General features: G+C 73.6%; 46 protein-coding genes. 23 read left to right on the top strand and 23 right to left on the bottom strand.

All coding sequences use genetic code 11. From position 1 onward, the window contains the following. The first annotated feature begins 292 nt into the window (after nucleotides 1–292). The gene (locus ABD254_RS19690) at nucleotides 293–1714 is read left to right on the top strand and encodes an FAD-binding oxidoreductase (RefSeq protein ID WP_344250509.1); all 1422 of its coding nucleotides are present in this window, start codon (nucleotides 293–295) and stop codon (nucleotides 1712–1714) included. Nucleotides 1715–1824: 110 nt separating this feature from the next. Here ABD254_RS19690 and ABD254_RS19685 read toward each other — a convergent pair whose 3' ends face one another. From ABD254_RS19685 to ABD254_RS19675, 3 genes are all read right to left on the bottom strand, one after another. Beyond that, nucleotides 1825–3423: an RNA polymerase sigma factor gene (locus ABD254_RS19685; protein WP_425553876.1), complete on the bottom strand. Its 1599-nt coding sequence runs from the start codon at nucleotides 3421–3423 to the stop codon at nucleotides 1825–1827. 307 nt (nucleotides 3424–3730) lie between these two features. Next, nucleotides 3731–4090 (bottom strand): universal stress protein, encoded by a 360-nt coding sequence (locus tag ABD254_RS19680; protein ID WP_344250506.1) that lies wholly within the window; start codon nucleotides 4088–4090, stop codon nucleotides 3731–3733. 9 nt (nucleotides 4091–4099) lie between these two features. Further along, nucleotides 4100–5554 (bottom strand): DUF4192 family protein, encoded by a 1455-nt coding sequence (locus ABD254_RS19675; RefSeq protein ID WP_344250505.1) that lies wholly within the window; start codon nucleotides 5552–5554, stop codon nucleotides 4100–4102. A 242-nt stretch (nucleotides 5555–5796) separates the two neighbouring features. Between ABD254_RS19675 and ABD254_RS19670 the strand changes: the two genes are divergently transcribed. Further along, complete coding sequence (locus ABD254_RS19670; protein ID WP_344250504.1) at nucleotides 5797–6363, top strand: hypothetical protein; 567 nt, start codon at nucleotides 5797–5799, stop codon at nucleotides 6361–6363. A gap of 24 nt (nucleotides 6364–6387) precedes the next feature. Continuing rightward, nucleotides 6388–7494: a polyprenyl synthetase family protein gene (locus ABD254_RS19665; RefSeq protein ID WP_344250503.1), complete on the top strand. Its 1107-nt coding sequence runs from the start codon at nucleotides 6388–6390 to the stop codon at nucleotides 7492–7494. A gap of 31 nt (nucleotides 7495–7525) precedes the next feature. Here the strand turns inward: ABD254_RS19665 and ABD254_RS19660 are convergent, their stop codons facing one another. Continuing rightward, nucleotides 7526–7939 (bottom strand): Rv2175c family DNA-binding protein, encoded by a 414-nt coding sequence (locus ABD254_RS19660; RefSeq protein WP_344250502.1) that lies wholly within the window; start codon nucleotides 7937–7939, stop codon nucleotides 7526–7528. Nucleotides 7940–7988: 49 nt separating this feature from the next. On the opposite strand from ABD254_RS19660, the gene pknB reads away from it, so the two are divergent. Continuing rightward, nucleotides 7989–10025: a Stk1 family PASTA domain-containing Ser/Thr kinase gene (gene pknB / locus ABD254_RS19655; RefSeq protein ID WP_344250501.1), complete on the top strand. Its 2037-nt coding sequence runs from the start codon at nucleotides 7989–7991 to the stop codon at nucleotides 10023–10025. On the opposite strand, the gene ABD254_RS19650 is transcribed toward pknB, so the two are convergent. Continuing rightward, entirely contained in the window at nucleotides 10006–11376 is a 1371-nt protein-coding gene (locus ABD254_RS19650) for a class II 3-deoxy-7-phosphoheptulonate synthase (RefSeq protein ID WP_344250500.1), read from the bottom strand. The two genes, pknB and ABD254_RS19650, sit on opposite strands and share 20 nt — an antisense overlap. Before the next feature lie 86 nt (nucleotides 11377–11462). Further along, complete coding sequence (locus tag ABD254_RS19645; protein ID WP_344250499.1) at nucleotides 11463–12689, bottom strand: pyrophosphate--fructose-6-phosphate 1-phosphotransferase; 1227 nt, start codon at nucleotides 12687–12689, stop codon at nucleotides 11463–11465. Between the two features lie 167 nt (nucleotides 12690–12856). Here ABD254_RS19645 and ABD254_RS19640 point away from each other — a divergent pair, with 167 nt between their 5' ends. Next, the gene (locus ABD254_RS19640) at nucleotides 12857–13414 is read left to right on the top strand and encodes a GNAT family N-acetyltransferase (protein WP_344250497.1); all 558 of its coding nucleotides are present in this window, start codon (nucleotides 12857–12859) and stop codon (nucleotides 13412–13414) included. Between the two features lie 26 nt (nucleotides 13415–13440). Here ABD254_RS19640 and ABD254_RS19635 read toward each other — a convergent pair whose 3' ends face one another. Then, nucleotides 13441–14166, bottom strand: a complete 726-nt coding sequence (locus ABD254_RS19635; RefSeq protein WP_344250496.1) for a lysophospholipid acyltransferase family protein — start codon at nucleotides 14164–14166, stop codon at nucleotides 13441–13443. A gap of 114 nt (nucleotides 14167–14280) precedes the next feature. On the opposite strand from ABD254_RS19635, the gene ABD254_RS19630 reads away from it, so the two are divergent. Further along, the gene (locus ABD254_RS19630) at nucleotides 14281–14823 is read left to right on the top strand and encodes a hypothetical protein (RefSeq protein WP_344250495.1); all 543 of its coding nucleotides are present in this window, start codon (nucleotides 14281–14283) and stop codon (nucleotides 14821–14823) included. A gap of 52 nt (nucleotides 14824–14875) precedes the next feature. On the opposite strand, the gene ABD254_RS19625 is transcribed toward ABD254_RS19630, so the two are convergent. Next, nucleotides 14876–15823 carry an ROK family glucokinase gene (locus tag ABD254_RS19625; protein WP_344250494.1) on the bottom strand — a complete coding sequence of 316 codons (948 nt, stop codon included), beginning with the start codon at nucleotides 15821–15823 and terminating at the stop codon, nucleotides 14876–14878. Between the two features lie 199 nt (nucleotides 15824–16022). On the opposite strand from ABD254_RS19625, the gene ABD254_RS19620 reads away from it, so the two are divergent. From ABD254_RS19620 to ABD254_RS19610, 3 genes are all read left to right on the top strand, one after another. After that, entirely contained in the window at nucleotides 16023–17834 is a 1812-nt protein-coding gene (locus ABD254_RS19620) for an AMP-dependent synthetase/ligase (protein ID WP_344250492.1), read from the top strand. A 102-nt stretch (nucleotides 17835–17936) separates the two neighbouring features. Continuing rightward, on the top strand, nucleotides 17937–19724 hold the full coding sequence (locus ABD254_RS19615) for a DEDD exonuclease domain-containing protein (protein WP_344250491.1): 1788 nt from the start codon (nucleotides 17937–17939) through the stop codon (nucleotides 19722–19724). Next, a complete protein-coding gene (locus ABD254_RS19610; protein WP_344250490.1) occupies nucleotides 19718–19999 on the top strand; it encodes an Lrp/AsnC family transcriptional regulator in 282 nt (93 codons plus the stop codon). The genes ABD254_RS19615 and ABD254_RS19610 overlap by 7 nt, the downstream gene beginning before the upstream one ends. A gap of 202 nt (nucleotides 20000–20201) precedes the next feature. On the opposite strand, the gene trpD is transcribed toward ABD254_RS19610, so the two are convergent. After that, nucleotides 20202–21269, bottom strand: a complete 1068-nt coding sequence (trpD, locus tag ABD254_RS19605) for an anthranilate phosphoribosyltransferase (protein ID WP_425553884.1) — start codon at nucleotides 21267–21269, stop codon at nucleotides 20202–20204. Nucleotides 21270–21324: 55 nt separating this feature from the next. After that, on the bottom strand, nucleotides 21325–21735 hold the full coding sequence (locus ABD254_RS19600; RefSeq protein ID WP_344250488.1) for a PleD family two-component system response regulator: 411 nt from the start codon (nucleotides 21733–21735) through the stop codon (nucleotides 21325–21327). A gap of 293 nt (nucleotides 21736–22028) precedes the next feature. Here ABD254_RS19600 and ctaE point away from each other — a divergent pair, with 293 nt between their 5' ends. The 5 genes from ctaE to ABD254_RS19575 all read left to right on the top strand — a co-directional run bounded on the left by ctaE (nucleotide 22029) and on the right by ABD254_RS19575 (nucleotide 27069). Next, nucleotides 22029–22682, top strand: coding sequence for an aa3-type cytochrome oxidase subunit III (gene ctaE, locus ABD254_RS19595; protein WP_344250487.1), 654 nt, complete (start codon nucleotides 22029–22031; stop codon nucleotides 22680–22682). Between the two features lie 67 nt (nucleotides 22683–22749). Beyond that, the gene (gene qcrC / locus ABD254_RS19590) at nucleotides 22750–23529 is read left to right on the top strand and encodes a cytochrome bc1 complex diheme cytochrome c subunit (protein WP_344250486.1); all 780 of its coding nucleotides are present in this window, start codon (nucleotides 22750–22752) and stop codon (nucleotides 23527–23529) included. Next, a complete protein-coding gene (qcrA, locus tag ABD254_RS19585; protein ID WP_344250485.1) occupies nucleotides 23526–24575 on the top strand; it encodes a cytochrome bc1 complex Rieske iron-sulfur subunit in 1050 nt (349 codons plus the stop codon). The genes qcrC and qcrA overlap by 4 nt, the downstream gene beginning before the upstream one ends. Next, a complete protein-coding gene (gene qcrB / locus ABD254_RS19580; protein ID WP_344250484.1) occupies nucleotides 24572–26272 on the top strand; it encodes a cytochrome bc1 complex cytochrome b subunit in 1701 nt (566 codons plus the stop codon). Before qcrA ends, qcrB begins: the two co-directional genes overlap by 4 nt. Before the next feature lie 170 nt (nucleotides 26273–26442). Then, nucleotides 26443–27069 carry a superoxide dismutase gene (locus tag ABD254_RS19575; RefSeq protein ID WP_344250483.1) on the top strand — a complete coding sequence of 209 codons (627 nt, stop codon included), beginning with the start codon at nucleotides 26443–26445 and terminating at the stop codon, nucleotides 27067–27069. Nucleotides 27070–27222: 153 nt separating this feature from the next. Here the strand turns inward: ABD254_RS19575 and ABD254_RS19570 are convergent, their stop codons facing one another. The 4 genes from ABD254_RS19570 to ctaC form a co-directional block, all read right to left on the bottom strand. Next, nucleotides 27223–28050 carry an SCO4651 family lipoprotein gene (locus tag ABD254_RS19570; protein WP_344250482.1) on the bottom strand — a complete coding sequence of 276 codons (828 nt, stop codon included), beginning with the start codon at nucleotides 28048–28050 and terminating at the stop codon, nucleotides 27223–27225. Nucleotides 28051–28256: 206 nt separating this feature from the next. Continuing rightward, the gene (locus ABD254_RS19565) at nucleotides 28257–28658 is read right to left on the bottom strand and encodes a cytochrome c oxidase subunit 4 (RefSeq protein ID WP_344250481.1); all 402 of its coding nucleotides are present in this window, start codon (nucleotides 28656–28658) and stop codon (nucleotides 28257–28259) included. Next, nucleotides 28655–30496 (bottom strand): aa3-type cytochrome oxidase subunit I, encoded by a 1842-nt coding sequence (ctaD, locus tag ABD254_RS19560; RefSeq protein WP_344250480.1) that lies wholly within the window; start codon nucleotides 30494–30496, stop codon nucleotides 28655–28657. The genes ABD254_RS19565 and ctaD overlap by 4 nt, the downstream gene beginning before the upstream one ends. Further along, a complete protein-coding gene (gene ctaC, locus ABD254_RS19555; protein ID WP_344250479.1) occupies nucleotides 30496–31416 on the bottom strand; it encodes an aa3-type cytochrome oxidase subunit II in 921 nt (306 codons plus the stop codon). Before ctaC ends, ctaD begins: the two co-directional genes overlap by 1 nt. A gap of 416 nt (nucleotides 31417–31832) precedes the next feature. On the opposite strand from ctaC, the gene ABD254_RS19550 reads away from it, so the two are divergent. Beyond that, entirely contained in the window at nucleotides 31833–33041 is a 1209-nt protein-coding gene (locus ABD254_RS19550) for a cysteine desulfurase family protein (RefSeq protein ID WP_344250478.1), read from the top strand. After that, the gene (locus ABD254_RS19545) at nucleotides 33038–33322 is read left to right on the top strand and encodes a sulfurtransferase TusA family protein (protein ID WP_344250477.1); all 285 of its coding nucleotides are present in this window, start codon (nucleotides 33038–33040) and stop codon (nucleotides 33320–33322) included. The genes ABD254_RS19550 and ABD254_RS19545 overlap by 4 nt, the downstream gene beginning before the upstream one ends. 62 nt (nucleotides 33323–33384) lie before the next feature. Here ABD254_RS19545 and ABD254_RS19540 read toward each other — a convergent pair whose 3' ends face one another. Together ABD254_RS19540 and ABD254_RS19535 are read right to left on the bottom strand one after the other, a co-directional pair. Continuing rightward, nucleotides 33385–33735: a HesB/IscA family protein gene (locus tag ABD254_RS19540; RefSeq protein WP_344250476.1), complete on the bottom strand. Its 351-nt coding sequence runs from the start codon at nucleotides 33733–33735 to the stop codon at nucleotides 33385–33387. A gap of 116 nt (nucleotides 33736–33851) precedes the next feature. After that, the gene (locus ABD254_RS19535) at nucleotides 33852–34415 is read right to left on the bottom strand and encodes a glycerate kinase (RefSeq protein ID WP_344250475.1); all 564 of its coding nucleotides are present in this window, start codon (nucleotides 34413–34415) and stop codon (nucleotides 33852–33854) included. Between the two features lie 83 nt (nucleotides 34416–34498). Between ABD254_RS19535 and nadA the strand changes: the two genes are divergently transcribed. The 3 genes from nadA to ABD254_RS19520 all read left to right on the top strand — a co-directional run bounded on the left by nadA (nucleotide 34499) and on the right by ABD254_RS19520 (nucleotide 36977). After that, complete coding sequence (gene nadA / locus ABD254_RS19530; protein WP_425553874.1) at nucleotides 34499–35734, top strand: quinolinate synthase NadA; 1236 nt, start codon at nucleotides 34499–34501, stop codon at nucleotides 35732–35734. Nucleotides 35735–35777: 43 nt separating this feature from the next. After that, nucleotides 35778–36377, top strand: coding sequence for a DJ-1/PfpI family protein (locus ABD254_RS19525; RefSeq protein WP_344250473.1), 600 nt, complete (start codon nucleotides 35778–35780; stop codon nucleotides 36375–36377). A gap of 63 nt (nucleotides 36378–36440) precedes the next feature. Further along, nucleotides 36441–36977, top strand: a complete 537-nt coding sequence (locus tag ABD254_RS19520; protein ID WP_344250629.1) for an acyl-CoA thioesterase — start codon at nucleotides 36441–36443, stop codon at nucleotides 36975–36977. An 81-nt stretch (nucleotides 36978–37058) separates the two neighbouring features. On the opposite strand, the gene ABD254_RS19515 is transcribed toward ABD254_RS19520, so the two are convergent. Both ABD254_RS19515 and ABD254_RS19510 read right to left on the bottom strand, forming a co-directional pair. Beyond that, nucleotides 37059–37862: a VOC family protein gene (locus ABD254_RS19515; protein ID WP_344250471.1), complete on the bottom strand. Its 804-nt coding sequence runs from the start codon at nucleotides 37860–37862 to the stop codon at nucleotides 37059–37061. Next, complete coding sequence (locus tag ABD254_RS19510) at nucleotides 37859–39283, bottom strand: dipeptidase (protein WP_425553873.1); 1425 nt, start codon at nucleotides 39281–39283, stop codon at nucleotides 37859–37861. The genes ABD254_RS19515 and ABD254_RS19510 overlap by 4 nt, the downstream gene beginning before the upstream one ends. 106 nt (nucleotides 39284–39389) lie before the next feature. On the opposite strand from ABD254_RS19510, the gene ABD254_RS19505 reads away from it, so the two are divergent. Next, a complete protein-coding gene (locus ABD254_RS19505; protein WP_344250470.1) occupies nucleotides 39390–40004 on the top strand; it encodes a DUF3043 domain-containing protein in 615 nt (204 codons plus the stop codon). A gap of 59 nt (nucleotides 40005–40063) precedes the next feature. Further along, nucleotides 40064–41077, top strand: a complete 1014-nt coding sequence (locus ABD254_RS19500) for an aldo/keto reductase family protein (protein ID WP_344250469.1) — start codon at nucleotides 40064–40066, stop codon at nucleotides 41075–41077. Nucleotides 41078–41315: 238 nt separating this feature from the next. Here ABD254_RS19500 and yczE read toward each other — a convergent pair whose 3' ends face one another. Then, nucleotides 41316–42257: a membrane protein YczE gene (yczE, locus tag ABD254_RS19495; RefSeq protein WP_344250468.1), complete on the bottom strand. Its 942-nt coding sequence runs from the start codon at nucleotides 42255–42257 to the stop codon at nucleotides 41316–41318. Between the two features lie 61 nt (nucleotides 42258–42318). Here yczE and yczR point away from each other — a divergent pair, with 61 nt between their 5' ends. After that, entirely contained in the window at nucleotides 42319–43863 is a 1545-nt protein-coding gene (gene yczR / locus ABD254_RS19490; protein WP_344250467.1) for a MocR-like transcription factor YczR, read from the top strand. 87 nt (nucleotides 43864–43950) lie between these two features. On the opposite strand, the gene ABD254_RS19485 is transcribed toward yczR, so the two are convergent. The 4 genes from ABD254_RS19485 to ABD254_RS19470 are packed head-to-tail and all read right to left on the bottom strand — an operon-like array spanning nucleotide 43951 to nucleotide 46131. Next, complete coding sequence (locus tag ABD254_RS19485; RefSeq protein WP_344250466.1) at nucleotides 43951–44160, bottom strand: hypothetical protein; 210 nt, start codon at nucleotides 44158–44160, stop codon at nucleotides 43951–43953. Further along, a complete protein-coding gene (locus ABD254_RS19480) occupies nucleotides 44157–45272 on the bottom strand; it encodes a quinone-dependent dihydroorotate dehydrogenase (protein ID WP_344250465.1) in 1116 nt (371 codons plus the stop codon). The genes ABD254_RS19485 and ABD254_RS19480 overlap by 4 nt, the downstream gene beginning before the upstream one ends. Next, nucleotides 45272–45772 carry a hypothetical protein gene (locus tag ABD254_RS19475; protein WP_344250464.1) on the bottom strand — a complete coding sequence of 167 codons (501 nt, stop codon included), beginning with the start codon at nucleotides 45770–45772 and terminating at the stop codon, nucleotides 45272–45274. The genes ABD254_RS19480 and ABD254_RS19475 overlap by 1 nt, the downstream gene beginning before the upstream one ends. After that, complete coding sequence (locus tag ABD254_RS19470; RefSeq protein WP_344250463.1) at nucleotides 45769–46131, bottom strand: hypothetical protein; 363 nt, start codon at nucleotides 46129–46131, stop codon at nucleotides 45769–45771. Before ABD254_RS19470 ends, ABD254_RS19475 begins: the two co-directional genes overlap by 4 nt. 62 nt (nucleotides 46132–46193) lie before the next feature. On the opposite strand from ABD254_RS19470, the gene ABD254_RS19465 reads away from it, so the two are divergent. Then, nucleotides 46194–47696 (top strand): leucyl aminopeptidase, encoded by a 1503-nt coding sequence (locus tag ABD254_RS19465; RefSeq protein WP_344250462.1) that lies wholly within the window; start codon nucleotides 46194–46196, stop codon nucleotides 47694–47696. Nucleotides 47697–47726: the final 30 nt, after the last annotated feature.

Genomic DNA, 47726 nt, shown 5'->3' with positions numbered 1-47726 from the left:
TGACCGCGGCCGCCACGCGGCGTCTGCGGGATGCCGGCGGCGCCTGGGCGGGACGAGAACTCGTGCGGGGATGGCGTGATCTCGAGCGGTACGACAACGCTGTCACCTCTCCTCGGTCCACTTCGTCGTGACGTCACCACCGCACCGGGTCCGGCCGCGACCCGCAACTCGAACGGTTGCCCGCGCGGACGAGCACGGGGATTCACCCGGCGCAACCGGGCGCACGGCTGTCACGATGCCCGCCGGCCGCGACTCCCTCTTCCTCGGTACACCGACACACAGGGAGAACACGATGCCCAGTACCATCCCCTCGACCACAGACCGCACGCGGGCCCACGGCCTGCGCCAGGCCCTCGCCCCGACGCTCGACGGCGTCGCGCATCTTCCCGGCGAGCCGCCGTACGACGACGCGCTCGCGGGCTTCAACCTCGCGCTCGCCCACCGGCCGGCCCTCGTCGTGCTCGCGGCGTCGCCCTCCGACGTCGTCGCCACGGTCCGCGCCGCCGCGGACCAGGGGTTCGGCGTCGGAGTCCGCTCGACCGGACACAGCGCGGCGCCCACGGGGCCGGGCGACGTCCTGCTCGACGTGTCCGCCCTCGACCGCCTCGAGATCGACCCCGCGGAGCGCACGGCCACCGTCGGACCCGGCGTGACCTGGCACGCGGTGCTCACGGCCGGTGAGCCGCACGGGCTCGGCGGACTGTGCGGGTCCTCGCCCCTCGTCGGGGTGGTCGGTTACACGCTCGGCGGGGGCCTCGGCCCGCTGGCACGCACGTTCGGCTTCGCCGCCGACCACGTCCGCGCGTTCGACGTGGTCACGCCCGCCGGCGAGCTCGTCACCGCCTCCCCGACTCAGCACGAGGAGCTGTTCTGGGCACTGCGGGGCGGGGGCGGGGCGTTCGGCGTCGTGGTGGCGATGACCTTCGACCTGCTCCCGCTGCGGACCGTGCGCGCGGGGACGCTGTGGTTCGACGTCGACGACGCGCCCGCCGTGCTGCACCGGTGGCGGTCCCTCACTCCGGGCCTTCCCGAGTCGGTCTCGACCTCGGTCGCCCGGCTCAACCTGCCTCCCCTGCCGGACGTGCCGGAGCCGCTGCGCGGCCGGGCCGTGCTCGTCGTCCGGTACGTGCGGCACGGTGACCTCGCCGAGCCCGACCCGCTGGTCGACGAGCTCCGGCGGTCGGCCGCACCCCTGCTCGACACGGTCGGTGACCTGCCCTACGCGCGGATCGGCGAGGTCCACGCCGATCCGGACGAACCGATGCCTTTCGTGGACCGGGGCGGGCTGCTCCGCACGCTGACCGAGGACGCGGTCGACGCGTTCCTCGGCGCCGTGCCGCCGGACTCCCCCGTGCTGGCCGCCGAGATCCGGCTCCTGGGCGGCGCCGTGGCCCGGCCGGCCGCCGTCCCGAACGCGGTCGCCGGGCGGGACGCCGGGTTCACGTTGTTCCTGGGGGCGCTCGGCGCCCCGTTCGGCCCGCCGGACGTCGCCGACGAGCTCCAGCGGGTGTGCGACGCGATGGTGCCGTGGAGCACCGGCGGTTCGCTGGTCAACTTCGCTGGCCCGCGCGACGCCGTCTCCGCGGCCCTCGTGCGCACGGCGTTCGGTCCGACGTACGACCGTCTGGTGGCGCTGCGGCAGCGGCTCGACCCGCGCGGTGTGCTCGCACCCTCCGCCCGGTGGTCCGTCGCCCTCGACGCCTCAGGCGCCTGACGCGCCGGGCGGAGGCACCACGCCTGCGACATCCCCGTACGCGCGAGAGCCCGGCACCAGTGTTCCGGTGCCGGGCTCTCGCGTGTCCGAACGGGTCGGATCAGGTCGTCTCAGTCCAGGTAGTCGCGCAGCACCTGCGAGCGTGACGGGTGCCGCAGCTTCGACATCGTCTTGGACTCGATCTGGCGGATCCGCTCGCGCGTCACGCCGTAGACCTTGCCGATCTCGTCAAGCGTCTTGGGCTGCCCGTCCTGCAGGCCGAACCGCATCGAGACCACGCCGGCCTCGCGCTCGGAGAGCGTGTCGAGCACCTGGTGCAGCTGCTCCTGCAGCAGCGTGAACGACACGGCGTCGGCCGGGACGACGGCCTCGGAGTCCTCGATGAGGTCGCCGAACTCGCTGTCGCCGTCCTCGCCGAGGGGCGTGTGCAGCGAGATGGGCTCGCGGCCGTACTTCTGGACCTCGACCACCTTCTCGGGGGTCATGTCCAGCTCCTTGGCGAGCTCCTCCGGCGTGGGCTCGCGGCCCAGGTCCTGGAGCATCTGCCGCTGCACACGGGCGAGCTTGTTGATGACCTCGACCATGTGCACCGGGATGCGGATGGTGCGGGCCTGGTCGGCCATCGCGCGAGTGATCGCCTGCCGGATCCACCAGGTGGCGTAGGTCGAGAACTTGTAGCCCTTGGTGTAGTCGAACTTCTCGACCGCGCGGATCAGGCCGAGGTTGCCCTCCTGGATCAGGTCCAGGAAGAGCATGCCGCGACCCGTGTACCGCTTGGCGAGCGAGACCACGAGGCGCAGGTTCGCCTCGAGCAGGTGGTTCTTGGCGCGCTTGCCGTCGTGCGCGATCCACCGCAGGTCGCGGTACATCCGCCGCTCGTCGGCGTTGGCCTTGGTCTTGTCCCAGTCGGCGTAGTCCTTGGACAGCCGCTCCTCGGCGAACAGGCCGGCCTCGATCCGCTTGGCGAGCTCGACCTCCTGCTCCGCGTTGAGGAGCGCGACCTTGCCGATCTGCTTGAGGTAGTCCTTGACCGGGTCGGCCGTGGCGCCCGCGGTGACGACCTGCTGCGCGGGCTGGTCCTCGTCGTCGGTGTCCGAGACGACGAAGCCGGACGCCTCGTCCTCGGGCTTGCCGTCCTTGCCGCCGGCCTTCGTGGCGCCCTTCGAGCCGGCACCGGTGGCGGTGGCCTCGTCGGCGTCAGCCTGCTCGTCGTCGGGGGCGACGTCGTCCGCGTCGTCGGGCTCGACGTCGCCGGACTTGGCGGACCGGCCCGCCGACTTGCCGGACTTGACCGTCGACCGGGTGGAGCGCGTCGCCGCGGCGCCCGGCTTGCGCGCCGTCTTCTTCGCCCCGGGCTCGTCACCCTCGGCGTCGTCCGGCGAGGAGGCAGGTGCCGTCGTCGAGGACGTCACCGGGGACGCCTTCGCGGACCGGGACGTCGGGGCCTTCGCGCGGGTGGTCGTGGCCCGGCCCGCGGCAGCGGCAGCGACCTTGGTGGCCGCGGGCACGCCGATCTCCACGCCTGCGGTGGCGAGCGCCCGGAGCACCGCCTTCAGGCGCTTCGGGTCGCCCACCGACGCCTCCTCGCACGCGGCGCGGAAGCTCTCGGCGTCGACACGACCGGCGGCGGTACCTCGAGCGAGCAGGCCCTGCAGGGCAGGGTGCTCGAACTCGCGGGGAAGTGCAGGGTTCTGCGCAGTGGACGCCACAAACCGACCTTTCGGCATTCGAGGGTACGGTGCTCCGCCGTCAGTGCCTGGGACTCGGAGGGTCGAGGCTCGAGCGGACATCGATATTGTACCGGCGACACCCGCGACAGCACGGCATCGCGAGCCCCTGTGCCCGCCCGTTCACCCTGTGTCGCTCAGTCGTCGGTGCTTTTCCAACGCGCGGGACGGGACGAAGATTCCCGGCACGGCGCGGGAATCCTCCGTGCCGACGCTCCCGTCCGCCGCCGACGCCCGTGGTCACGAGCGTCACACCACGCACGCCGGCTCGCTCGGTCATGTCACGCGGTCACGGCTTGACGGCCAGCACCGGGCACGGCGCCTCGAGCAGGATCCGCTGAGCCCCCGAACCGAGGATGAGCTTGCCCACCGGGCTGCGTCGTCGCAGCCCGATGACGATCAGCTCGGCGTGGGACTCGATCGCCGTACGCACCAGGTCGTCGGCGAGGTCGCCGGTGCCCTCGACCACCGTGGACTCGACCCCCGCGTCCCGCAGCCGCGCCTCGACCGACTCCAGCGCCTCGCGGTCCTCCTCGGGACGGGTGACGACGACGGCGATCGCGGTGGCGCGCTCGCGCGCCTCGGTCACCGCTGCCGTAAGCGCTGCCTGGCCCTCGGCCGTGCTCAGGAGTCCGACGACGATCGACATGAGGGCACGCTACCCGACCGACGGGTCCGCCGCGTCGAGGCCGCGACCGCCTCCGTCCGCACCCCGGGCGACCTCCCGGGTGCGCACCCACCCGGGCGGGACCGCCGCCGACAGCACGCCGCCGAAGAGCGCGGCCAACCGGTAGGCCGGGTCGACCGCTCTCGCCGCCGCGAGCCTGTGTGCGGCGAGGCCGCCGTCCCCCTGCCACCAGGCGAGCAGGCCCAGCAGCGTCAGCGGCGCGGCGTGCCACCGCCGTGGGACGTGCGCGACGACCTGCTCGAGCACCACGCGGGCGGCGGCCACCGCGCCGGGGTCGGGCCGCACCGCGACGCGCGGGTCGACGATCCGGGCGATCGCCCGGGCCGTAGCCGCCTCCACGTCGAACGCCTCGTCGCCCGGCCCCGCGTCGCCCGGCCCCGCATCGCCCGGCCCCGCATCGCCTGGCGTACGGGCGTGCGCCTCGCCCGGCAGGTCCGCGGCACCGCGGGCCGTGCGTCGCGCGACCTCGTCCGCGCCGGGGATCGTGGACAGCAGGACCGCGTCGCGGACGGGCACCTCCGCGAGCGCCACGGCGAGTCGCCCCAGGCGTGCGGGCGGGAGGTCCGTGCCGCCCGGTGGCGCGGTCCGCAGCTCGCGGGCGGCGTGCCGCACCAGGTCGCACCACAGGTCGTACCCCGACGAGGCGCGTCGCGCCGCGTCGGTCCTCGTCGAGCTCGGCATCGAGCTCGGCGTCCGGGCGGGCATCGGGGACGGCGACGACGGAGGCGAGCCCGCGGCGCCGCTCGACCGGCCGCCGAGGGCGCCGGCTGCGGCGTCGACCGCGGCGCGCGCACGATCGGCGCGGGCCGCGGCCCGCGCGGCCCTGGACCGCCGCGCCTCGGACGCCGGCACGATGCGGTAGGCCTCCTCGGCGGACGGTGCGACCGCACGGCCGGCCAGCACCAGTGCCGCGTTGACCGCCCGGTGCTCCAGCTCGGCCAACGGCCGTCCCCGCGGCGGGCAGCACGACGGGTCGGAGCAGTCGATGCCGCGGTAGCCCTCGGGGGTCACGATCCACGGCTCGACGTCGCCGGCGAGCTCGAGCGCGGCGAGAGCCGGATCGACGGTGCGGCGGATCCTGCGGGGGTCGCGGGCGGTGTGCACGACGGCGACGATCTCGGTCGTGCCGACGCGGCGGGCGGCCGCGACGAGCCGGTCCACCGCGCGCTCCCGCCCGGCCGGTGGTTCGACGACCTCGCGCGCGAGGTCGTCCAGCCCGACGCGTGCGACGAGACCGAGCACCGACTCGTCGGTGACGCAGACGACCACGAGGCTCTCGTGTGGCCGGTACCCGAGCAGGTGCGGTACCGCCGCCACGAGGTCGCGGGCCGAGCGGACGCGCACCGCGGGGAGGTCCGCGGAGCCCCCGGCGGGCTCGGGGGGCTGAGGAGGGACGGCGTACGAGGTCAGGACTGTCGGTGGCATGCGCCGATCCCAGCGCGTCCCGACGTCGTCGACGCGGCCCCGCCGGGAGCTTGTGGAGGCGCTCACCCTGGGGACAGCGTCACGCGCCCCGGAACTCGCCATGACCGCCCGGGCGGTGCCTGCCGCCGTCGCCTGCCGCTACGGTGGGCGCCGTGTTCTCGCCGACCGACCGCCCGCTCCCCCGCGGCCGACGCGCCGTTCCGCGACGTCCTGCCCGCACGGCCCCCGCCACCCTCCGTGGGGTGGCGGTCACGACGGCGGTCGTGGCGCTCCTCGCCGCCGGCTGCCAGCCGGGCGCGGACGCCGAGGACGCCCCGCCCACCGGCGGCAGCAACGTGTCGGCGACGGGAACCGCCGGCTCCGGTCGTGGCGTGCGGGGCGAACCCGCGGACGAGCCGACGGGCGGTGCCTCCGACACCCCTGACGCGCCGGCGGCGCTGCCCACCTTCGACCCCGCGACGACCGTCGGCGGCTACGCGCCGGACTTCCCCCGCGACCTGCTCGGCGCCCCCGAGGACGCCACGGTGCTCGCCAGCTCGGTCACGCCCGGCGACGGCCGGCTCACCGACGTGACGCTCAACCTCGCCACCGGGCGCAGCGCGCAGGAGTCGATCGACCAGCTCGCGGAGCGACTCCTCGACGCCGGCTTCGAGGAGTCGCAGGCCGCGACCTTCTCCGGCCTGACCGCGCAGACCGCGTTCACGCGCACGAAGGGGCGCAAGAAGCCCGTCCTGGAGACCGTGCTCCTCGGCGTCCTCGACGAGGGAGACCGGCGCCTGGTCACGGTGAGCGGCTCGCTGCTGATCTGAGCGGGCGCGGCATAGGCTGTCGCCATGCCCACCGCCACCGCCCTCGTCGACCTCGAGAACCTTCGTCACGACGTGGACACGGCGCTCGAACGGCACCTGGAGACCCTGGCCGCGGAGGTCGGCGCGGTGGGCGCCGACGCGGCCGCGCTCACCGCCCAGGTGGGTGCGCTGCTGCAGGGAGGCAAGCGTCTCCGCGCCGCGTTCTGCTACTGGTCCTACCGCGCCCACGGCGGAGCCGGCGAGGGGTCCGGCCACGACGCCGCGGTGCGAGCCGGCGCCGCCCTCGAGCTGTTCCAGGCCGCCGCCCTCCTGCACGACGACGTCATGGACGCCTCGGACACGCGGCGCGGGCGCCCGACGGCGCACCGGGTCTTCGAGCATCGGCACGCGGACGCCGGATGGTCGGGCGACCCCGCCCGGTTCGGCACGGCGGCGGCGATCCTCCTCGGCGACCTGTGCCTCGTGGCGTGCCAGCGCGAGATGGCGTCGGCGGTCCGGGACCTGCCCGCCGCGCGCGCCGCCGCCGCGCGCGAGCTCTTCGACGCCATGCAGACCGAGGTCGTCGTCGGGCAGTACCTCGACGTGCTCGTCCAGGCCGAGCCGTGGGGGCTCGACCCGGCGTCCGACGAGCGGCGGGCGCGCACCGTGATCCGCGCCAAGTCGGCGCGCTACTCGGTGGAGCGGCCCCTGGCGCTCGGCGCGCTGCTGGCCGGCGCCACGCCCGCCGCCGTCGCGGCGGTGTCGGCCGCGGGCCTGCCGCTCGGCGAGGCGTTCCAGCTGCGCGACGACGAGCTCGGCGTGTTCGGCGACCCGGAGGTCACAGGCAAGCCCGCCGGCGACGACCTGCGCGAGGGCAAGCGGACGGTCCTCGTCGCCCGCACGATGTCCGGAGCCACGCCCGACGGCCGGGACCTCCTCGCCCGGAGCCTGGGCGACCCCGGACTGGACGCGATCGACGTCGCGCGGCTGCGCGACGTCATCACCTCGAGCGGGGCGCTCGCCGCAGTCGAGGACCTCATCGCCGAGCTCACCGGCAGCGCGCTGGACGCCCTCGACGCGGCCGACCTGGACGACGAACCCCGGCGGGTGCTCGTCGACCTGGCGCACGCGGCCGTGCAGCGGGCGGCCTGACCGTCCGCTCCCCCGGGAGGGGGGCGGGCCGTCAGCCGACCGTCTGCGCCACCCGGCGCACCTCGTGCTTGCGCCCGGCGCGCAGCGCCTCGATCGGGGTGGTGCCGATCGACGGCTCCGGCTCGAACAGCCAGCGCAGGATCTCGACGTCGGGCAGGCCCGCGTCGGAAAGGACCAGCACGGTGCCGCGCAGCGCCGCCAGCACCTGGGTGCCGTCCTCGTCCGTCGTCACGAGGAACGCCGCCGGGACCTGGAACGTCTTGCGCTCCCCGCGCTTCACCCCGACGAGCTCCCGCTCCGCCACCAGGCGCCGGACCTTGCCGACGTCGGTGCCGAGCTCCTCGGCGACGTCGGGCAGGGTCAGCCATGCCTCGACGAGGGAGTCGAGCGGGGCAGGCCCGTCGTGGTCGGTCGGGCGGGCCGGGGCGGGGGACGCGTCACTCACCGGGCCAGCCTACGGCCCCGTACGGCGGCCCGCGCCTACACTCGGTCGCGTGGCCATCACGACGACCGATCCTCTCCTCGGCCGCCTGGTCGACGGGCGGTACGAGATCGTCTCGCGCCTCGCGCGCGGCGGCATGGCCACCGTGTACCTCGCCACGGACCGCCGCCTCGACCGTGACGTCGCGATCAAGGTAATGCACCCGCACCTCGCCGACGGGGTCGACGGCGCCGCTTTCGTCTCCCGCTTCCGCCGCGAGGCGCGGGCCGCGGCCCGCCTGACCCACCCCGGCGTCGTCGCCGTCTACGACCAGGGGCTCGACGGCGAGACCAGCTACCTCGTCATGGAGTACGTGCCGGGCACGAACCTGCGGCGGGAGCTGCACACCGAGGGCACGCTCACGGTACGGCGCACGCTCGACGTCCTCGCCCAGGTCCTCGCCGCCCTCGCGGCGGCGCACCGCAAGCAGCTCGTGCACCGCGACATCAAGCCGGAGAACGTGCTCGTCGCGGCCGACCCCGACGCGCCCCAGGACGCCGACGACGCGGACGGGGACGACCGCTCGCCCGTCCGCGACCGGGTGAAGGTCGCGGACTTCGGTCTGGCGCGCGCCGTCACGGAGGTCACGTCGACGGCCACGGGCACCATCCTCGGCACGGTCGCCTACCTCGCGCCCGAGGTCGTGACGAGCGGCGCGTGCGACGCCCGGACGGACGTGTACGCCGTGGGCGTGCTCGCCTACGAGATGCTCACCGGCGTCCTCCCCTACGCCGGCGAGCCACCGCTCCAGGTGGCGTTCCACCACGTCCACGAGGACTTCCCCACCCCGTCCGAGCGCGTGCCGTGGCTGCCCGACGACGTCGACCGGCTGGTCGCGTCGTGCACGGCACGCAACCCTGGGGCGCGGCCCGCCGACGCCGCGGCGGTGCTCGAGGCGGTCGAGCGGCTGCGGTCCACCCTCGCCGACGACGTCCTCGACCTCCGCGCCGACCCGCCCGCCCGGCCTGCGGACGCCCGGACCGTCCCGGCCGACGACGAGGCTCCGGGCACCTCTGCGGCGGGCGACGAGGGGACCGACGCCGTCGACGAGATCCCGGCCGGCTTCTTCCAGGAGGTCTCGGCGCCGGACCGCGCCACCGACCGCCTCGTCGAGCAGCCCACGGAGGCCTGGGACGCCGCCGACGGCCCGCCGCGCCGGCGAGGCCGCGTCGTCGCGTGGACGCTGGTGCCGCTCCTGCTGCTGGGCGGCGGCGGCGTCGGCACCTGGTGGTGGTTCGCCGACGGGCCCGGCGCGTGGACCACGGTGCCGGCCGACGTCGCGGGCCTCCCCGCGGACGACGCACAGGAGACGCTGGAGGCGGCCGGCCTGGGGACCACCAGCAGCCGCGCCTTCGACGACGAGGTGCCCGCGGGCGAGGTCGTCACGACCCAGCCCGCGCCGGGCGAGCCCGTGCGCACGGACGGCACCGTCGAGATCGTCGTCTCGCGGGGCGTCCAGATGCTCGCGGTCCCGCGGGAGCTGGTCGGTGCCGACCACGGCAAGGCCATGGCGGCGCTCGAGTCGGCCGGCTTCGACCTCTCCCCCGCGGCACGGGTGCACGACGACGAGGCCGCGGAGGGCACCGTCCTCGGGGTCTCGGTCCCGGAGGGCTCCCGGCAGCGGCACGACCTGCTGGTACGCCTCACCGTGTCCGACGGCCCCGCGCCGGTCCAGGTGCCCCAGGAGGTCGGCAAGGAGAAGGACGAGGCCCTGGCCGACCTCGAGGGGCTCGGCCTCCGGGTCGAGCTCGCCGAGCCCGAGTACTCCGAGGAGGTTCCCGACGGGCACGTCATGGCGCAGTCGCCCGAGCACGGGAGCACCGCCCACCGCACCGACACGGTGACGGTGACCCTCTCGCTGGGCCCGCCGCTGGTCGACGTGCCCGACGTCGTCGGGATGCGCAGCGACCAGGCACGCAAGGCCCTGGAGAAGGCGGGGTTCCAGGTTGACGAGAACGCCTACCTCGGGGGGCTGCTGGACACGGTCCGGTTCCAGGACACCACAGGCGAGGCGCCGAAGGGCAGCACGGTCACGCTGACCGTGTGGTGAGCATCTCCGCGACGCGGAACGCCATCTCCAGCGACTGCTGGTGGTTCAGGCGCGGGTCGACGAGCGTCTCGTAGCGCAGCGCGAGCCCGTCGTCGGAGATCTCCTCGCTGCCGCCGAGCACCTCGGTGACGTCGTCGCCGGTGAGCTCCATGTGCAGCCCGCCCGGGACCGTGCCGAGCCCGCGGTGCACCTCGAAGAAGCCGGTGACCTCGTCGAGGACGTCGGTGAAGCGCCGGGTCTTGTAGCCGCTCGCGGACGTGATCGTGTTGCCGTGCATGGGGTCGGTGACCCAGGTGACGGCGACCCCGGCCGCCGTCACCTGCTCCACCACCGTGGGCAGCACGTCGCGGACCCTGCCCGCCCCCATCCGGGTGACGAAGGTCAGACGCCCCGGCGTGTTGTCGGGGTTGAGCCGCTCGGCGAGCGCGATCGCGTCCGCGGGGGTCGTGGTGGGCCCGAGCTTGACGCCCACGGGGTTCGAGACGCGGGAGAGGAACTCGACGTGCGCGCCGTCGAGCTGCCGGGTGCGCTCCCCGATCCACAGGAAGTGCGCCGACGTGTCGTAGGCGCGGCCCGTCCCCGGGTCCACCCGTGTCAGCGCCCGCTCGTAGTCGAGGATGAGAGCCTCGTGGCTGAGATAGAACTCCACCGTGCGCAGCGCGTCGAAGTCGGCGCCGCACGCCTCCATGAACCGGATGGCCCGGTCGATCTCGGTGGCGGTGCGCTCGTAGCGCGCGTATGCGGGGTTGCGCATGAAGCCGCGGTTCCACTCGTGCACCTGGCGCAGGTCGGCGTAACCGCCGCTGGTGAACGCCCGCACCACGTTCGCCGTCGCGGCGGAGATCCGGTACGCCTGCTCGAGCCGGCGCGGGTCGGGAGTGCGGTCGGCGGGCGTGAAGTCGTGCCCGTTGACCATGTCCCCGCGGTACGCCGGGAGCGTCACAGCGTCGCGCGTCTCCGTGTCCGACGAGCGCGGCTTGGCGTACTGGCCGGCCAGCCGGCCCATCTTCACCACCGGGGTGCTGGCCCCGTGCGTGAGGATCACGGCCATCTGCAGGATGGTGCGCACCTTGTTGCGGATGCGCGTCGCGCTCGCGTCGGCGAACGTCTCGGCGCAGTCCCCGCCCTGCAGCAGGAACGCCTCGCCGCGACCGGCTGCGGCAAGGCGCGCGGTGAGCCGCTCCGACTCCGCCGGCACCACCAGGGGCGCGGCGACACCCAGCCGCCCCGCCACGGCGGCGAGCGCCCCCGCGTCGGGCCACGTGGGCTGCTGCCGTGCCTCGAGGAACCGGAAGCGGTCGAGCCCCTCGGGATCGCTCCCCGGCGGGACGGTGTCGACGGCGGTCGTCATGCGAGTCTGCGCTCCTGCACGGTGCGGGGTCGGTACTGCCTCGGACGGACCGGGCCGGCGCCGCGCGGGCGCCGGCCCGTGCCGGGTCAGTGGGCGGCGGCCTTCGCCGGCACCAGCGGCTGGCCGATGCCCTCGAGGATCTCGCCGAACCACGGCTGCGCGACGTCGAACGCCTTGCCGCCGGCGATGCGCGGGAACGCGATCGCCTTGAGGCGGTCGCCGTCCTCCTCGTCGTGGCCGATGACGCCGGGCTCCCCGCGCAGCGCGCACTCGACGGCCAGGTCGGTCATCGACTTGATGAGGCGCAGGTCCTCGGCGTTGGCGGCCGCGGCGCGCGAGTAGTACCCGGACTTCTGCACCATGACCTTCTCGGCGCCCAGCTTCTCGGCGAACTGCTTGGCGAACCACTGACCGGGGTTGATGGTGTCCAGCTTGACGTGGCCGAACGGGTCGCGCGGGACCTCCTCGCCGGCGGCCTCGAGCTGCTGGACGATCTCGTTCATGCCCGCGCCCTCGGACAGGAAGATGTTGACGTTCCCGATCTCGTCCATGACGGCCTTGAGGCGGTCGGCCTCGGCGTCGATGTCGATCTCCAGCTCCGGGAGGAACACCGCGTGCACGTCCCAGCGCTCGCGCGTCAGGCCGAGGGCCGGCGCCCACTCCTGCGCGTCGAGCCACGTGCGGTACTCCTTGGCCGTGGCCGCCGTGAGCCAGCCGCAGTGCCGCCCCATGACCTCGTGCACGATGAGCATGCGCGGGCCGGAGCGGTGCTCGCCGATCACGTTGGCGGCGAAGCCCGCGGCCTCCTCGGCCGCGGTCCAGGCACCCAGCGACTGGCGGATCGGCACCACGTCGTTGTCGATCGTCTTGGGCAGGCCCACGACGGTGAGCTCGTAGCCGTTCTCGTGCAGGTAGGCCGCGAGGTCCGCCGCGGTGGTGTTCGTGTCGTCGCCGCCGATGGTGTGCAGCACGTCCACGCCGTCGGCCTTGAGCCGCTCGGCCGCGACCTCGAGCGGGTTCTGCCCCTCCTCGACGAGACCGCGCTTGACGCAGTCGGCGGCGTTGGTGAGCTTGACGCGCGAGTTGCCGATGGGCGAGCCGCCGAAGCGGTGCAGGATGCCTGCCTGCTTGCGACCCTCGTCGTCGATCACGATCTTCGTGCCGGTGAGCAGGCCGTGGTAGCCGTACTGGTAGGCGATGATCTCGATCGTGGGGTCGAGCTCCGTGTACCGCTCGATGAGGCCGCCGACGGCGGAGGACAGGCAGGGCGCGAAGCCGCCGGCGGTCAGGAGAGCCACGCGACGAACCGACATGACAGGGGTACCTCTCGGTGGGGGACGGAAGCTCTCCCATCCTAGGAGCACCGCCCGCACCGAGGCCCCGCCCGTCCGCCGGGCGAGCGCGCCACGTGCCCCACGGCCCGGCCGTGCGATGATGTTCCCGAGCCTCCCCGCCTTCCGGCGCCGGGAGGCTCTTGCGTATGACGACACCGTCGGCGCCGACGAGCGCCCTCCCCGACCTGCCCCGTCCCCGCGTCCGCCGCGCCACCCCGGCCGACCGCGACGTCCTCGAGCGGCTGTGGCTGCTCTTCCGCCACGACCTGTCCGAGGTCACGGGCGAGCTGCCCCGCGCCGACGGCCGCTTCCGCGACGAGCGCCTGCGCGCGGCGCTCGACGACCTCGGCCGCGACGACGCCGACGGGCCGGGCTGGCGGGCGCACCTCGCGTCCTTCGACGACCGGCCGGTGGCGTTCGCGCTGGTCCGGAGCCTGGACGCGCCGGTGCGGGTGCTGTCGGCGTTCTTCGTGGCGCGGGCCGCCCGCCGGCAGGGCGTCGGGCGAGATGTCGCCGCCGCGGTGCTGCGGGACGTGCCCGGGCCCTGGGAGGTGGCGTTCCAGCACGCGAACGCGGGCGCGGCCGCGTTCTGGCCGCGCGTCGCGACCGACGTCGCGGGCGACGACTGGTCGCTCGAGCACCGGGCCGTGCCCGGTCGCCCCGACCTGCCGGCGGACGCGTGGCTCCGGCTCACGGTCGCCTGAGGCCGACGCCGGGGCCCGCGACCGGGTCAGGGACCGGTGGCCGGCTCCCCGGGCGGTGTGGGGTGCTGCGCCGCGGTCGCGAGGCGCGCCTTCATCGTCGCGGCGTAGACGTCCACGTACTCCTGCTCGGACAGACGCAGGATCGCGTACATGATCTCGTCGGTGACGGAGCGCAGCACGAAGCGGTCGTTCTCCATCCCGCGGTAGCGGCTGAAGTCGAGCGGCTCGCCGATGACGATGCCGATCGGCATCGGCTTGGGGAGAGCCCGGCCGAGCGGCTGCGCGACGTCGGTGCCCACCATGGCCACCGGGATCACCGGGGCGCCGGACTCGAGAGCGAGTCGGGCGACCCCGGTCTTGCCCCGGTAGAGGCGGCCGTCCGGGCTGCGCGTGCCCTCCGGGTAGATGCCGAAGAGGTCGCCCTCGTCGAGCACCCGCAGGCCCGTGCGCAGCGCTGCCTCGCTCGCCTTGCCGCCCGACCGGTCGACGGGGATGGTGCCCACACCGCGCATGAACCCGGCGACGACGCGGCCACGGACCCCGCCGCCGGTGAAATAGTCCGACTTGCCGAGGAACTGGACCTGTCGCTCGAGCACGAGGGGGAGCACGAACGAGTCGATGACGGCGAGATGGTTGCTCGCGAGGATGGCCGGCCCGGACGTCGGCACGTTCTCCACTCCCCTGGTCCAGGGGCGGAAGGCGAGCCGGAGCCAGGGCCCGACCAGCACGTTCTTCATCATCCAGTAGAACAACGGTCCTCCTCGCCCTGTGCCCCGCGGTCACCTCTGCCGCCCACCGGCGTCGCACGCCGGCGGGGTCCACCCCTGCCTTCCGCAAGGCGTCGCCCACGACAATAGAGTGAACCCATGGCCGCACCGAACCCGGACGCCGAGCCGGACACGCCCGACGAGCTCCCCGACGCCGCCGTGGAGGCGCGCTGGGCCGACATCGTCGCGCAGCTCGGCGCGCTGGACCGCCCGGACGCGCCGGCCGGGGCCGCGCCGTCGGGCACGGCACCGAGCCGCGGCGACGACGACGGCGCAGCCGCCGAAGCCCCCGCACCGGCCGCCGACCCCGCACCGCTCTCCCGGGCGGCCGGGCCCCGGGACTGGCCCCTCACGCCCGAGGTCGAGGCGCTCGAGGACGCCGAGTCACACTTCACCCCGCCGGAGCCGGACCCGGTCCTGTCGCGCGACCCGTTGCTGACCATGGCGTGGGCCGCGGTCGCGGGCGTCCCGATCCTCACGGTCGTGCTCGTCGTCGTGCGCGCGCTGCTGCCCTCGCTCCACCTGCCCGGCTGGCTGGGCCCCGCGGGCGGCGTCCTCTTCCTCGCCGCGGTCGCGGTGCTGCTGTGGCGGATGCCGCACCGCCGCGACCCGGAGGACGACGACACCGGCGCGGTCGTCTGACCGGCCGTCGTCCGACCGGGCCGGCGGCCGACCGGGCGGCGGACGCGCGCGATCAGCGCCGTGCGAGGTCCGCCGCGCCGATGATGCCCGCCTCGTTGCCGTGCTGGGCGACCTCGATCTGCGCGACCGGACGGTGCCCGAGCGCGGAGAGCTGCGCCTCGTAGGCCTTGCGCACCGGCGACAGCAGCAGGTCGCCCGCCGCCCCGACGCCACCGCCGATGACGATCAGCTCGGGGTCGAGCAGGGCCGCGACGGACGCCGACCCCTCGCCGATCCACCGGCCGAGCGTCGCGAGGAGCTCGACCGCGAGCTCGTCACCCTCCTGCGCGGCGCGGGTCACGTGCGGGCCGGAGATGTCCGCGGCGTCACCGCCGGCGAGCTCGAGCAGGCGCCCGGCCCGGTCCGGCTGCGCGACGGACGCCTGGCGCGCGTCGCGCACCAGCGCCGTGCCGGACGCGTACTGCTCCCAGCAGCCCTCGTGCCCGCAGCCGCAGTAGTGCCCGCCCGGGACGACCCGCATGTGGCCCACCTCGGCCGCGACGCCCCACTTGCCGCGCACCAGCTCGCGGTCGACGACGACGGCGCCGCCGAGACCCGTGCCGACCGTGAGCATGAGCATGTCCGTCGCCTCGCGGGCGGCACCGAAGCGGAACTCCGCCCAGCCCGCGGCGTTGGCGTCGTTCTCCACCACCACGGGGACGTCGAGGTCGTCGATCAGGTTCTCGATGCGCTCCGCCAGCGGGTACTCGCGCCACGCGATGTTCGGGGCGAACAGCACGGAGCGCCGGTCGGGGCTGACGAAGCCGGCGGCGGCGAGCCCGATCGCGCCGACCTCGTGCTCCTTCGCCAGCTCGGTGCAGGCGTCGGCGATGGCGCGGTCGATGTCGGCGACGTCGTCGGCGACCGTCTCGCGACGCACCTTGGCGAGGATCGTGCCCGCCTCGTCCACCACGCCGACGGCGATCTTGGTGCCGCCGATGTCGACTCCGATGGCGTGCATGCGTAGACCTCGCGATTTCGTTCGTCGGGACCGTCGCGGCGGCGCGACGGGAGAAGACGCGCCGGGCGCGCAGGGTCCAGACTAGCGATGTGCCGGACCCGGTAGCGAGGTCGTCCGGTTCTTGTGACCCGGGTCTCGGAGCACCCCCTGAGACCCGGTATCGTGACCGCCACGGACGAGCCCTGCCACTGGAGTCAGCATGGACGAGATCACCCTCCCGCAGGCAGTCGAGCTGCCTGCCACCTCGAACCTCAACGACCTGCTCGCGACGCGGGTCGCCAAGGATCCCGCCGCGCCCCTCGCGGAACGCCCCGCCGGCGACGGCTGGGAGACCGTCTCGGGAGCGCAGTTCGACGCGCAGGTCGTGGCCGTGGCCAAGGGGCTCGTCGCGCACGGGGTCCAGCCGGGCGAGCCGGTCGGCATCATGGCTCACACGCGGTACGAGTGGACGCTGCTCGACTTCGCGGCCTGGGCGGCAGGGGCGGTGCCCACCCCCATCTACGAGACCTCCTCGGCGGAACAGGTCGAGTGGATCCTCACCGACTCGGGCATCACGCTGCTGGTGGTCGAGAACGCCGAGCTCGCCGCGACCGTCGGCGAGGTCGCCGCGAACGCGCCCGCGCTGCGTGAGGTGCTGACGATCGACGACGGCGCGATCGCGGACCTCACCGCCGCCGGAGCCGACGTGCCGGACGAGGAGATCGCCCGGCGCCGCGCGATCGCGAACCTCGAGGACGTCGCGACCATCATCTACACCTCCGGGACGACGGGCCGCCCCAAGGGCGCCGAGATCACGCACGGCAACCTCAGCCTGCTCGCGGTCAACGCCGTGGCCGCCGTGCCCGAGGTCTTCAAGGACGGCGGGCGCACCCTGCTGTTCCTGCCCCTGGCGCACGTCTTCGCGCGGTACGTCGAGATCCTGGCCGTCGCCAGCGGGACGGTGCTGGGCCACTGGGCGAACCTCAAGACCGTGACCGAGGGGCTCGGCACGTTCCGGCCCACGTACATCCTCGCGGTGCCGCGGGTGTTCGAGAAGGTCTACAACTCGGCGGAGCAGAAGGCCGCGGCCGGCGGCAAGCTCAAGATCTTCCACTGGGCGTCGGCGACGGCGATCGCGTACTCCCGCGCCCTCGACGACCCGAAGGGCCCGTCGGCGTGGCTGCGGCTGCAGCACAAGCTCGCCGACGCCCTCGTGTACGGCAAGCTGCGCGCGGTGCTCGGCGGGCAGGCGCGATACGCCGTCTCAGGCGGCGGCCCGCTCGGCGAGCGGCTCGGGCACTTCTACCGTGGCCTCGGGCTGTCGGTTCTCGAGGGCTACGGGCTCACCGAGACCACGGCACCGACCAGCGTGAACCGGCCCAGCGCGACCAAGATCGGCTCGGTCGGCCCGCAGCTCCCCGGCTGCGGCGTCAAGATCGCCCCCGACGGGGAGATCCTGCTGCGCGGCATCCAGGTCTTCCGCGGCTACCACGGCAACCCCGAGGCGACGGCGGAGGCCTTCGACCAGGGCTGGTTCCGCACCGGTGACCTCGGCGCCCTCGACGAGGACGGCTTCCTCACCATCACGGGGCGCAAGAAGGAGATCATCGTGACCGCCGGGGGCAAGAACGTCGCCCCGGCCCTCCTCGAGGACCGCATCCGGGCGCACGCGCTCGTCAGCCAGTGCGTCGTCGTCGGGGACAACCGCCCCTTCATCGGTGCGCTCGTCACGCTCGACGCCGAGGGCCTGCCCGGCTGGCTCAAGATGCACGACAAGCCCGCGATGACGCCCGAGCAGGCCTCGACCGACCCCGACGTGCTCGCCGCGATCGACGCCGCCGTCACGCGGGCGAACCAGGCCGTGTCGAAGGCGGAGTCGATCCGCAAGTTCGCGGTGCTGCCCGGCGACCTCACGGTCGAGAACGGCTACCTGACGCCGAAGCAGAGCGTGCGACGCCACGTCTTCGTCAAGGATTTCGCGGCCGAGATCGACGACCTGTACGTCGACACCCGGCAGACGTCGGCGGGCTGACCCGCCGCCAGAGGGCGCCGTTCGAGCCCGTCGAGACCCGGTCTCGGCGGGCTCGACCCGTCTTCGCGGGCCATGTCGGTGGCCCCGGCTACCGTCCCGGGCATGCCGAGCGACACCGCCGTCCAACCGTCCTTCGAGGAGCTCGGCACCCCGCTCCGCGACGTCACGTTCGTCGTCGTGGACCTGGAGACGACCGGCGGTCGCGTCGCCGACAGCTGGATCACGGAGATCGGCGCCGTCAAGGTGCGCGGCGGCGAGGTGCTCGGCGAGCTGCAGTCGCTGGTCAACCCCGGCCGGCCCGTCCCGGCGTTCGTCGCCCGGCTCACCGGCATCACCACCGCGATGGTCGCCACCGCTCCCCCGCTCGAGCTGGTGCTGCCGAGCTTCCTCGAGTTCGCCCGGGACGCCGTGCTGGTCGCGCACAACGCCCCGTTCGACGTCGGCTTCCTGCGGGACGCGTGCGAGCGCCTCGGCTACGACTGGCCCGGGTACCGCGTGGTGGACACGGTGCCGCTCGCCCGCCGGGTCGTGACGCGCGACGAAGCCCCGAACCACAAGCTGTCCACGCTCGCGGCGCTGTTCCGCGCCCGCGTCACGCCCGAGCACCGCGCGCTCGCCGACGCCCGGGCCACGGTGGACGTGCTGCACGCCCTGCTCGAGCGGCTCGCGCCGCTCGGCGTGACGCACCTCGAGGACCTCGCCACGGCCGCAGACCCCGTGCCGGCCGACGTGCGCCGCAAACGCACCCTGGCCGACGGCCTCCCGGAGGCGCCCGGCGTGTACCTGTTCCGGGGCCCGGGGGACGAGGTGCTGTACGTCGGCACCTCGACGAACATCCGCAGGAGGGTACGTTCCTACTTCACCGCCTCCGAGAAGCGCGCGCGCATCACGGAGATGCTCCGCATCGCGCACGCCGTCACGCCCGTCGTCTGCGCCACAGCGCTCGAGGCGCAGGTCCGCGAGCTGAGGCTCATCACCGAGCACGCGCCCCGGTACAACCGGCGCTCCAAGCACCCCGAGCGGGCCACCTGGGTCCGGCTGACCGACGAGCCGTACCCGCGGCTGTCGGTCGTGCGCGACGTCCGGCACGGGGCCGAGCACATCGGCCCGTTCACCTCGCGACGGACCGCCCTGGCCGCAGTCGAGGCCCTGCACGACGCGTTCGCCCTCAGGCAGTGCACCGCGCGCCTCGCCCGCGTCTCCAAGGTGGCGGGCAGCCCCTGCGCCCTGGCGGGAATGGGGCGTTGCTCGGCCCCCTGCACGGTCACGGCCGCGCCCGACGAGGCGTACGACGACGTCGCCCGTGCGGCACGCGTCGCGCTGACCGGCGACCCCCGGCGGGTCGTGGAGCCGCTGGCCGCCCGGGTCGGCCTGCTCGCGTCCCAGGAGCGGTTCGAGGAGGCAGGCCGCGTGACCGAGCGGCTGCGCGCGTTCCTCCGCGCCGCGGCCCGCGCGCAGCGGCTCCAGCCGGTCTCCCGGTGCGCGGAGCTGGTGGCCGCGCGGCCGACGGGAGCGGGCGGGTGGGAGCTCGTCGTGGTCAAGCACGGGCGCCTCGCGGGCACCGCCGTGACGGGTCCGCACGAGGACCCGCTCCCGGTGGTGGACGCCCTGCGCGCCACGGCCGAGGCCGTCGCCCCGCCCGTCGCGCCTGCCCCGGCCTGCCACCCTGAGGAGGCCGACCTCGTGCTGGACTGGCTGGAGCAGCCGGGGGTGCGCCTCGTCCACGTGAGCGACCCCTGGTCCTGGCCGGTGCGGTCCGCCGCCGCCCACGTCGACCTCGCCCGCGTCCGGGCCGAGGTCGGCGCCGAACCCAGCGGCCAACCCGGCGACGGCGCCGGCGGGGAAGGCGGCCAGGTCGGCCGCCACGCCGATACGATGGCCGCATGCTGACCGCGATCGTGCTCATCGACACCGAGGCCGACCAGATCCCGGAGGTCGCCACCCAGGTCACCGACCTCAAGGGCGTCAGCGAGGTCTACTCCGTCACCGGCAAGGCCGACCTTGTCGCCATGGTCCGCGTCCGCGAGCACGAGGAGCTGGCCGACGTCATCGCCGACGGCATCAGCAAGGTGCCCGGCGTCGTGCGCACGGAGACGCTCATCGCGTTCCGCACGTACTCGCACGTGGACCTCGAGCAGGCCTTCGCCCTCGGCCTCGACGACTGAGGCGGCGGAAACGCAGGCTCAGGCGCAACCAGCACCGCCTGAGGAGGTGCAGCGCAGGGTGGGGGCCGAGGAACGAGGCACTCGCCCGTAGCGGAACCGCAGGCTCAGGCGTCCAACGGCACGCTGAGGCGGTGGACGCGACCCGGCGGTCGAGCCTGACGAGACCCCGGTTCCGACAGGATCGGCCCGCGGCCGGAGCCCGTCAGGCCTGGGTCGCCGCCACCCAGCGCTCGAGGACCTGCGCCGCGGCACCCTCGTCGACGCTGCGGGCAGCGCGTTCCAGCCCGGCCGCCAGCCGTTCGACGAGCGTCCCCGCCCCGGTCCCGGGCAGGCTGCCGTCAGCGACCAGGGCCGCGGCGGCGTTGAGCAGCACGGTCTCGCGCACCGCCCCCCGCTCGCTGCCGTCGAGCACCCGGCGGGCCACGCCGGCGTTGTGGGCGGCGTCGGCCCCGCGCAGGTCGGTGATCTCGATGCGCCGCAGGCCGAGCTCGGCCGCCGCGTCGAGCCGCTGCTCGCGCACGGCACCGTCGCGCACCTCCCAGACGGTGGCTCCGCCGGTCGCGGCGAGCTCGTCCAGGCCGTCGTCGCCACGGAACACCAGCGCCCTGGTGCCGCGCGACGCGAAGACGCCGGCCATGAGAGGGGCCATCCGCGCGTCGGCGCAGCCCACGGCCGTCGCGCGCGGCTGCGCGGGGTTGGTCAGCGGCCCGAGGAAGTTGAAGGCGGTCGCGACGCCGAGGTCGCGGCGCGCGACCGCCGCGTGCCGCATGGAGGGGTGGAAGAGGCCCGCGAAGCAGAACGTGATGCCCGCATCCTGCGCGAGCGCGGCGACCTTCGCGGGCGGCTGGTCCAGCCGGACGCCGAGCGCCTCGAGCACGTCGGCGGACCCGGAGGACGACGACGCGGCGCGGTTGCCGTGCTTGACGACCCGCACCCCGGTGCCGGCGATCACCACGGCGGCCATCGTCGACACGTTCACGGTGTGGTGGCGGTCTCCGCCCGTGCCGACGATGTCGACGGCCGGGCCGGGCACCTCGATGCGCGTCGCGTGGGCGAGCATCGCGTCCGCCAGGCCGGTCAGCTCCGCGGCCGTCTCCCCCTTGGCGCGCAGACCTACCAGGAAGCCCGCCAGCCGGGTGGGCGGGACGTCCCCGGACATGACCTGGTCCATCGCCCACGCGGTCTCCCGGGCCGTGAGGTCGCGGCCTGCGACCAGCTCGGTGAGGATGCCGGGCCAGGTGAGGTCGTCCGGTTCGGTCGTGGCCACGATGGTCCCTTCGGTTCGGGTGCCCGCTCGCGGCCGGGGCGACGTGCCCCGCGACGCGTCAGGCGGCGGCGGTCAGGAAGCCGGCCAGGGTGCGCTGCAGCTCGATGGCGTCGAGCGGCCGCGGCACCACGGCGTCGGCGAGCGACCACGATGCTAGCCATCCGTCGTCGGGCCTGCCGGTGAGGACCACGACGGGCGGGCAGCGGTACACCTCGTTCTTCAGCTGCCGGCACAGCCCCATGCCCCCGGCCTTGTCGGCCTCGCCGTCGAGGACGAGGAGGTCCCACCGCCCGCGTTCGGCGTGCGCGACGACGGCGGCCGGCGTCGCCACCTCGGTCCACGCGATCTCCGGCGCGTGCGCGCGCAGCCGCGGGCCCACCGCGAGCCGCACCTGTTCGCGCACTGTGCGGTCGTCGCTGTAGAGCAGGATGCGGGGACCGCTCCTCGGGTCCGTCGGCTGGTGGGTCATCGGGACTTCCCTTCGCAGATGAGCACGGCATCGGGCGCTGCGGCCGGCACCGGGCGGGTCCGGGACGGGCGGCGCTGCGCCGCCCGCGTCGCACCCCTCGCACCGCCGGTGTTTGCTGGCATCGTGGCACAACCGTGTCACCTCGGTCAGCCGCCCAACGTGGTGTTTTCCTGGCATTGTCCGAACAAGCGTCAGATCGTGCGGGCCGAGTGGCGAGATCTCGCAGATTCTGTGGACCCGATCTCCACGAAGCACCCCTTCGGGTGGCTCGAACCGGGCGTATGTCGGCCATAATGGCTGACGTGTCGACCGCAACGGCTGCAGCCCCCCATGCCCACCAGCACGTGAGCGTCAACCGTCCGAACCCCGTGTCGGTCGGGACGATCGTCTGGCTCGCCAGCGAGCTGATGTTCTTCGCGGGCCTCTTCGCGATGTACTTCACCGTGCGCTCGGTGATGCCCGAGGCGGAGTGGGCCGCGCAGGCGGACAAGCTCAACATCACGTTCTCGACCATCAACACCACGGTGCTGGTGCTGTCGTCGGTGACCTGCCAGATGGGCGTCTGGGCCGCCGAGCGGTTCCAGCCGGTGCGCACGGGCTCGATCCTGGCGGTGAACCGCTGGGGCATGAACGAGTGGATGACGCTCACCTACCTCATGGGCGCGTTCTTCATCGGCGGTCAGATCTTCGAGTACACGGAGCTCGTGCACGAGGGCCTGACCATCTCGTCCAGCGCGTACGGCTCGGTCTTCTACCTGACCACCGGCTTCCACGGCCTCCACGTGATCGGCGGCCTCATCGCCTTCCTGTTCCTGCTCGGCCGCTCGTTCGCCGCGCGCAGGTTCGGCCACCACGAGGCGACCACGGCCATCGTCACGTCCTACTACTGGCACTTCGTCGACGTGGTGTGGATCGCGCTGTTCATGGTCATCTACGTCCTCAAGTGATTCCGGCCGGCGTCGACGCCGGCCCACCCCCAGCCCTGAACCCCATCTGCGAGACGAGGATCATTTCGTGAAGGCACTCGCCGCCCGCAGGCACCACCGGTTCGCCCCGGTCGTGCTGCTGCTGCTGGCGCTGCTGGTCACCGGCGGTGTCTACGCCGCCCTGGCACCTAGCCCGGCCCAGGCAGACACCGCCAGCACCGCGGACATCGAGACCGGGAAGAAGCTCTTCCAGGCCAACTGCGCCACGTGCCACGGCCCCAACGCGGAGGGCACCACGCAGGCGCCGTCGCTCGTGGGCGTGGGCGCTGCGGCGGTCGACTTCCAGGTCTCCACCGGCCGGATGCCCATGCAGATGAACGGCCCGCAGGCCGAGGCCAAGCCCCCGCAGATGGACGAGGAGCAGACGGCGGCACTCGCGGCGTACGTCGCCTCGCTCGGCGCCGGTCCCGCGATCCCGACCGACGAGCAGATCGACGGCAGCCAGGGTGACGCTGCGAACGGCATGGCGCTGTTCCGCACCAACTGCGCGATGTGCCACAACGCCGTCGGCGCCGGTGGCGCCCTGTCCGAGGGCAAGTTCGCCCCGTCGCTCTTCGAGACGTCGGAGCGCAACATCTACCAGGCGATGCTCACCGGCCCGCAGTCGATGCCGGTGTTCAACGACGCCAACATCACCCCTGACGAGAAGCGCGACATCATCGCGTTCCTCGACGAGCAGCGCGAGGGCTCCGCCGGCGGCCTGGCCCTCGGGTCGCTCGGCCCGGTCTCCGAAGGCCTGTGGGCCTGGATCGTGGGCCTGGGTCTGATCATCGGTGCCGCAGTGTGGATCGGAGCAAAGTCCTCGTGAGCGAGAACCAGAACCCCCAGCCCTCGGGCGACGTCACGCCCCACGGCGGCGACGGGACGCTGGCCCAGGTCGACCGGTTCGACGACCCCGGGGTGCCCGAGCACAAGCACCGCCTGGCGGACACCGACCCGAAGGCGGCCAAGCGCAACGAGCGCCTGATCGCGCTGATCTTCGTCATCTCCTGCATCGGGACCATCGGCTCGCTGGTCGCCTACTTCGCAGTGCGGCCCGACGGCACCACCGCCGGGGTCCGCACCTCGACCATGCTGCTGGGCGTGGCCATGGCCGTGTCCCTGCTCGGGATCGGCATCGCCGCCGTGCACTGGGCCAAGACCCTGATGTCCAGCAAGGAGTACACCGAGGAGCGGCACTCGAGCAGCAGCTCGGACGAGGTGCGCTCGGCCGTCGCGACCCAGTTCCAGGACGGGTACAAGGACTCGGGCCTCGCCCGGCGCCCGGTGCTCCTCGGGTCGGTGGGCCTCGCGCTCGCCCTGTTCCCGCTCTCGATCGCGGTGCCGCTCGTCTCGAGCGTCGGCGGCGACTGGAACGTCGGCAAGTTCCGCCACACGATCTGGAAGAAGGGCGTCCGTCTCGCCTACGACCCGTCGGGTCGCCTCATCAAGGCGTCCGACCTCACCGTGGGATCCGTCGCGCACGTCATCCCCGACGTGTCGGAGGAGGAGCGCGAGTCGCACGAGTGGATCACCGAGAAGGCCAAGGCCGTCGTGCTGCTGGTCCGCCTCGACCCGCGCGACCTCAAGCGTGACCACCGCGAGGGCGCCTCGTACGACGGCATCGTCGCCTACTCCAAGATCTGCACCCACGTCGGCTGCCCGGTCGCCCTGTACGAGCAGCAGACGCACCACCTGCTGTGCCCCTGCCACCAGTCGACGTTCGACATCGCGGACGGCTCGAAGGTGGTCTTCGGCCCGGCCAAGCGCCCGCTGCCTCAGCTGCCGATCACGGTGGACGACGAGGGTTACCTCGTGGCGGAGGACGACTTCAACGAGCCTGTCGGCCCGAGCTACTGGGAGCGCCTGAAGTGAGTACCACGACCCCCTCCTCCGTGGCGGAACCGACCACCCCGGTCGGCAAGGCCGCCGACTACCTCGACCAGCGGACCAAGCTCGGCGTCCTCACCAAGCAGCTCGTCCGCAAGGTCTTCCCGGACCACTGGTCCTTCATGCTCGGCGAGATCGCGCTCTTCTCCTTCGTGGTGCTGATCCTGTCCGGCTTCTTCCTGACCATGTTCTTCGACCCGTCGATGGCGCTGGTCCACCACCACGGACCGCCGGCCACCATGGACGGGCAGCTCATGTCCACGGCCTTCTCGTCCACGCTCAACATGTCGTTCGAGGTGCGCGGCGGCCTGCTCATGCGGCAGATCCACCACTGGTCGGCGCTCATCTTCCTCGCCGGCATCGTGGTCCACATGATGCGCGTGTTCTTCACCGGCGCGTTCCGCAAGCCGCGCGAGCTGAACTGGCTCGTCGGCGTGACGATGATGATCCTCGGCCTGCTGGCCGGGTTCACCGGCTACTCGCTGCCCGACGACGTGCTCTCCGGCAACGGCCTGCGCATCACCGACGGCGTCATCAAGTCGATCCCGATCATCGGTTCGTACCTGTCGTACTTCGTCTTCGGCGGCGAGTTCCCGGGCGAGCACATCATCCCGCGCCTGTTCACGCTGCACATCCTGGTCGTCCCCGCACTCCTGCTGGCGCTGGTCGGCGTGCACCTGTTCCTCATGGTGCTCAACAAGCACACCCAGTACCCGGGCGGCGGGCGCACCCACCAGAACGTCGTCGGCTCCCCCGCGGTGCCCGCGTTCGCCACGAAGATGGGCGGCAACTTCTTCATCATCTTCGGCGTGCTCGCCCTCATGGGCGGCACGATGGCGATCAACAACGTCTGGAACTACGGTCCCTACGACCCGTCCCCGGTGTCCGCGGGAGCCCAGCCGGACTGGTACATGCTGTTCCTCGAGGGATCGCTCCGTCTCATGCCGGGGCAGACGGAGATCGTCACGTGGGGCGACTTCACGTTGTCGCTCAACATCCTGATCCCTGCCGTGGTCATCCCGGGCCTGCTGTTCACGTTCCTGTTCGTCTATCCCTTCGTCGAGGCGAAGGTGACGGGCGACCACCGTGAGCACCACGTCCTCGACCGTCCGCGCAACGTGCCCACCCGGACCGGCCTGGGCGTCGCGTTCCTCACGGCGTTCATCATCCTGGCGCTCGCCGGGTCGAACGACCTCATCGCGACGCACTTCAGCCTCTCGATCAACACGATCACCTGGGTCTTCCGCGTCCTGTTCTTCGTCGGCCCGGTCTTCGCCTTCTGGGTGACCAAGCGGATCTGCCTGGGGCTGCAGCGCAAGGACCGCGAGCTGGTCCTGCACGGGCACGAGACGGGCCGCATCGTCCGGTTCGCCAACGGCGAGTACATCGAGGTGCACCGTCCCCTCGACGAGCAGGAGCGCTGGCTGCGCGTGAACTACGAGCCCGGCCGGCCGCTCGAGATCGAGCCCGCCACCGACGCGCGTGGCGTGCGCCGGCCCGGGTACACGATGGACAAGCGCTGGCAGAAGCTGTCGCGGTTCTTCTTCGAGGACCGGGTGGAGCCGGTCACGCCGGCCGAGCTGGCCGCCGCGCACTCGCACGGCGAGCACGACGAGCTCGAGGCCGCCCACACCGCCCCCGAGCTGGTCTCGGGGTCTGGAAACGTCGAGCGGGAGCACTGAGTCTCCTGCAGGCTGGAACGGTGACCCGCGCACCCCGATCCCACTCACGTGGGCGTGGCGCGCGGGTCACCGTCGTCTCCGGCCGGTGAGCAGGACCGGTCCCAAGGCTCGACGACGACCCTGCCGCGTGCCGGCCACGGCCCGCGGCCTGATCCTGGAGGTAACTCAGCATGGCTGTCTACACGCTCCCTGACCTGCCCTACGACTACTCCGCGCTCGAGCCGCACATCAGCGGCAAGATCATGCAGCTGCACCACGACAAGCACCACGCGACCTACGTCGCCGGCGCGAACACCGCGCTGGACAAGCTGGCGGAGGCACGGGAGTCAGGCGACCTCGCCGCGGTCAACCTGCACGAGAAGAACCTCGCGTTCAACCTCGGTGGCCACACCAACCACACGGTGTTCTGGCACAACCTGTCGCCCGAGGGCGGCGGCGAGCCCGAGGGCGAGCTTGCCGAGGCGATCAAGGACCAGTTCGGCTCCTTCGCGGCCTTCCAGGCGCACTTCACGGCGACGGCGACGGGCATTCAGGGCTCGGGCTGGGCCGTGCTCGGCTGGGACGCGATCGGGGGCCGCCTCGCGATCTTCCAGCTGTTCGACCAGCAGGCCAACGTCCCGGTGGGCATCACGCCGCTGCTCATGCTCGACATGTGGGAGCACGCGTTCTACCTCGACTACCTCAACGTCAAGGCGGACTACGTCAAGGCGTTCTGGAACATCGCGAACTGGCAGGACGTGGCCGCCCGCCTCGACCGGGCCCGCACCCAGACGGCGGGCCTCATCGTCCCCGCCTGAGCCGCCTGCTCGGCGCCTCCGGTCGTCGCCACGGCGACGGCACCGGGCGCCGCGTGGCACCAAATCATCGAAGGGCCCTGCACGCAGCGTGCAGGGCCCTTCGGGTCTCTCGATCCACCGGGCGTCGCCCCTCGGGACGACGGCGTCCTGGCGTCAGCCGGCCGGAGCGAACTCCGAGTACGGCACGGTGTTCTTCTTCGCGGGCACCTTGACCTCGACGGGCTCGCCCCAGTTGCTGAACGCCATGTCCATGGTGAGCTCCTGGCCCGCCATGTCCATGACGACGTCGGCCTCCAGCGGCAGGCCGTCGGGGCCGACCTTGTAGGTCATCGTCATCTCCCCCACCTGGCCCGCCGTGGACTCGTCGAGGCCCGCAGCGCCCTCGACCTTGGTGGGATCCACGACCATCGTGTACACGTCAGCCTCGACGCCGTCGATGTCCTCGGTCCCGACGTGCTCGAACGAGGTCACCGCGTCAGCCATGGCCTCCGCCTGTGCGCCGGCGTCCATGGACGTCATGGAGTCGAGGGTGCCCGCCATGTTCGGGTCGTCTGCCAGCTCCTCGAACGTGGCCGTGAGGAACTTGCCCTCGGTCAGGCTGCCCATGCCGATGTACATGGTGCCGTCGACCAGCCGCAGGTCCATGTCCATGCCCATGGCGCTGGTCGTCATCTGCATCTCCATGTCCTCGGGCGCGGCGGACTCGCCCATGGCGAAGTCGCCCGACGTGGCCGTCCCCGTCATCCCGGTGGACTCGGCGAGCTCCCCGCCGTAGGTCATCTCGAAATGGGCTGACGTGGCCTCGGCCTGGGCCTCCTGCATCTGCCCCGCCAGCTCGGTGAGGCTCGCGGGCCGGACGACGGCCGCCTCCTCGGCGGCGCCCGAGGGCGCGTCGGGCTTCTCGCCTCCCGCGCAGGCGCTCAGGCTGCCGGCGACCGCCACAGCGGCGAGCATGACCGTGGACTTCTTCGTGACGCGCACGCGTACTCCTCGTCGATCGTCGTGGGACCACCATCTCACCACGGGCCGGCGGCGTACCGGAACGCCCCGGCGCCCCAGGCACGCACTCGTGACCACGTCGTGACGTCCGAGCCCTGGCTGACGGGCCAGGCCCCGTGGGCGCGCGGGAGCGACCGAGCCCCCGCTCTCGGCAGAGAGCGGGGGCTCGAGGGACGAACGTGGTGCCGTCAGTGGGCGTGCTGGCCCCGGCTGAACTCGAAGACCCAGCCGACGAGGCCGATGACGCCGAGCACGAAGCCGACGTACAGCACCCACCAGCCCACCGCCAGCCCCAGGAAGGCGATCGCGGCGGCCGAGGCGATCGCGAGCGGCCACCAGCTCCACGGCGCGTACACGCCCTGGTCGCCGGCGCCCTGCTCGATCTCGCCGTCCTCGTCGTCCTCCGGCCGGGGGTCGATACGACGCGCGGTCAGGGCCAGGTAGGCGCCGACCATGGCCATCAGCGCGCCCACGAGCGGGATCCCGAGGTAACCCACCGGCTCCTCGAAGTCGGTGAACAGCCCGTACAGGACGCCGACGACGACGAAGAACGGCGCGAGGAACAGGAACAGCTTGATCTCGATCTTCACTTGCGGTTCTCCTCCTCGTCCGGGCGCTGGTCGTCGATCACGGTCGTGCTCGAGCTCGACTGCCCGGACTCCCGGAGCTCGCTGTCCCGACGTTCCTGCACCAGCTCGCGCTGCCCGTGACGGTCGCCGTCACCGTAGACGTGGTCGAGCGGGGTCTGGCGCACGTGCGCCTGCTCCATCGCCGCGACCTCGGGGTGGTGCAGGTCGAACGCCGGGGACTCGGAGCGGATGCGCGGCAGCGAGGTGAAGTTGTGCCGCGGCGGCGGGCAGGAGGTGGCCCACTCGAGGGAGCGGCCGTAGCCCCACGGGTCGTCCACGGTGACCTTCGGCGCGTTGCGCCAGGTCGTGTACACGTTCCAGAGGAACGGCAGCGTCGACGCGGCCAGGATGAAGGCGCCGATCGTGGACACCTGGTTCTCCCAGGTGAAGCCCTCCTCCGGCATGTAGTCCGCGTACCGGCGGGGCATGCCCTCGACGCCCAGCCAGTGCTGGATGAGGAAGGTCATGTGGAACCCGATGAACAGCAGCCAGAAGTGGATCTTGCCCAGGCGCTCGTCGAGCATGCGCCCCGTGAACTTGGGCCACCAGAAGTAGAAGCCGGCGAACATCGCGAACACCACGGTGCCGAAGACGACGTAGTGGAAGTGGGCCACCACGAAGTACGAGTCGGACAGGTGGAAGTCGAGCGCCGGGCTGGACAGGATGATGCCCGTCAGACCACCGAAGAGGAACGTGACGAGGAAGCCGATCGACCACAGCATCGGCGTCTCGAACGTGAGCTTGCCGCGCCACATCGTGCCGATCCAGTTGAAGAACTTCACACCGGTCGGGATGGCGATGAGCATCGTCATGAAGGCGAAGAACGGCAGGAGCACGGCACCGGTCACGTACATGTGGTGCGCCCACACGGTGACGGACAGCGCGGCGATCGCGATCGTCGCGTAGATCAGCGTCTTGTAGCCGAAGATCGGCTTGCGGCTGAAGACCGGGAAGATCTCCGACACGATGCCGAAGAACGGCAGCGCGATGATGTACACCTCGGGGTGGCCGAAGAACCAGAACAGGTGCTGCCACAGGACGGCGCCGCCGTTGTCCGGGTTGAAGACCTGCGCGCCGAGCCGTCGGTCGGCGCCGAGAGCGAAGAGCGCCGAGGCCAGCGGCGGGAACGCCATCAGCACGAGGAGGCTCGTGACGAGCGTGTTCCAGGTGAAGATCGGCATCCGGAACATCGTCATGCCCGGGGCGCGCATCGTGATGATCGTGGTGATGAAGTTGACCGCACCGAGGATGGTGCCGAACCCGGCCAGGGCGAGGCCGAACACCCAGAGGTCTCCCCCGAGCCCTGGACTGAATGTCGTGTTGGACAACGGCGCGTAGGCGAACCAGCCGAACGACGCAGCGCCCTGCGGGGTGAAGAAGCCGGCGGCGGCGATGAGGCCGCCGAACAGGAACAGCCAGTACGCGAACATGTTCAGTCGAGGGAACGCGACGTCCGGCGCGCCGATCTGCAGCGGCATGATGACGTTCGCGAAGCCCGCGAACAGCGGTGTCGCGAACAGCAGCAGCATGATCGTGCCGTGCATCGTGAAGAGCTGGTTGTACTGCTCCTTGCTCTGCACCACCTGGATGCCGGGCATGAAGAGCTCGGCCCGGATGAGCAGGGCGAGGATGCCGCCCACGGCGAACCAGATGAACGACGTGATGAGGTACAGGTACCCGATCGTCTTGTGATCGGTGGAGGTGATCCACTTGATCACGGTGCGGCCGAGCGTCTGACGCTTCGGGGCGAGGCCTGGAATGACCTCGACGCCGTGCGTGGTGTCGGTGATGGCGGCCATCAGCCTGCGGCCTCCTCGGTGGGCTCGGTCTCACCCGACGACGGGTGCTGCTGGCGGTTGAGGTCGAGGCCGAGCTCGCCGGTCTGACCCGCGTCACGCAGGTCGTCCATGTGGGCGTCGTACTCGGCCCGGTCGACGACCTTGACGTTGAAGAGCATGCCGGAGTGGAACTCACCGCAGAGCTCGGCGCACTTACCGGCGTAGGTGCCCTCTCGGGTCGGCGTGACCTGGAAGGTGTTGGTGCGGCCCGGGATCATGTCCTGCTTGTAGAGGAACGCCGGGATCCAGAAGGAGTGGATGACGTCGCGCGAGTCGAGCGTGAACTCGACGGTCTCGTCGACGGGCAGGTAGAGCGTCGGCAGCTCCTGCGAGGTGCCGGGCGTGGAGTCCAGCTCGTCCTCGGCGGTCTGGCCGCCGACGTCGAGCAGGTGCTGCCCGGTGTCATAGACGCCGTCGGTCGTGTAGTTGAAGTCCCAGCTCCACTGCTTGCCGATGACCTGGATGCTGACGTCCGGCTCTTCGCTCGTGTCCTGCACCGCGCTCATGTCCCGGTCCGTGTAGAAGAACAGGACGAGGATCATGATCGTCGGCACGGCCGTGTACATGATCTCGAGCGGCATGTGGTACCGGGTCTGCACCGGCAGCTGGTGGTCGTCGCGGCGCTTGCGGTAGGCGGCGACGCACCAGAGCATCAGGCCCCACGTGATCACACCGACGACGAGCGCCGCGATCCAGGAGCCGACCCAGAGGTTGGTCAGACGCTCGGTCTGGTTGGTCACCTCCCCGTCGCTGTAGCCGGGCAGGTATCCGCGCTTGACGGAGTCGCTGGCACAGCCGGAGGCCAACACCGCGACGGCGCCGGCGATGGCCGTCGCGCGCAGGATGACCCGCCGGGTGCGGGTGGGGCTCTTCGAGTGCAAGGGAGGCCTTTCACGTCACGTCCTGAACCCGAACGCCACGGACCACCTGGTCACCGGGCACGCGGACAGGACCTTCGTCCTCGATGGGAAGCAGCCTAGCGCGCCGAGCGCCGCTTCGACGCCGCAAAGCCCCCGTCCGGACGTGACGATTTCCGCACGCGACGTCCACATCCGCCTCGTTGCGTACACACGCGATGGCGGTGTCAGATCGTTGCCCCGGCGTGTCAGATCGTCCGGTTCGCGCACCCAGGGGCACCGGGCGGTCGCGACGCGGGGCCGAGGGCGCCGAAACCGTCCCGGCGCCCGGAACTCCGCACCCCACCCGGCACTGGTGGCACGATCGTGGCGGACGGCGGTGACCGCCGACCTCGCTCCGGGGCGCCCCGGCGACCCTCCCGACCCTTCGAAGGCCCCGTGTGACGCACACCACCGACTCCCCCACCGCCTCCGGACCTGCCGGCCCTGCGCCGGACCACACCGCATCGCCGCGGCGCGCGTTCCTCGACAGCGGCGGGCGGGCGCCGTGGCACCCGCTCGCCCGCCAGGCCTTCCTCCAGGCGGTCGACGACGGCTGGGCCGACCCGCGCCGGCTGCACACCGAGGGACGCCGGGCCGCCCGCCTGCTCGACGGCGCGCGCGAGGCGGTGGCGGCCGCGCTCGGCGCCCGGACCGAGGAGGTGCGGTTCACCGCCAGCCACACCACCGCGCTGCACGCCGCCGTGCTCGGCGCCACGGCGGCGCGCCGGCGGGTGGGCGGCGACGTCGTGGTCGGCGCCGTGGAGCGGGCGGCCGTCCTGCACGCGGCGTCGGACGCGGCCGCGCTGCACTCCGGCACGCGGCGGGTCGTGCCGGTGGACCGGTCCGGGCGGGTCGACGTCGAGGCGTTCGCCCGCGCCGTCGCCCAGCCGGGGGTCGCGCTCGCCGCGCTCCAGCACGCCAACGGGGAGGTGGGCACGCGCCAGCCCGTCACCGCGGCCCACGAGGCGGCGCGCGCGGCGGGCGTGCCGCTGCTCGTCGACGCGGGCGCCGGGATCGGGCACGACGCGGTCCCGGACGCGTGGGACCTGCTGGCCGCCGACCCCGCCGACTGGGGCGCACCCGCCGGCGTCGGCGTGCTGGCCGCCCGCCAGCGGGTCCGCCTCACGGCTCCGTGGCCGGAGGACGCCGACCCGTGGGCCCCGGGGGGCGTCAGCGTGCCCGCCGCGTTCGCGGCGGCGGTCGCGCTGCAGGCGGTCGCCGCGGACCGGGCCGAGCAGGACGCCCGGAGAAGGGCCCTCGTGGACCGGGTGCGGCACACGGTGTCGCAGATCCCGGACGTCGAGGTCGTGGGCGACCCCGACGACCGCCTCCCGCACGTCGCGACGTTCTCGTTCCTCTACGTGGACGGCGAGGCGCTCGTGACCGAGCTCGACCGCGCCGGCGTCGCGGTGGGCTCCGGTTCCGCGTGCACCGCGGCCACGCTCGAGCCGTCGCACGTGCTCGCCGCGATGGGGGTGCTCACCCACGGCAACGTGCGGATCGCGCTCGACCGCTCGACCACCGGGGACGACGTCGACCTGCTCCTCGCGGTGCTCCCGGGAGCGGTGGCGCGCGTGCGCGAGCTGCTCGGGGTGGACGGGCTGTGACCGAAGGAATCCCGGGAGGAGCGGAGGTCGTCGTCGACGCGCGCGGCCTGCGCTGCCCGCTGCCGGTGATCCGGCTCGCCGCCCGCGCTCGGGACCTCCCGCCGGGCGCGCTCCTCTCCGTGCTGACGTCCGACCCCGCGGCTCGGCACGACGTGCCGGCGTGGGCCCGGATGCGCGGCCATGCCGTCGTGGGCGAGGAGCCGGTGGGCGAGGAGCAGCAGGACGAGGACGCCGACGTGCCGTGCTGGCGGCTCACGGTCCGCCTCGGACCCGCGTCGTAGCACCGGCCGGGCATGACGACGGCCCGGCCGCCGAGAGGCGACCGGGCCGTGCGTCGGGCGGATCAGGCGAACGAGCCGCCGCAGGCGCAGGAGCTGCCCGCGTTCGGGTTGTCGATCGTGAAGCCCTGCTTCTCGATGGTGTCGGCGAAGTCGATCTTCGCGCCCTCGAGGTACGGCACGCTCATGCGGTCCACGACGACCTCGACGCCGTCGAAGTCACGCAGCGCGTCGCCGTCGAGCAGCCGCTCGTCGAAGTACAGCTGGTAGATCAGGCCGGAACAGCCACCCGGCTGCACGGCGACGCGCAGACGAAGGTCGTCGCGCCCCTCCTGCTCCAGGAGGCTGCGGACCTTGGTCGCGGCGAAATCGGTCATGTCCACGCCGTGGGTGGCGATCTCGGTGGTGTCGGTCATGCTTCCTCCAACAAGCGGGGCAGGTCGGGCTGTTCCCGATCCTACGCGCGAATCCTCCGGGCGCGATGACGCGGCTCACATCACGTCCCGCGTGGCGCGACGTCGCGGCTCCGGCCTCAGGCCCAGCCCGGTGCCCACGTCCGGGCGACCCGCGCCACCGCCTCCTCGCCGACCACCTCGTGGACCCCGCTGAGGCCCGCCCCGGACCACTCCCGGCGGGAGACCTCGCAGCGCCCGGCGAGCAGCACGACCGGCACCGCGTGCGGCGCCGCGGCCTCTGCGGCGGCCGCGACCGGGCCGCCGTGCAGCGTCTCGCCGTCGAGCACCGGGACGTGCACGACGACGAGGTCGGCCTCGGCGACCCGCTCGCGCAGCAGCGCGGTCGCGGCCGGGACGCGCTCGGAGACGTTCGCCAGCCCGAGCGACGTGACCGGGACGAAGACGCCGACGGGCACGGTGCCGCCGTCCGGCCGGTGCGACGGACCGGGGGCCGCGGCCGGCAGCACCAGCGGCTCCACCGTGCACCGGGGAGCCGCCCCGCGCCACGCCGCGGCGAGCGCCGCTGCCCGCGCCGCGCCGCCCCGGCCGGCACCCACGTCGTCGGCACCGGCGTCGTCCGCGCCGCCGGCCCCGTCCCTCGGTGTGACGGCGTCGGCCTCGACGCACAGCAGCACGTGCATGCGGCGATCGTGGCACACCCGGCGCGCCGGGCGGGCGTCCGGCCGTCGTCCCCGCGGCCACGTGCGCCCGGCACTGTGGAAACATGTGGCGGGTGAGCACGCTGCTGAACGAACCGACGGGCACCACCGGTACGCAGACCGGCTTCGTCGAGCCCGCACCCTCCGCGCTCCTGCTGCTCGGGCAGGGCCGCGACCTGGCCTCCGAGCGCGGGGTGGAGTGCACCGGCGCCCTGCCGGCGCCGTCCGACCCGGACCTCGTGGAACGGGCGCGCGCCGCGCGCGCCGCCCTGGGCGACCGGGCGTTCGTGCTCGGCCACCACTACCAGCGCGACGAGGTCATCGACTTCGCCGACGTCACCGGCGACTCCTTCAAGCTCGCGCGCGAGGCTGCGGCCCGGCCCGAGGCGGAGTTCGTGATCTTCTGCGGCGTGCACTTCATGGCCGAGAGCGCGGACATCCTCACCTCGGACGCCCAGCAGGTCGTGCTCCCCGACCTCGCCGCCGGGTGTTCGATGGCGGACATGGCCGAGATCGGCCAGGTCGAGGAGGCCTGGGCGGTGCTGCAGGACGCCGGGATCGCCGACGAGGTCGTCCCCGTGACGTACATGAACTCCTCCGCCGCGATCAAGGCGTTCACCGGCCGCCACGGCGGCACCGTGTGCACCTCCTCCAACGCGCAGGTCGCGCTCCGCTGGGCCTTCGACCGGGTGGGCGGTGTCGACGGCAACGGCAAGGTGCTGTTCATGCCGGACCAGCACCTGGGCCGCAACACCGCCGTCCGGCAGCTCGGCATGAGCCTGGACGACTGCGTGGTGTTCGACCCGCGCAAGCCGATGGGCGGGCTCACCACCCAGCAGCTGCGCGACGCCCGGATGATCCTGTGGCGCGGCCACTGCTCCGTGCACGGGCGGTTCTCCGAGCGCAACGTCGCCGACGTCCGCGCCGCGGTGCCAGGCGTCACGGTGATGGTGCACCCGGAGTGCAAGAACGAGGTGGTGTCCGCGGCCGACCTCGTCGGGTCGACCGAGTTCATCATCAAGGCGCTGGACGCCGCGGAGCCGGGCAGCTCGTGGGCGATCGGCACGGAGCTCAACCTGGTGCGCCGCCTGGCCAAGGCGCACCCGGACAAGCAGGTGCACTACCTCGACTCGACGGTGTGCTTCTGCTCCACGATGAACCGGATCGACCTGCCGCACCTCGTGTGGGCGATGGAGTCGCTGGTCGCCGGGCGCGTCGTCAACCGCATCGTCGTCGACGCCGACGACGCGCACTGGGCGCGCGTGGCGCTCGACCAGATGCTCGCGCTCCCGGGGATCTGACCCCGGCGGGGCGCCCGGCGCGGCCGGGCAGGAAGGCACCACGATGAGCACGGACGGCGGTCTGCACGTCGGCATCCTCGTCTTCGACGACGCGGAGGAGCTCGACGTCGTCGGGCCGTTCGAGGTCCTCGCCGCCTGGGAGCAGCATTCCGCGATCAAGCCGCACGTGAGCACGTTCTCCCGCGACGGCGACGGCGTACGGCTGGCCAAGGGCATGCGGCTCGTGCCGTCCCGGTCGGCCGACGACGTCGGGCCGCTGCACGTGCTGGTCTACCCGGGCGGCTGGGGCACGCGTGCGATGCTCGCCGACCGGACGCACCTGGAATGGCTGCGGCTCGTGCGCGCGCAGACGCCGATCCTCGCCAGCGTGTGCACCGGCGCGCTGGTGCTCGCCGCGGCCGGGCTGCTCTCGGGCCGTCCGGCGACGACGCACCGCGACCACTACGACGACCTGGCGGCGCTCGACCCGAGCGTCGTCGTGGACACCGAGGCCCGGTTCGTGGACGACGGCGACGTCGTGACCGCGGCCGGCGTCTCGGCCGGCATCGACATGGCGCTGCACCTCGTGGCCCGGCTCGAGTCCGTCGACGTCGCCCGCGCCGTGCGGCGGGCGATCCAGTACGACCCCGCTCCCCCGGTCTGACGCGGTCCGCCGTCCGTTACCTGATACTCGCGGTCGGAGACATATCCTGCTCGCGTGACTCGAATGATCCAGCTCACGTGGGCGTCCCTGAGGCCGCGCAAGCCGGTCCCCGGCCGGGGCTTGCTGGACCCGTCCGTGACGCGGCTGCGCGTGCACCCGGGCGACCTCGACCTCTACCTGCACGTGAACAACGGCGCGTACCTGCAGATGATGGACGTGGCGCGGTCCAACTACATCGCCGACATCGACGGCTTCCGCAAGATCGGAGACCGCAAGTGGTACCCGGTCGTCGCCGCGTCGACCATGACCTACAAGCGCTCGCTCCAGCTGTGGGACCGGGTCGAGATCACCACCCGCGTGCTCGGCTGGGACGAGCGCGTCGTGTACATCGAGCAGGTGTTCACGTGCGGGGGTCGGGTCGCCGCGAAGGGGTACGTGGCCGGCCGCTTCCTCGGCCCGGGCGGCCTGCGCGTCCCCGCGCCCGACGTCGTCGCGCTCATGGGCCCGGACGCCCCCGCCACCAGCCCGGAGCTGCCCGACGACGTCGCCGCCTGGGCGCGGGCGCTCGACGTCGCGCACCGCGACGCCAGCCCGGCCTGACCCCGCAGCGCTCGGACTCGGACCCGCCTGGAACTCGACACCGGGTTCCAGCCGGCTCGTCCCCACGTGCTCGGGCTCGGCTCAGGTGTCGCGCAGGGTGGCCCGCGCCTCGGTGAGCGCCGCCTCGACCGCGTCGCGCTCGTCGGCGCGCGTCGTAGTGCCCGCGAGCTCCTCGAGCTCCGCGCACGCCGCGTCGGCGGCCGCGCGGTCGCCGTCGCGCACGCACAGCTCGACGAGGTACGCGAGCGCCGGGGCCAGCTCGACCGAGGGCGGCACCGTCGCACCGGCGCGCGCCCGGCGCACGGCGCCGGACAGGAGCTTGCGCGCCTGCGGCACGTCGCCCTTGGAGTCGGCGACCACGACGGCGTTCTCGGTGGCCCGAGCCAGCGGGCCGCCGCCGCCCGACTCCCACGTCATGGTCCCGCCCTCGCCCACGGTGAACTGCGTGGCGTCGTCGGGCGCGCGGGAGACGCGCACCCAGTTGCCCGCCGGGTCGACCACGCTGAAGCCGCTGAGCCCCGCGTTGTTGGCGCGCTTGCGCGGGCGCGTCACCCGCGGGGCACCCGACACCGGCAGGCGGCCGTGCAGGGCGCGCAGGCCCGCGGCGAACGCGTCGTAGACCGGCTCCGTGTCCGGCACGACGAGCACGCACGTGGAGTGGCTCGCGTCCGGGTCCCAGTCCGGCATCCCGTAGTACTGCAGCGCGATCCCGCCTCGGGCGAGCGCGACGACCGGATAAGGCCGGAGCTGGCGGTAGGTGAGCTCCAGGCCGAGCGCCGTCCAGAAGGTGGCCATCTCGTCGACGTCGCCGCACGGCAGCAGCGCGATCATCCGGGTCCGCGCGGCCGCTTCCTCGAACGCGGCCGTCGTGGGCCCGCCGGTCACGCCGGGGCCCCGGTCAGCCCGGCCACCTGGCGCAGCAGCAGCGCCTCGGCGAGCACGACCTTGCGGAGCTCGCCCAGGTGCACCGACTCGTTGGCACCGTGCGCGCGCGAGTCCGGGTCCTCGACGCCAGTGACGAGGATCGCGGCGGCGGGGAACTGCTCGAGTAGGTCGGCGATGAACGGGATGGATCCCCCGACGCCGATGTCCACCGGGTCGGTGCCCCACGCGGCGGCGAACGCGGCACGGGCGGCCCGCATCGCCGGGGAGTCTTCCGCGGCGTGGAACGCCTTGCCCTGCTCCCCCGGCCGCCAGGTCACGCGCGCGCCGAACGGGGCGTGCGCCTCCAGGTGGGCGCGCAGCGCGTCCTCGGCCGCCTGCGGGTCCTGACCGGGCGGGATGCGCAGCGAAAGCTTCGCCGCCGCCCGCGGCGCGATGGTGTTGGAGGCGTGGGCCACGCTGGTGGCGTCGATGCCGATGACGGACAGGGCCGGCTTGGTCCACAGCCGGCCGGCGATGCTGCCGGTGCCCGCGAGGGCGACGCCGTCGAGCACGGACGCGTCGGCGCGGAACGCGGCCTCGTCGTAGTCGACCTCGGGCTCCGGCGCGACGACGAGGCCCGCGACGGCGACCTCGCCCGCGTCGTCGTGCAGGGTGGCGACCAGCCGGGCGAGCAGCGTGTTGGCGTCGAGCACCGGGCCGCCGAACATGCCCGAGTGCACGGCGTGGCCGAGCACCTCGACCTCGATGACGCCGTCGACCAGACCGCGCAGCGACGTGGTGAGGGCAGGCACGCCCACCTTCCAGTTGGTGGAGTCCGCGACGACGATGACGTCGGCGGCCAGCAGGTCGCGGTGCTCGGTCAGGAACCGGTGGAAGCTCGGCGACCCGGACTCCTCCTCGCCCTCGACGAAGACGGTCACCCCGACCGCGAGCTCCCCGCCGAGCGCGGACAGGGCTCGCAGCGCGCCGACGTGCGCCATCACGCCAGCCTTGTCGTCGGCCGCGCCGCGGCCGAACAGCCGCTCCCCGACCTGCACCGGCTCGAACGGGTCGGTGTCCCACGTGGCGGCGTCGCCCGGCGGCTGCACGTCGTGGTGCGCGTACAGCAGCACCGTCGGCGCGCCCTCGGGCGCCGGGCGGCGGGCGACGACGGCAGGGGCGCCCGGCGCGCCGTCCGGTCGGGCGGAGCGCAGGATGTGGACATCGGGCAGCCCGACGCCGCGCAGCAGGGCCGCGACGGCCTCGGCGCTCGCCGCGACGTGCGCCTGGTCGAAGGCGGCCGCGGAGACGCTCGGGATCCGCACCAGCGCCTCGAGGTCGGTCTGCAGGGCGGGGAAGAGTGCGTCGACGTGCGCGCGCAGGGCCCGGACCTGGTCCGGGTCGCTCGCCGCACCGGCGGCAGGGGTCGTCGTGTCAGTCACGGGCCCACGCTACCCGCGCATCCCGCGCCGTCCGGCCCGGACGCGCCCCGTCTGCCGGCGGTGAACCGTGACCCCGACCGGCGCCGGGCTCGACTACCCTGGGGGCGTGTTCTCCCGCAACAAGTCAGGCGCGCCGTCGTCCACCCCCGAGACCCCCGACCCGGTCGACGCCGCGGCCGAGATCGAGCAGGCCGGCGCCCCGGCAGGCAAGGGCCGGCCCACGCCCAAGCGCAACGTCGCGCAGGCCGCCAACAAGCGCCCGCTCGTGCCGAACGACCGCAAGGCCGCCACGAAGGCCGCGCGCGAGAAGGCCCGCGAGCAGCGCAACCTCGAGTACAAGGCGATGCAGACCGGCGACGAGCGCCACCTGCCGCCGCGCGACAAGGGCCCGCTCAAGCGGTACGTGCGCGACTACGTCGACGCGCGCTGGAACCTGGGCGAGTTCTTCCTGCCCGTCGCGTTCGGCTTCATCGTGCTCAACCTGGTCTTCATGCAGAACGTGACCATGGCGAGCCTCGTCCTCGTGCTGCTGTACGCGGTCGTGCTGCTGACGATCGCCGACGCGTTCCTGCTGTGGCGCGGGCTGAAGAAGCGCCTGCTCGCCAAGTTCGGCGACGTGCCCAAGGGCACGATGATGTACGCCGTGATGCGCGCCTTCCAGATCCGCCGCTCGCGCCTGCCCAAGCCGCAGTCCAAGAAGCACGGCGTCTGGCCGGAGTGACCGTCCGTCCCTGAACCGTCCGTGCCGGACCGTCCGCGTCCGGCCGTAGGGTGACCGACATGGTCAACTACCGGTACCTCGGCAACAGCGGTCTGAAGATCTCCGAGATCACTTACGGCAACTGGCTCACCCACGGCTCCCAGGTGGAGAACGACGTCGCGACGCAATGCGTGCGCGCCGCGCTCGACGCCGGCATCACGACGTTCGACACCGCCGACGTCTACGCGAACACCAAGGCCGAGCAGGTGCTCGGCAACGCCCTCGCGGGCGAGCGGCGCGAGTCGCTCGAGATCTTCACCAAGGTGTACTGGCCCACCGGCCCCGGCGGCCCCAACGACACCGGCCTGTCGCGCAAGCACATCATGGAGTCGATCGACGGCTCGCTGAAGCGCCTGGGCACCGACTACGTCGACCTCTACCAGGCGCACCGGTACGACACCGAGACGCCGCTCGTCGAGACGATGCAGGCGTTCGCCGACGTCGTCCGGCAGGGCAAGGCGCTGTACATCGGTGTCTCCGAGTGGACGGCGGACCAGATCCGCGCCGGCGCCGCGCTCGCGAAGGAGCTCGGCTTCCAGCTCATCTCCTCCCAGCCGCAGTACTCGATGCTGTGGCGGGTCATCGAGGACGAGGTCGTGCCCGCCTCGAAGGAGGCCGGTCTCTCGCAGATCGTCTGGTCGCCGATGGCGCAGGGCGTCCTGTCCGGCAAGTACGTGCCCGGGCAGCCGCTGCCCGCCGGCTCGCGCGCCACGGACGACAAGGGCGGGGCGAAGATGATCTCGCGCTTCATGAACGACGACGTGCTCGCCCGGGTGCAGGGCCTGCGGCCCGTGGCCGACGAGCTCGGCCTGTCGATGGCGCAGCTCGCCGTCGCCTGGGTGCTGCAGAACGACAACGTCGCCGCCGCGCTCGTCGGCGCCTCCCGGCCCGAGCAGGTGGCGGAGAACGTCAAGGCCTCCGGCGTGACCATCCCCGCCGAGCTCATGGCGCGCATCGACGACGTGCTGGGCGACGTCGTCGAGCGCGACCCGGGCCTCACCGCGAAGAACGCCCCGCAGGCCCGCGTGGCCTGACCCCCGTGCCGACGTAGCGCCCGGTGACGGTTCCGCGCAGGGAATCATCACCGGGCGCTACGTCGGCAGGCGCGGCGCCGCCTGCGCGTCGCTCGCGGCGCGCCGGGCCGCCGGGCCGTCTACCGGACCCTCGGATGCGACGGTCCGCGACCTTCTGCCGCAAGCTGATGCCCGGCCCCGTGAAGCCCGCAGCCAGCCCTGTGATGGCCGAGCGTCGACGCCGCACCCGCCCGCGCGGTCAGCGACCGTGCTCGCTGCGGATCACGTCGAGGGCGCGGGAGATCTGGCGAGCCCGGCGCGTCGTTGCGTCGCCGGGCCCCTCGGCGGGCTCGTCGCCGGCCGCGCGCGCCGTCCGCGAGGGTCCGGCGGCCGTGAGGCCCGCGGGGACCAGCCAGCGCCACCGGGCGGCCGCCTGGACCACAGGGCCGACGCCGAACGCGTAGGCGATCGTCGCCCAGCCGAACGTGCCGCCAAGCAGCACGCCGACCACCACGACCGTCACCTCGATGCCCGTCTTGACCAGCCTGACCGACCAGCCGGTGCGCGTCACGAGACCCGTCATGAGGCCGTCACGCGGGCCGGGGCCGAGCCGGACACCGATATAGGCGGCGGTGGCCACGCCGTTCAGCACGATGCCGCCGGCGGCGAGGCCGACACGCGCCGCCGTGCCGGGGTCGGGGACGAGCCAGCCGACGGCGGCCAGGGACGGCCCGATCGCCACCGAGATGACGACGACGTTCGCCACCGTCCCGATGCCGGGCCGCTGCCGCAGCGGCACCCAGGCGAGCAGCACGAGCACCGACGTGAGCGCGACGACGGCGCCGAACCCGAGGCCGGTCGACCGCACCACGCCCTGGTGGAGCACGTCCCACGGCGTGCCGCCCAGCCCGGCGTGCAGGAGCATCGCCATCGACCATGTGTAGGCACCCAGCCCGAGGACCAGCTGCGCGCCGCGCCGCGTCGGCGCCATCGTCACGCTCGACAAGCTCGTCGCGCTCGTCGCACTGGTCGGGCTGGTCGCACCGGTCGGGCTGGTCGCACTGGTCTGGCTGGTCGCGCTCGTCGCGCTCGTCGGGCTCGTCGGGCTCGTCGCACCGGCCTGGCTGGTCGCGCTGGTCGCGCTCGTCGGGCTCGTCGCACCGGTCGGCACGGTCGGGCGATCCACGGTGGTACGGCTCATGCCTCCACCCTGGCTGCCGAATGGCCTTGTGATCCATAGCCAATGGGGGGACAGTGGCACCGTGACCGTCACCTCCCTGCAGCACGCGAGCACCGTCCGCCCGGACCCGAGGTCCGCGACCCGCCCCACGGCGGCGCCCCGCGCCGTGCGCCAGGTCTCCCCCGCCGCGGTCGCCCGGCTGCTGGGCGGTTGGCGCGCGGGCGGCCCCGCCTACGTCGCGCTCGCCGACGCGCTGCGCGCCGCCGTCCTCGCGGGGACGCTCGCGCCCCTCACCCGGCTGCCGAGCGAGCGCGAGCTCGCCGCGGCCCTGGGCGTCTCGCGGACCACGACCTCGGGCGCGTACTCCCGCCTGCGCGACCTCGGGTTCCTCACCAGCCGGGTCGGGTCCGGCACCGTGACGACGCTGCCCCGCCGCGCCGCCGCCGGCCTGGACGGCGCCCCGCTGCGCGCGGGCGACGCCCCCGCGGCCGACCCGCGGGCGCGGCGCCCCGACGGGCGCGGCGCCAGGCGGCCGGGCATGCCGGACGCGCCGGGCGGAGCGGCGATCGACCTCGCCCAGGCGACGCCGTCGGCCACCCCCGCCCTGCACGACGCGTACGCCCGTGCGCTGGAGGACCTGCCCGGCTACCTCGGCACGGGCGGCTACGCGCACTTCGGCATCACGCCGCTCCGGGAGGCGATCGCCGCCCGGTACACGGCCCGTGGCGTGCCCACGACGGCGGACCAGATCCTCGTGACGACAGGCGCCCAGCAGGCGATCGCGCTGCTCGCCCAGACGTTCGTCGGTCCCCGGGAGACCGCCGTGGTCGAGTCGCCCACGTACTACCACGCGCTCGAGCCCCTCCGACACGCAGGCGGTCGCGTGGTCGGCGTGCCCGTGGGAGACGTCGAGACGCTCGCCACGGCAGTTCGACGCACCCGCCCCCGGCTCGTGTACCTCGTCCCGGACTTCCACAACCCCACCGGCGCCACCCTGTCCGCCGAGGCACGCGCGGCCGCACGCGACGTCGCCGACCGGTACGGCGTGCCGGTGGTCGGCGACGAGACCCTCACCGACCTCGCGCTGGACCCGGGGGCCGAGGTGCCGGAGCCGTTCGCCGGGGACGGCGCGTCGCCGCACGTCGTCACGATCGGGTCGGCGTCCAAGTCGTTCTGGGGCGGGGTGCGCGTCGGCTGGGTGCGGGCCGACGCGCAGGTCGTGCGGCGGCTGGCCCGGGTACGCCAGTCCGCCGACATCGCGACCCCCGTGCTCGAGCAGCTCGCCGTGGTCGAGCTGCTCGCCCGGCGCGAGGAGATCCTGCCGGAGCGGCTCGACGGGCTCCGGGCGCGGCGCGACCTCCTCGTCGACCTGGTCCGCGAGGCGGTCCCCGACTGGCGGGTGCCGGTGCCGGCGGGCGGGCTGTGTCTGTGGGTCGACCTCGGGCGGCCCACGGCCCAGGGGCTCGCGGCGGCGGCGGTGGCGCACGGCCTCCTGGTCACGCCGGGCCCGGTGTTCACCCCCGACGGCTCCGCCCGCGACCGGGTGCGCCTCACGTTCACGCGCGAGCCCGAGCAGCTGCGGGACGCCGCGGACCGGCTCGCCCGCGCCTGGGCTCAGGTCACGTGACCCGAGCCCGCCTCGGCCGAGATCACGAGAGGCGCGGAGGGACGCCCGGGCGCGTCCACCGGCCGCTCTCCGCCGTCCGGGCGCCGCTCAGGGCGTGCGCAGCTCGACGCCCGGCGTCGCCTGGGCGCCGTCGTGCAGCAGCCGGGCGACCGTCGCGCCGGCGGCCGCGAGCTCGCGCCAGTGCTCGCCGAGCCACTGCTCGGCGTCGTACTGGGTGGTGAAGACCGGGCTCGTCACGTCGGGCACCGCGCCGCCCGTGGCGTCGTCGACCGCCCACTCCCAGCGGGGCCGGATCACGCGGCGCTCCCGGAGGTGTCCCCGGACGCCGCGCCGGCGATGCTTCCGGCGGCCAGCGATCCCCGCGTGCGTGTCAGCGCCCGGTTGACCCGCGACGGCCACAGCGGGCCGGAGTAGACGAACGACGTGTACCCCTGGGTGAGATCAGCCCCCGCGCGCAGGTAGGCGCGCACGTCGTCGGCGCCCGTCACCCCGCCGACGCCGATGATCACCGGGCCGGCGCCGAGGCGCGCGCGCAGCCGGGAGACGACCTGCAGGCCGCGCTCGAGCAGCGGGGGGCCGGACAGCCCGCCCGGGCCGCGGCCGTGGCCGATCGTCGTGTTCACTGCGACGACGCCGTCGAGCCCGAGCTCGTCGACGAGGTCCGCGACCGCGTCGACGTCCTCGTCCGCCAGGTCGGGGGCGATCTTCACGAGCAGCGGGACACGGCGCGCCCCCGCGGCGGCGGTCGCCTCGTCCGCCGCCTCGCGGGTGGCGGTCAGGATCGGGCGCAGCTCGGCGGTGGTCTGCAGGTCGCGCAGGCCCGGCGTGTTGGGGGACGAGACGTTGACGACCAGGTAGTCCGACCACGGGGCCAGCTCGCGCGCGCACGCGGCGTAGTCGTCGGCGGCCCGCTCGGCGGGCGTCGTCTTGTTCTTGCCGATGTTGGCGCCGACGACGACGGCGCGGCCCGCGGGGGTGGCGCGCAGGTCGCGCAGCCGGGCGGCGGCCGCCGCGGCGCCGTCGTTGTTGAAGCCCATCCGGTTGCGGACGCCCCGCACGTCGAGCTCGCGCCACATGCGCGGGCGCTCGTTGCCCGGCTGCGGGCGCGGCGTGACGGTGCCGATCTCGACGAAGCCGAAGCCGAGCATCGTCAGGCCGCGGATCGCCCGGGCGTTCTTGTCGAACCCGCCCGCCAGGCCGAACGGCGCGGGCACCGTACGACCCAGCACGTCGATGCTCCCCGGCCCGCCGAGCCCGCGGCCCAGGTACGGCGCGAGCGCGCCCTGCACGACGTCGCGCAGCACGGGGACCCGCCCGGCGCACGCGATCGCGCGGAACGCGAGCTCGTGCGCACGCTCGGGGTCCATCCGGCGGAAGACGCCGTTGAACAGCAGGGTGTACGGGCTCATCAGGCCTCCGGGTGCGGGGTGGTCGAGGAGTCGTGCGTGCGGCCGGGCCGGGGGACGGCGTGCGGCCGGCTCGGCCGAGTGTGCCAGAGCCACCAGAGCCCGACGAACGGCAGGACGAGCGGGATGTACCCGTAGCCCTGGCCCAAGCCGGACCACACCGTGGTCTCGCCGAAGACGTCGGGCGCGACGACGGACGCCGTCCCGACCGCGACCACCCCGACCGCCTCGAAGGCCACCGTCACCCAGGCGACGACCCGCCAGCGCGGCCCGCCCTTGGCGAGCGCCAGCGTGGCGATCACGTAGACGACGGCCGACAGCGTCGACAGGGAGTAGGCGACGGGGGCCTCGGTGAACTTCGTCGCCAGCTCGTACGACGACCGGCCGAGCGCGGCGAAGGCGAGAACGCCGTAGACGGTCACGAGCAGGCGGCCGAACCCGGAACCCGTGCGGCGGGCGGGCGTCGCGCCCGGGTCGGCCGGCGTCGCGTCGGCGCGGGTCATGCGCCGGCCCCCCAGATCTGCCACAGCCGCCAGTCGAGGAACGCCACCGTCAGGGCGGCGACCGCGAGCACGACCGACGACCACTTGGTGCGCTCGGCGAACGCCCAGACCGCGGCGACGGGCAGGATCACGAGCGCGGTGGCGACGTAACCCCAGAACAGCGGGCCGTCGACGGCGTGGTCGCGGGTCGCCATCAGGACTCCGGCGAGCACCGCCTGCACCACGAGCAGCGCCTCGACGACCGCGGCGCCGAAGAGCTGCCGCAGGATCACGGCCCGGTCCCGGGCGACGAACCACAGCGCCCACCCGGCGAGCGCCGCGCACGCCACGACGACGAGGATCAGCAGGGGAAGGACCACGCCCGCAGACTACCGGGCCGCCCCGGTGCGACCGGGCCCGGGGGCGGCGATAGCATCGGCGGGTGGCAGACCTCACCCTCACCGCCAAGAATCCAACCACCCTCAAGGCCGACGCGCTCGTCGTCGGGACCTGCTCCACGTCTGACGGCGTCGCCGTCGTCGCGGACCAGCTGCCCACCGACCTCGTGCGGCAGATCGAGAACCTCGCCCCGCGGCTCGGCGTCACCGGCGCCGCCGACGAGGTGCGCAAGCTCCCGGCCGGCGACGGCGTCAAGGCCGACGTCCTCGTGCTGACCGGCCTGGGCGAGCGCGACGCCGACGGCACGTTCTCCCACGAGAGCCTCCGACGCGCCGCCGGTGCCGCCGTGCGCGACCTCGCCGGCACCGCGCACGTGGCGCTCGCACTGCCCGCCGTGGACGAGGAGGAGCTCGCCGCGGTCGTGGAGGGCGCCCTGCTCGGCGCGTACTCCTACACCCGCTACCGCGGTGCGGACGTCGCGGCCAAGCGGGCGCCGGTCGGCAGCCTCGAGGTGGTCACCTCCTTCGCCCGCTCGGCCCGCGCCAAGGCCGCCGTCGGGCGGGCCGAGGTGCTCGCCGCGGCCGTGCACGGCGCGCGCGACCTGGTGAACGCGCCGCCGAACGACCTGTTCCCGGGGGCGTTCGCCGACGCGGCCAAGGCGGCCGTGAAGGAGCTCGGCGCCAAGGGCGTCAAGGTCACGGTGCTGGACGACAAGCAGCTCGCGGCGGGCGGCTACGGCGGCCTCGTCGGCGTCGGCCAGGGCTCCGCCCGCGGCCCGCGCATGGTCAAGCTCGCGTACGCGCCCGCGAAGGCGAAGCAGAAGGTCGCCGTCGTCGGCAAGGGCATCACCTTCGACACCGGCGGCATCTCGCTCAAGCCGCCGGCGGGCATGCCGGCGATGAAGTCCGACATGGCGGGCGCCGCGGCAGTGCTGCACACCGTCCTCGCCGCCGCGCGCCTCGGGCTGCCCGTGGCCGTCACCGGCTACCTGTGCCTGGCCGAGAACATGCCGGGCGGCAACGCGCAGCGCCCGGCGGACGTCGTCACGATCCGCGGCGGCAAGACCGTCGAGGTCACCAACACCGACGCCGAGGGTCGCCTCGTCATGGCGGACGGTCTCGTGTCCGCGGTCGAGGACGGCCACGACGTCGTCCTGGACATCGCCACCCTGACGGGTGCGCAGATGGTGGCGCTCGGCAACCGCACGTCGGGGGTCATGGGCTCCGACGACGTGCGCGACGAGGTGAAGGTCGCCGCGGACACCGCCGGCGAGGCCTTCTGGCCGATGCCGCTGCCGGAGGAGCTCAAGGCGGGCCTGAAGTCGACCGTCGCGGACATGGTGAACTCCTCCCCCGAGCGCTGGGGCGGGATGCTCTTCGCCGGCCACTTCCTCGCCGAGTTCGTGGGCGACGTCCCGTGGGCGCACCTCGACATCGCCGGCCCGGCGTACAACGAGAAGTCGCCGTTCGGCTACACGCCCGCCGGCGGCACCGGCGTCGGCGTGCGCACGCTGCTGGCGTTCCTCGAGTCCCGCGCGCAGGGCTGACGATCACACGCAGGACACGACGGCGGCGCT

Origin of the sequence: Isoptericola hypogeus (assembly GCF_039531145.1) — a bacterium.
Lineage (GTDB): Bacteria > Actinomycetota > Actinomycetes > Actinomycetales > Cellulomonadaceae > Isoptericola > Isoptericola hypogeus.
This window is presented reverse-complemented; position numbering and strand designations above follow the sequence as displayed.

What these genes read in the sequence shown, in the direction of transcription:
- nadA (WP_425553874.1), top strand. Translation starts at nt 34,499, where the DNA reads ATGTGGCGGGTGAGCACGCTGCTGAACGAACCGACGGGCACCACCGGT.
- ABD254_RS19690 (WP_344250509.1), top strand. Translation starts at nt 293, where the DNA reads ATGCCCAGTACCATCCCCTCGACCACAGACCGCACGCGGGCCCACGGC.
- ABD254_RS19650 (WP_344250500.1), bottom strand. Translation starts at nt 11,376, where the DNA reads ATGACGACCGCCGTCGACACCGTCCCGCCGGGGAGCGATCCCGAGGGG.
- ABD254_RS19500 (WP_344250469.1), top strand. Translation starts at nt 40,064, where the DNA reads ATGGTCAACTACCGGTACCTCGGCAACAGCGGTCTGAAGATCTCCGAG.
- ABD254_RS19665 (WP_344250503.1), top strand. Translation starts at nt 6,388, where the DNA reads ATGCCCACCGCCACCGCCCTCGTCGACCTCGAGAACCTTCGTCACGAC.
- ABD254_RS19615 (WP_344250491.1), top strand. Translation starts at nt 17,937, where the DNA reads ATGCCGAGCGACACCGCCGTCCAACCGTCCTTCGAGGAGCTCGGCACC.
- ABD254_RS19520 (WP_344250629.1), top strand. Translation starts at nt 36,441, where the DNA reads ATGATCCAGCTCACGTGGGCGTCCCTGAGGCCGCGCAAGCCGGTCCCC.
- ABD254_RS19630 (WP_344250495.1), top strand. Translation starts at nt 14,281, where the DNA reads ATGGCCGCACCGAACCCGGACGCCGAGCCGGACACGCCCGACGAGCTC.
- ctaE (WP_344250487.1), top strand. Translation starts at nt 22,029, where the DNA reads ATGGCTGACGTGTCGACCGCAACGGCTGCAGCCCCCCATGCCCACCAG.
- ABD254_RS19575 (WP_344250483.1), top strand. Translation starts at nt 26,443, where the DNA reads ATGGCTGTCTACACGCTCCCTGACCTGCCCTACGACTACTCCGCGCTC.
- ABD254_RS19535 (WP_344250475.1), bottom strand. Translation starts at nt 34,415, where the DNA reads ATGCACGTGCTGCTGTGCGTCGAGGCCGACGCCGTCACACCGAGGGAC.
- ABD254_RS19625 (WP_344250494.1), bottom strand. Translation starts at nt 15,823, where the DNA reads ATGCACGCCATCGGAGTCGACATCGGCGGCACCAAGATCGCCGTCGGC.
- ABD254_RS19475 (WP_344250464.1), bottom strand. Translation starts at nt 45,772, where the DNA reads ATGACCCGCGCCGACGCGACGCCGGCCGACCCGGGCGCGACGCCCGCC.
- ABD254_RS19600 (WP_344250488.1), bottom strand. Translation starts at nt 21,735, where the DNA reads ATGACCCACCAGCCGACGGACCCGAGGAGCGGTCCCCGCATCCTGCTC.
- ABD254_RS19645 (WP_344250499.1), bottom strand. Translation starts at nt 12,689, where the DNA reads ATGTCGGTTCGTCGCGTGGCTCTCCTGACCGCCGGCGGCTTCGCGCCC.
- ctaD (WP_344250480.1), bottom strand. Translation starts at nt 30,496, where the DNA reads ATGGCCGCCATCACCGACACCACGCACGGCGTCGAGGTCATTCCAGGC.
- yczE (WP_344250468.1), bottom strand. Translation starts at nt 42,257, where the DNA reads ATGAGCCGTACCACCGTGGATCGCCCGACCGTGCCGACCGGTGCGACG.
- ABD254_RS19620 (WP_344250492.1), top strand. Translation starts at nt 16,023, where the DNA reads ATGGACGAGATCACCCTCCCGCAGGCAGTCGAGCTGCCTGCCACCTCG.
- ABD254_RS19640 (WP_344250497.1), top strand. Translation starts at nt 12,857, where the DNA reads ATGACGACACCGTCGGCGCCGACGAGCGCCCTCCCCGACCTGCCCCGT.
- ABD254_RS19480 (WP_344250465.1), bottom strand. Translation starts at nt 45,272, where the DNA reads ATGAGCCCGTACACCCTGCTGTTCAACGGCGTCTTCCGCCGGATGGAC.
- ABD254_RS19680 (WP_344250506.1), bottom strand. Translation starts at nt 4,090, where the DNA reads ATGTCGATCGTCGTCGGACTCCTGAGCACGGCCGAGGGCCAGGCAGCG.
- ABD254_RS19610 (WP_344250490.1), top strand. Translation starts at nt 19,718, where the DNA reads ATGCTGACCGCGATCGTGCTCATCGACACCGAGGCCGACCAGATCCCG.
- ABD254_RS19675 (WP_344250505.1), bottom strand. Translation starts at nt 5,554, where the DNA reads ATGCCACCGACAGTCCTGACCTCGTACGCCGTCCCTCCTCAGCCCCCC.
- ABD254_RS19525 (WP_344250473.1), top strand. Translation starts at nt 35,778, where the DNA reads ATGAGCACGGACGGCGGTCTGCACGTCGGCATCCTCGTCTTCGACGAC.
- ABD254_RS19540 (WP_344250476.1), bottom strand. Translation starts at nt 33,735, where the DNA reads ATGACCGACACCACCGAGATCGCCACCCACGGCGTGGACATGACCGAT.